Consider the following 56,346-nt stretch of genomic DNA (forward strand, 5'->3'; position numbering starts at 1 on the left):
TCCTCAGCTACGCCGGCGAACTGTTCATCGGGGTCCTGGCCGACTTCGAGTTCGCGGCGGTCGACGAACTGGCCCACGGGCTGGAGGCCGCGGTGGCCCGGCTGGTGGCACGCAGTAAGCGACGCAAGCCGCTGCGCGACTGGCACGGGCTGGCCCTGGTGCACAGCGCGTAGCCGACGGCTCATGGCCGCCGGTTCCCGGCCGGCTCCCGTCGAGTGTGAATCTCCCGACGGCCTATCGGTGTGTCGCGTCGGGAGATTCACACTCGGCACAGGGCGCCCAGAGTTCGGCGCCGGTGGCTAGAACTCGTCGTCGCCGCCGTCGTCGTCGGGGGCACTGCCGCCGCGGATCAGCATCAGCGTCCCCGCCAACTCATCCGGCTTGACCAGCACCTGGCGGGCCTTGGAGCCCTCGGACGGGCCGACGATGTCGCGGGTCTCCATCAGGTCCATCAGGCGGCCGGCCTTGGCGAAGCCCACCCGCAGCTTGCGCTGCAGCATCGAAGTCGAGCCGAACTGGCTGGACACCACCAGTTCGACGGCCTGCAGGAAGACGTCCATGTCGTCGCCGATGTCGGGGTCGACGTCGGTGCGATCCCCACTGGGCTTCACGGCGGTGACGCCCTCGGTGTACTCCGGTTCGGCCTGGTCCTTGCAGGCGCTGACGACGGCCTGGATCTCCTCGTCGGAGATGAACGCCCCCTGCAGCCGGATCGGCTTGTTGGCGCCCATCGGCAGGAACAGCCCGTCGCCCATGCCGATCAGCTTTTCGGCGCCCGGCTGATCGAGGATGACCCGCGAATCGGTGAGCGACGAGGTGGCGAACGCCAGTCGGGACGGCACGTTGGTCTTGATCAGGCCGGTGACCACGTCCACCGACGGCCGCTGGGTAGCCAGCACCAGGTGGATGCCGGCGGCGCGGGCCTTCTGGGTGATCCGCACGATCGCGTCTTCGACATCGCGGGGAGCGGTCATCATCAGGTCGGCGAGCTCGTCGACGACCGCGAGGATGTAGGGGTAGGGCCGGTAGACCCGTTCGCTGCCCAGCGGCGTGGTGATCTCGCCGGAGCGGACCTTGTCGTTGAAGTCGTTGATGTGACGCACCCGGGACGACTTCATGTCCTGGTAGCGCTGCTCCATCTCCTCTACCAGCCAGGCCAGCGCTGCGGCGGCCTTCTTCGGCTCGGTGATGATCGGGGTGATCAGGTGTGGAATACCTTCGTACGGCGTGAGTTCCACCATCTTGGGGTCGATCAGGATCATCCTGACCTCTTCGGGGGTAGCCCGCGCCAGCAGGGAGACCAGCATCGAGTTGACGAAGCTGGACTTGCCCGAACCGGTGGAGCCGGCAACCAACAGGTGCGGCATCTTGGCCAGGTTGGCGCAGATGAAGTCGCCCTCGATGTCCTTGCCCAGCCCGATCACCAGCGGGTGGTGGTCACCGCGGGTGGACGGCGCGGTCAGCACGTCGGCCAGCCGCACCAGTTCGCGGTCGGTGTTGGGCACCTCGATGCCCACGGCGGACTTGCCCGGGATCGGCGCAAGCATCCGGACGCTCTCGGTGGCCACCGCGTAGGCGATGTTGCGCTGCAGGGCGGTGATCTTCTCCACCTTCACCCCGGGGCCCAACTCCACCTCGTAGCGGGTGACGGTGGGACCGCGGGTGCAACCGGTGACCGCGGCGTCAACCTTGAACTGCTCCAGCACCGAGGTGATCGAGTCGGCCATCTGGTCGTTGGCGGCGGTGCGTGTCTTCGGGGGGTCCCCAGCGACCAGCAGGCTCAGCGCCGGCAGCGTGTAGGGGCCCTCCACCACCCGGTCGAGGACGACCGTGGTGGCAGCGGATTTGGCCGCCTTGGTCTCCTTGGGCGCCTTGCGGCGCACGGGCTTGACCGGCGGCGGCGCAGCGGCGGGCTCTTCGTCGAGTGGGTAGTTGTCCAGCGGGGTGCGCGACTGCCAGTCCGGAGCGTCGTCGACTTTGGTGTCGGGCTCGAGGCCGCCGAACCGGCTGGCACCGCCGGCCGGGGCGCCGCCGCCGGTGTCGTCGTCATCGGCATCGTCGTAGGCCTGGTCGTAGTCCTGATCGTCGTAGTCGTCGTAATCGTCGTAGTAGTCGTCTTCGTCGTAGTCGCCGCGGAACATCGTGCGCAAGGTCTCGGGTGCTTCGCGCAGGGTGGTACCGGTCAGCAACAACACACCGAACAGCACGCCGATGCACAGCAGCGGCGCGGCGATCCACGCCGTGAGTCCGTCGGCGAGCGGGCCACCGATCGCGAACCCCACGAAACCGGCGCCGTGCAGACGGCCATCGGGACTCTGCGGAGAGCCCGACCACAGGTGCCACAGGCCCAGGATCGGCAGCCCGATCATGGTTGACCCGAGGATCAGCCGGGGCCGGTTCTCCGGGTCGGGTTCGGTGCGCATCAGCAGCACGGCGCCGGCCGCAGCCAGTACCGGAAGCAGCACCACTGCTCCGCCGATCACGGTGCGCAGACCGGTGTCGATCCACGCCCCGACCGGCCGGGCGGCATCGAGCCAGCAGCTGGCGGCTGTCACCACGGCAAATCCCAGCAAAGCCAGTGCGATGCCGTCGCGGCGATGGCCGGGGTCGATGTCGTGGGCGCGGCCCACCGAGCGTGCGGCGCTACCAGCGCCCTTGGCGACCATCAGCCAGGTGGCGCGGGCCAGGCGTCCACACGCCATCCCGAGCGCCACGGGACCCGAATGCTGCCGGGCGGCGCGGCGCGGCTTGGCTGCCGGGCGTGACCGGGCGGGCCGTGAACCACCCTTGGCGGCGGCCTTGGAACCGGCTTTTGCCCTGGTCGTTCGGGTACCGGAACGCGCGGGAGCCCTACTAGCAGCGGTCTTACTAGCCATATCGGCAAGCCTAGTCGCAATTACCCCATCTGCACCATAAGCCACACTGGCCCCGGCCGGTCGGTTCACCGCGCATCCGGCCCAGGGCTGGGTAGGGTGGCCCGTGAATCCCCCATCAGCCAAGGAGCCGCATATGCCCGTGGTCGTCGTCGCCACCTTCACCGTCAAGCCGGAATCGGTCGAGGCCGTCCGCGAAATCTGCACCAAGGCGGTGGGACAGGTGCACGAAGAACCGGGCTGCCAGCTCTACTCCCTGCACGAAGCCGACGGAGCCTTCGTGTTCATCGAGCAATGGGCCGATGCCGATGCGTTGAAGGCGCACTCGACGGCGCCCGCCGTCGGTGAGCTGTTCGGCAGCCTCACCGAGCACCTGGCCGGCGCACCCGACATCAAAATGCTGCAGGCGGTCCCGGCCGGCGACCCGGGCAAAGGGCAGTTGCGTCCGTGACAGCGCGGCCGTCGAGCGGAAACCTGCAAGGGAAGGTCGCGCTGATCACCGGCGCCGCCCGCGGCCAGGGCCGCGCCCATGCCCTGCGACTGGCCGCCGATGGAGCCGACATCATCGCCGTCGACCTGTGCCAGCAGATCGACAGCGTGCCCTATCCGCTGGCGGACGCCGAGGACTTGGCGGCCACGGTCAAGCTGGTCGAAGACACCGGTGCGCGCATCGTGGCCCGGCAGGCCGATGTGCGTGACCAGGTGGCGTTGGGCGCCGCCCTGCGGGCCGGCGTCGACGAGCTGGGCCGGGTGGACATCGTGGTGGCCAACGCCGGCATCGCCCCCATGGCCGCGGCCGATGGCTGGAACGACGTGATCGACGTCAACCTGACCGGGGTGTACCACACCATCGAGGCGGCGATTCCGACGATGGTCGACCAAGGCGACGGGGGGTCGATCGTGCTGATCAGTTCGGCCGCGGGCCTGGCCGGTATCGGCAGCCACGATGCCGGGGCCATCGGTTACGCCGCAGCCAAGCACGGGCTGGTCGGACTGATGCGGGTCTACGCGAACCTGCTGGCGCAGCACAGCATTCGGGTGAACTCGGTGCACCCGGCCGGTGTCGACACCCCGATGATCAACAACGACTACGTCCGCGGCTGGCTGGCCGAGCTCACCGCCGCGACGGGGAAGCCACCGGACATGGGCAATGCGCTGCCGGTGGCGGTGCTGGAACCGGAGGACATCGCCAACGCGGTGGCGTGGCTGGTATCCGATGCGGCCCGCTACATCACCGGCATCACGTTGCCCGTCGACGCCGGGTTCATCAACAAGAGGTAGCCGTGGCACGCAACCCGGCAGCGCAGACGGCCTACGGCCCGATGGTGCTCGCGGCTATCGAGCACCACGAGCCGCCGGGGCGACGCCTGGTCGACGACGACTTGGCGGCGCCGTTCCTGCCGGCCGCCCTGCGCTGGTTGGTGGCGGCGTTGCGGCCCGCGCCGCTGCGGAGGTGGTTCATCGCCGCGATGGACCGATCCGGGCCGGGCCTGTGGGTCAACCTGACCTGCCGTAAGCGTTTCATCTCCGACCGGGTCGATGAGGCCGGTGAGGGTGTCCAAGCCGTCGTGGTCCTCGGCGCGGGCCTGGACACGCTCGCCTACCGACTCGCCCGGCATAACCCCATCCCGGTCTTCGAGGTCGATCAGGCCGTCAACATCGCCCGCAAGTCCGCCACCGTGCGCCGGGTGCTCGGTGGCCTGCCACTGTCGGTTCGGCTGGTGGCACTGGACTTCGCACACGACGACGTGCTGACCGCCCTCGTCGAGCACGGTTACCGAACGGCGTTCCGCACGTTCTTCGTATGGGAAGGCGTGACCCAATACCTGAGCGAGAGCGCCGTCCGGAGCACCCTCGAGGGGCTGCGCCCGGCGGCATCGGGCAGCCGACTGGTGTTCACCTACGTCCGCCGTGACTTCATCGACGGTACGAACCTGTATGGCTCGCCGGCGTTGTATCGCAGGATGGTCAACAAGTTGTGGCATTTCGGGCTGCAGCCTGCCGAGGTGGCGGATTTTCTTGCCGGATACGGCTGGCGACTTATCGAGCAGGCCGGACCAGAACAATTCCTTCAGCGCTACGTCGAGCCCACCGGCCGCAACCTGGGCGCGAGTGACCTGGAATGGTCGGTGTACGCCGAAAAGCTCTGAGGTGCGAGCCGGTTCAGACCTCGATCACCGTCGGCACGATCATCGGCTGACGCCGGTAGACCTCGCCCACCCATTTGCCCACCGTGCGGCGCACCGCCTGAGCGATCCGTACCGGATCGGTGACCTGCTCTGCAGCAAGGGATTCCAGCTCCGCCTCGACCTTGCGGGCCGCCGGCTCCAGGGCCTTGGGGTCTTCGGAGAAACCCCGCGAATGCAGGTGCGGCGGAGCCACCGGCTTGCCGGTCCCGCGGCGCACCACCACCGTGATCGCGACGAATCCGCTGGACAGGATCAACCGCTCCCCCAGCGTCGCATCGCCGACATCGCCGTCGACGAGCCCGTCGACGAACATCTTGCCGACCGGCACCCCACCGGCGATGCGGGCTTGCCCGGCGACCAGATCGACGCTGACCCCGTTCTCGGCCAGCACGATGTTCTCCTCGGGCACCCCGGTGCGGGCGGCCAGCGCGGCGTTGGCGCGCATCATCCGCCAGGTGCCGTGCACCGGCATGACATTGCGCGGCCGGATCCCGTTGTAGAGGAACAGCAGCTCGCCGGAGTAGGCGTGCCCGGAGACATGCACCCGCGCCGCAGCGTTGGTGACCACCCGGGCGCCGATCTTGGCCAGCGCGTCCATCACGCCGTAGACGGCCTCTTCGTTGCCGGGGATCAGCGACGACGACAGCACCACCAGGTCACCGGCGGTCAGCGTGATCGACCGGTGCTCGCCGCGCGACATCCGTGACAGCGCCGAGAGCGGTTCGCCCTGGGTTCCGGTGGTGACCAGCACCACCTTCTCCGGCGGCATCTCCTCGGCGGCCCCGATGTCGATCACATCGCGGTCTGTGACCCGCAGAAAGCCCAGATCCTTGGCGATCCCCATATTGCGGACCATCGACCTGCCGACGAAGGCCACCCGCCGGCCCTGCGACACCGCGGCGTCGACGATCTGCTGCACCCGGTCCACGTTCGAGGCGAAGCACGCCACGATCACCCGGCCCTCGGCGCCGCGGATCAGCCGGTGCAGGGTGGGGCCGACTTCGCTCTCGCTCGGACCGACACCGGGAATCTCGGCGTTGGTCGAGTCGCACAGGAACAGGTCCACGCCCTTGTCGCCCAGGCGCGACATCCCGGGCAGATCCGTCGGACGCCCGTCCGGAGGCAGCTGGTCGAGCTTGATGTCCCCGGTGTGCAGCACGGTGCCCGCGCCGGTGTGCACCGCGATCGCCAGTGCATCCGGGATGGAGTGGTTCACCGCGAAGTACTCGCATTCGAACACCCCGTGAGTACTGCGCTGACCCTCGGCCACCTGCACGAACACCGGCTTGATGCGGTGCTCCCGGCACTTGGCGGCAACCAGGGCCAGGGTGAACTTCGAACCCACCACCGGGATGTCGGCCCGCAATTTGAGCAGGAACGGAATGGCGCCGATGTGGTCCTCATGGGCGTGGGTCAGCACCAGCGCCTCGACGTCGTCGAGTCGGTCCTGGATGTGCCGGATGTCCGGCAGGATCAGGTCGACACCGGGCTCGTCGTGGCCCGGAAACAGCACGCCGCAGTCGATGATCAGCAGTCGGCCGAGGTGCTCGAAAACGGTCATGTTGCGGCCGATTTCGCTGACACCGCCGAGCGCGGTGACGCGCAGTCCGCCTTCAGTCAGTGGCCCCGGCGGGGCAAGTTCGTCAGTCACCCGCACCTCACCCGAGCACGGACGCGGCGCGCATGTCGATGGCCAGTTCGTCGACCTCGGCGGCGGACGCCGGCACCATCGGCAACCGTGGGTCACCCGCCTCGAAACCCTGCAACCGCAGACCGGCCTTGACGAAAGTCACCCCGCCCACGCGCCCCATCGCGTTGGACAGCGAGGCGATCGAGACGTTGATCTTGCGGGCGGTCTCCACGTCGCCGGCCTCGAATGCGGCCAGCATGTCACGCAGCTGACCGGCTGCGAAGTGCGAGATCACGCTGACGAATCCGGTGGCTCCCATGGCCAGCCACGGCAGATTGAGGGCGTCATCGCCGGAGTAGTAGGCCAATCCGGTCTCGGCCATGATCTGTGCTCCGGCGTGCAGATCCCCCTTGGCGTCCTTGATCGCGACGATGTTGGGGTGTTCAGCCAATTCGAAGATGGTGTCCGGCGCGATCGGCACCACCGAGCGGGCCGGGATGTCGTAGAGCATGACCGGCAGCGCGCTGGCGTCGGCGACGGCGGTGAAGTGCGCCAACAGACCGGCCTGCGACGGACGCGAGTAGTACGGCGTCACCACCAGCAGGCCGTGTGCGCCGACCCCGGCGCACGCCTCGGCCAGGCGCACGCTGTGCTCGGTGTCGTTGCTGCCGGCGCCCGCGATGATGCGGGCCCGGTCACCGACCGCCTCGACTACCGCACGCAGCAGAGTGAGCTTCTCGTAGTCCGCGGTAGTCGGCGACTCACCAGTGGTGCCCGAGATCACCAAACCGTCGCAACCGGCGTCGACGAGGCGATTGGCCAAGCGCACGGCGGCGTCGGTGTCCACCGAGCCGTCCGCGCCGAAGGGGGTGACCATGGCGGTCAGCACGGTGCCGAACTGCGCCTTGGCGTCGAATCCGCTGCTGCTCACGGCCCCAAGATTACCTGGCCCCTGGAGTTGCTCAGACCTCGGTGGCGAGCGGACTGGTCGCGACTTCGGTGCCGTCGGCCAGCGCGCTGATCTGGAAGTCCCCGAATGCCGCCGGAGCCACCTCGGTGAGCTGCCGCAAGCACTCGACTGCCAGCCGGCGGATCTCGACATCGGCGTGCTCGCTGGCGCGCATCGCGATGAAATGCCGCCACGCCCGGTAATTGCCCGTCACCACGATGCGGGTCTCGGTGGCGTTGGGCAGCACGGCACGAGCGGCCTGCCGGGCCTGCTTGCGCCGTAAGACCGCATTGGGCTGATCAGCGAATTTGGCTTCCAGCCGGGCCAGCAGCTCGACGTAGGCGGCGCGACTGGCGTCCGCGGCGTCGGTCAGGATCTGTTGCAGCTCCGGATCGTCCTCCATGCCGGGCGGCACCACGACCCGCGAGTCCGGTTCCGGGACGTAACGCTGCGAGAGCTGGGAGAACGAGAAATGCCGGTGCCGGATCAGCTCGTGGGTGGCCGACCGCGAAATGCCGCTGATGTAGAAGGTCACGCAGGCATGCTCGAGCACCGAGAAATGCCCGACGTCGATGATGTGGCTGAGGTAGGCCCCGTTGGTGGCGGTTCGCGGGTTGGGTTTTGACCAGCTCTGGTAACAGGCTCGGCCGGCGAATTCCACCAGGGCCTGACCGCCGTCGGCGTCAGTGCTCCACGGCACGTCCGGCGGCGGAGTGAACTCGGTCTTGGCAATCAGTTGCACGCGCAGCGGCGCCGTCTCGGCCACGGCACTCACCTTAAGGCGTGCCCGGCAGGTGTCAGCGCCACCGCGCCCACACATACGGCACCAGCGCGCGCAGGAACTCCAGATCCGGGCCGGGGCGGGCATTGGCGAACGCGCCCTCGAAGTACTCCTGGGCCGCCAGCAGAATGCCCTCGGCGTACTGGCGTGTGAACGCGATGCTGCCGTAGTCGTCCATCAGAGTGCGCACCTGCCGCACCAGCGCCGCTGAGCGCTGCGATCGACTGCGGCGCAGGTAGTCCGCGAGCAGGTCCCGGTCTGCTGGTCGCGCCACGGACAGCAGATGGACCAGTGGCAGGGTCCGCTTCCCTTCGTAGATGTCGCCCAGGATCTCCTTGCCGTAGATCCGTTCGTCGCCGACCAGGTTCAGCAGATCGTCGCGGATCTGAAACGCGGCGCCGAAATGAAATCCGAACCGCACCAGCGTCCCCAGCTCCGCGGTGCCACCCGATCCCACCATCGCCCCCACCCGCAGCGGATGGATGGTGGTGTACCAGCACGTCTTGTGCAGGATCAGATTCAGGTAGTCCTCGGGGCGCAGGTCGTCCACCTGGTCGGCCTGCCAGCCCACTTCGATCGCCTGCCCCTCCAAGGTCCGCAGCGCCATCGTGTCGAACTCGGCCCACACCAGTTCCGCCAGGTCGCGGTCGAGCTGGCGGGTCGCTCGCCGCAGCACCTGCCCGGCGACCAGGGCCAACGCGTCGCCGGTGTTGATCGCCGTCGCCATGCCGTACTGGGCGCCCAACGTCGGCCTACCGCGGCGCATCTCGCTGCCATCGGCGATGTCGTCGTGGACCAGGAAAGCGTTGTGCAGCAACTCGATCGCCACGGCGATACCGAGTAGTGCGTCGGTGTCCGCACCGAAGGCCCGGCCCGCCGACAGGCACAGTGCCGGCCGCAGTGCCTTTCCCGGCCGCTGTGGATACGCCCGCAGCGGTGCGTACAGCCACTTGGCGGGTTCGCCGTCGGGTAGCGCGTCGAGCATCGAACGGCGGACCATCCGGGCGACCTCGCCGAGGCGCTCATCGACCGCGGCCACCGCTTCGCGGTCGGCGATGTCGGTCACGGTTCCAGCGCTGCGACGGTGAGCACCACCGGCAGCCACAGATCGGGATAGCCGACGGCCAGCAGGGTGCCGCGATAGGTACCCGGGCAGACCTCGGGCCCGACATCGGCGGTGATCTGCACGCCACGGCTGGACCTGCGCGGCATCGGCACCGTGGCCGGTTCCACCCGCACCGCGTCGGCCCCGATCACCTGGCCGCCGTGGCCGAGCAGCTCACTGCACCGCAGCCGGACCTCCGCGCGGTCGTCGGTCTCCCGGTTGTGTAACCAGACCTCACCGGTGGCCGAACCCGGACCGGTGACCCGAAGTGTCAAGGCGCCCTTGGACGACGGATCATTGATGTCCAGCGTCACCGTCGCGCCGTCGCCGTGTTGGCGCGCAGGCAGCGACCGAAGCAGGAACTGCCCGGCGGTCGACCACCAGGCCCGTGTCAGCTGTTCCCATTCCGACAGGCCGGCGGGGCCTGCGCCGCTGCTGCGGTTGGCGGAGGCGCAATCGGGCGCGATCTCGGCTGCTTTAGCGAATTGATCGACGATTCTGCGGGCCGCACGGAATCCTTCGGCCTGGATCGCACTGAGCGCACGTGCATTGGCGGCGGGGTCGAAAATTGACGCCCACGGTAAATCGTCGATAGACCCGTCATCGAAAGATTTGTTCACCAATTTCCCCTTGTGGAAATTATCCGTGTTACCGAGAATTTAATGCTGCGGGGCTTGCCGATAAACGACCTGAACGCCGTATACTACCTGCTTAATCGGGAGATCGGAGGCCCAATGGTGGCGACCGATATGGCAACTGCGATTCAATCTCTGTTGGCGCTTTACGGCGCTCTCGATCAAGCGGTCACCGACACCGGCGACCCGGAAATCGAAGCCACCGTCGAGCGTTATCTTCCAGACACTGCAGGGGCGAATGCGGGGTGGTACGAAGAATTGCTCGGCTTCCTGGCCGGTCTGGACCACCGTGAGGTGGGTGCGCCCGCGGCCCCGGACCTGGGCCAGGCGTTGGCGACGCTGCAAACGGGAAACGGATCTGTCACCGACACGCAGTCACAGCCCCTGACCGCGGTGCAGTTGTCCCGCTTGGTTTTCGCGATCGGGGCCCTGAGCCACCTGCCGCAGTATTACCCACCCGACCGGTGGGATGACCAGTTCGCCGCGACCTTGACCATCGTTGGCGCCGCGCACGGTACTGATCTGCTCAGCCTGCTACGACGCGCCTTCCACGATCGCTCCGACTGGCCGGACGTCATGCACATCGCTGTCAGTGCGGGATTGATCCGCGCCGATATCGCTGCGGTGCCGCTGTGCCAAGCCAAACCCAAGTTCGTGCGCGGACGACTGTGCGTGGTGTACAACACCGAGTTCACCAGCCCCGCAGTGTCACTCGACGAGTTGAAGAATGTCGTCGACCCGCTCAACTGGCATCACTGCCTGCCGTTCTTCTGCTACATGCAGGGCTGGCCCACCCGCCCGGACGGTTGGAGCCGGGTACTTGAACATTGCAGCACCACCTGTCCGATCGCCGGAACACCGCAGCTGGTGACACCGCTGAAGTACTGGAAGAGCGCCGGCGTCGAGGGCCAACCATCGGCGCCGACCGCATGCGTCGATTTCGCACTGGACGACGATCCGGCAACGGGTGAGCACGGCGACGGCCGGATGGTGATCGACGAGGGCTTCATCAGGATGACCGCCACCGACGGCGATGCCGCCAGCCCCGGCGTGCGGGTGCGCACCAGAAAGGTCGCCGGTTTCCGGGACCTGGGTTGGGTTCCCGCGGCCGTCTTCGGCTGTGTGCTGGGATACGGCGATCAGGGTGTGGAATTGCTGCTGGGTGGCGTGGCCAAACGCGCTGAGGCCGGGGGTAAGGGCTGGACGGATTGGGAGCCGTCGGCGCCCGCGCAGATCGCCGGTATCGCGGCGGCCCACACGTCGCCGGGAGCCGGTGACAGCGCCCCGAGCGCCGTGACGCTGGCCGTCGAGATGGTCAACCAGTGCATCGACGACATGTCCGGCAGGAGCGCGGCGCTGGCCGCCAAATGGGCGGCCGGGGCAATGCCCATCGAGGAGTCGATAACGCTCGCCGCCGATCTGGCCGCCCGGCTTGCCTCCGATCCCTGGCGTTATCTGGATCGACTGCGGGCCAGCCAAGGGGGCGCAAGATGACCGATACCGCCGGCTGGATCACCCAGTACGCCACTACATCACAGCGCCTAGTCAACGAAGCCGGTGCGCTCATGCAGCGGGTCGACCACCAGATCCGCAACGGCACGTATGGTTCCGAACACGTCGCCAAGACGGCGAGCGAGCTGCTCAATCTGGGGATGGCCGCCAGCCTCCAGTGGACTCAGGCCATGTTCTCGTTCTGGAGCCCGACGTCAACCGACGACGTGGAGCTGTCCGAGTTCATCGAAGCCGAACCCGACAGCGGCTGCGAGCGGGTGCTGTCGGTCGCCCAGCCCTTCCGTCGGCTCGGCGCCGAATCCGATGCGATCGGCGCGCATGCACTGGTGTTCGTGCCGGGCATCCTGCGTGTCCACGCGAGCCGTTTCCGGGTGGGCGTCAGAGGGCAGGACTATTCCAGCGGCACGTATCGCGGCAGCGTCCGGCTCACCAGTGTGCAGGCCAGCATTTCGCGGCAGCACGAGATGGCCGTCACCGTAGACCTGTGACCATGTCCGATCCTCCGAGCACGATCGACGAATTGCTTGATCACGCGGTGCAAGCAATCAACACCGGCGACCGTATGACCGCCAGCGCCCTGGCCGAGCAGGTACTCACCATCGACGGGGACAATCAAGACGCCGAAGATCTGCTCGCTGCACCGGCCGTCGGCGGCGACGTACTTCGGCGGATGACAATACTTTTCGCAGATGTCGTGGACTCGACCGCATTGTCGACCCGTATCGACCCGGAGATCTACCGCACGGTGATCGGGCGCTACCGACAGCAGGTCACCAACGTCGTCGAGCGCTACGAGGGCCACATCTTCTCCACCAAGGGCGACGGACTGCTCGCGGTGTTCGGCCATCCCATAGCCCACGAGAACGACGTGCGACGAGCCGTCCAGGCCGGACTGGACATCACCCGGGAGATCGCGCAACTCAGCGATCGGGTGCGAACGCGATTCGGCTTCGACATCTCGGTGCGGGTGGGCGTCCACCGGGGGCTGGTGTATCTGGACGTCGCGCAAGACGACGTATACGGGCTGGGCGCCAACCTGACCGCCCGGGTCTCCGGCCTGGCGCCGCCGGGCTGCGTGGTCGTCTCCGGGGCGATCGCGCCACTGGTGTGCCACCACTTCGAACTCGAAGCCCGAGCAGCCCAACGCGTCAAAGGCATCGAGGAGCCGGTCGAACATTACCGAGTCGTCGAAGAACACCTCGGCCGGACGCGGGTTCCGACGCGGCCACTGATCGGCCGAGGACGCGAGCTGGCCCACCTGCAGGAGGCCTGGATTCAGGCTCAAAGCGGTGCACTGGCCGTTGCGGGGGTCTGCTTCAGCGGCGAGGCGGGTATGGGCAAGAGTCGATTGGCCGCGACGGCGGTCGACCTGGCCGAACAGTCCGGCAGGCCGGCCCTGGCGCTGATCGGATCACCGTTTCAGGCCGACGCGGGCCTCTACCCGATCCGCGCCCTGCTCGAGCAACGGTGCGGGATCGAGCGGACGACCGCCCAAGGCGCCCGGATGCGGTTACTGGAAGAAGAGTTGCAAGCACAGGGTTTTGAGCCTTCCGCCGCCGTCCCGCTATTGGCGCCGGTGTTGGGCATCGCGGCCGAGCATGGTTACCAACCAGTGCAGGCCGAGGGCACCAAGCTCTACCAGCAGATCATCGAGGCCATCGTCGGATATCTGCGTGCCTGTGTCGGATCCGGTCCGGCCGTGATCCTGGCCGAGGACCTGCAGTGGTTCGATGCCTCGACACTCGACGTCATCGCGGCGCTCCTCGGGGGCAACACCGGCACGCTGCTCGCGGTGCTCACCGCGCGCGACACGCGCCCCCTTCGCGCCATAGCGGCGCAGATCGAGGTGTTCGACCTCGCACCGTTGACCGCGCAGGAGACCGACCAGCTGGTCGCCGCGTTGGACCCGGCATTGTCCGGGGCCGAGCGGGCCGAAGTGCAGCGCCGCTGCGACGGTGTGCCGCTCTACATCGAGGAGGTCGTCGCCAAGTTCCACGAGCAACCCACCGACGCAGCAGGCTGGGCGCGCGCCCCCGACGCGCTCTACGAACCGCTCTTCTCACGGCTTCGGGCCAGCGACACCACCATTGAAGTGGTCGAGGCCGCCGCCACCATCGGCCGGGAGTTCGACCGCGCCATCTTGTCCAGTGTCGTCGAGATGAGCGAGTCCGGCCTGGACGAGGCCCTCCAGGCCCTGGCGGCCGCGCGCGTCTTCCTCCCCACGGCCAAGGAACGCTGGCGGTTTCGTCACGAATTGCTCCGTGAGGTCGCCTACGAGCTGCCACCGCCCAGCGTGCGCCGCACCCTGCACGGCCGTGCCGCCGACGCGATCGTCGCCGCCTCGGACAATCCGGACTGGCATCTGGTGGCGCTGCACTACGAACACGCGCAACGCTTCGACGCAGCCGCCGACGCCCACCGACGGGCAGCATCCGATGCCCGGCTTCGAGGCGCCATCAACGAAGCCCGCGCCAACCTGACCCGCGCCATCATCCAGATCGAACGGGCGACACCAGCCCCGGCCCGTGACGGATGCGAGACCAACCTTCGCCTTGAGCGAGCATTCCTCACCACCGCAGTGAACGGGCCCCTGTACCCGGAGGTCTCCGCCGACCTCGAACGTTGCCTGCAGCTGGCCAACACCAGTCTGCGCGAAGAGGACCGCTCGGCGACCCTGGCCACCCTCTGGGCCTACTACCTGACGAGGGGGGACCTGCACCGATGCCTGCAACTCGCCAAGTCGAGTCGGTTGGCCGGCCAGAGCTGGTTTCGCTCCGCGTTCGGCACGGCCGCGTTGTTCGGCGGAGAATTCAACGACGCACGCACGGCGCTCGAACTGGTCGCAGCGGTGCTCGCCACTACCAACATCGACTACGAATCGGTGTATTACATTCCCTGCGACCCGATCACGTCGGTGCACACCCATTTGGCGCTGACCCGCTTCGTCCAAGGTGATCTCGCCGGTGCCGAAGACCAGCTGGCCGCGACCGTCCGTCGGGTGGCCGGCCTCGGCTTCCCCCAGGGGCCCTTCAGCCTTGGCTACCAACGGTTCTACCAAATCTGGATGTCCATCGAGACCGGCAAACTGGACCTCGCCACCGATGTCGCCGACGAATCCGCGGTACAGGTGGAACGGCACGGCTTCGAGTACGCGGCAATGCTGGTTTCCATTCAACGGGCCACCATCCGAGCCGTGTCGGCACTATCGGCCGGCGACGAACATCCGGCCGCGTTGCAGCCGCATATCGACGAGATGGCAAGGATCGTCGACCAATTCGGCGAGACCAAGTGGAACATCTTCGCGAGCTTTTACCACGCGGTGCTCGTCCGGCTGCTGCTCGCCGCCGGCCGGACCGACGCGGCCCGCGAACGCCTGGCCGCGGCACTGCAGGCGGCCGACGACACCGGCGTGAACTTCTACCGCGCGGAACTGTTTCGGTTGCGCGCGCGGACCCTCGACGACGCCGATGCGCGCGAAGCGGACCTGCGCACGGCAATCGCGACCGCGCACGAACAGGGCGCCTTGATTTTCGAGTTGCGTGCCGCGGTGGACAACGTCGAACTGCGCGGCGAAACCGCAACGAGCACACTGCGAGACGCGATCAACCGGTTTCCGGCCGACAGCGACTGGCCGGAACTGCGCCGGGCGCGGGCGCTGCTCAGGTGAGTAGAGCCGGAGGCCGCGTCGCCATCCTGGGCGGCGGCATGGCCGGACTGAGCGCCGCGTGGCGGCTGAGCGAACCGGGTTGGCGTGATCGCTTCGACTCCATCACGGTCTACCAGCGCGGCTGGCGACTCGGCGGAAAGGCCGCATCCAGCCGAGGCCCGCACGGACGTGTGGAGGAACATGGGCTACACGTCTGGCTGGGTTGCTACCAGAACGCCTTCCGGTTGCTTCGCGAGTGCTACGCCGAACTCGACCGGGCCACAACCGATCCGACGGCACCACTGGCCACCTGGGACCAGGCGTTGATTCCGGCGGACAATGTCGCGGTCGCCGATGAGTTCGGCGGCCACTGGCTGACCTGGCTGGCCACCTTCACCGGCAACGACGGCCTGCCCGGCGAGGCGGACAGTACCGGGCGCGAGATGACGGTGGTGGAATTCACCCGCCGTGCAGTGCAACTGGTCTGTGATTTCGCCGAATCGCAGCGCGGTACCGCGTGGCTCGGATTTGCCCTGACCACCTCCCCCGATCCACCGCGAACCGCGCGATTGAGCGAGACGGTCGTCGACGCAGCACTCGCCGTACTGGCCGTACTGGCCGAACCTCGGTCGGCGCAGGCCACCGTCCCGCGGCTGGTCGACGACGCCCTGGCGGCGGTGCGCACGGCACTCGACTACGACCACCGGCCCGACCACAAGCGGTACTGGCTGCTGCTGTCGATGATGACCGCGGTGATCCGCGGCATCCTGGCCGACAATCTGGTCACCGATCCACGGGGCTTCCGGTCGATCAACGACGAAGACTTCATCGCCTGGCTGTTACGCCATGGGGCACATCCCGACGTCGGCGATTTCGCGCTGGTCCGAGGGCTGTACGACCTTGTCTTCGGCTATGCCGACGCTGACCCTGACCGGCCGTCGTTCGGGGCCGGACTGGCCATCTTGATGACCGGTTCGGCGCTCTTCAGCCACCAAGGCGCGATCTTCTGGAAAATGACCGCCGGAATGGGCGATGTCGTCATCGCACCGCTGTACCAGGCGTTGCGGCAACGCGGCGTCGAGTTCGAGTTCTTCCACCGCCTCGAGGCGCTGCACCTCGATGACCGGCGGCAGTCGGTCGATGCGATCACACTTGCCCGGCAGGTGCGCCTCTCCGACGGCCGCACCCACTATGAGCCGCTGACGACGGTGCGCGGCCTGCCGGTATTTCCCAGCAGCCCGTTGACCGCCCAACTCGCCGCACCCGATCGGATCCCCCACGGTGGTTGGCATGCGCTGGAAACGCATTGGTCAGAGCACACCGACGCCGAGACCCGGGTGCTACGCCGGGGAGTCGACTTCGACCACGTCGTATTGGCCGTGTCCCTGGGCATGTTGCCGGTGGTCGCCGCCGAACTGGTCGAAGACCGGCCGGAGTGGCGTCGGATGACCGCGGAGGTGCGCACCGTCGCGACCCAGGCCTTTCAGATCTGGTTGCGCCCCAACGAACCCGAGCTGGGCTGGAACGATCCGGGGGTGACGCTCAGCGCTTATCTGCCCCCGTTCGAGACCTGGGCATCCATGCCGCAGACGCTGTGGGCCGAGGACTGGCCCGAGCACGATCGGCCCGGTACGGTGGCCTACTTCTGTGGCACCTTGGACGCGGCGTGGCCCACCGACGAAGTCGGCTCCGGCTATCTGCAGCGACACCAGCGGCGGGTCCACGAGCAGGTCGTCGACCACCTCGATCATCACCTGTACCGGTTCCTTCCCGCCGCCGTCAGCGAGGCGGGGTTCAACTGGCACCTGCTCAGTGGTGTCCACGGCGAACGCGGCAGCGCGGCGCTGAACACCCAGCACGTCAGCGTCAACGTCGATCCCTCCGACCGGTACGTGCAGTCCATCCCCGGCACCGACCGCTACCGACTGCGCGCCGACGAAAGCGGTTACGACAACGTGGTTCTGGCCGGCGATTGGACCGATTCCGGAATCAACGCCGGGTGTATCGAGGCAGCGGTCATGTCGGGCCTGCAAGCCGCGAATGCCGTGGCGGGGCGGCACCGATTCCACCGCATTCGCGGCTGGTATCTGCCCTGAACTCAGCTGTTCGGCACTTTCGCAGCGATCTGCCCGGCGATGACCACCGCGGTGTCCCTGGGGTCCGCGCTGCAGGTGTTGACGTCGATCACCACGTTGTTGGCCACGGTCAACGCCCGCCCGCAGGCCCAACTCACGTCGTTGCCCGCATTGTCTTGGGTCGCGACGGTGCTCAGCATGCCGTCGGCGTTGACGATCGGTCCCGCGGTCCACGTCGTGCCGCTCTGCAGATGGCTGTACTCGTGGCAGGCCGGCCATTGTCGGGCCGCATTGGCGACAAAGGCGGCGGCCCGCTTGGCCGACGGGAACGCGATGACGGCCTGTTCGGCGAAGTGCTCGAAATCGTTACCCTCACTGAGCGCCTGCTCCCGCACCCCGGTGTAGCCACTGTCGGCGTATACCGGCGCCTGGGCCGCACCGTCGATGGCCAGGCACTCCTGAGGTTGCATGGTGGCGCTGTCGTCCGACAGGGCGGTATGGGTACGGGTGACGGCCATATCGGTCGCCTCCATGATCGGGTTGACCTGCTCGGGGGTGAGCAACAGGGCGCGCAGGGCCTCCTCGGCGACCGGCGCAGCCATGATGGTGGTGGTGGGCACCGCCGATGGGGTGCTCGGCAGGACCTTGAGGCCGTGAGTTCCGCATCCGGAGGCCAGCGCGGCCCCCGCGACGACAAGCACCCATGCAGAAGAAACCCGCATACCATCACCCCGACATCCCCGACCCGGATCGGCGCGCCAGTCATCAGCGTCGCCGATCAGCTCCCGTTCGCCACCCTAGCGCCGTCCGGGCAGCTTCGCCGGTGCCGATCGATACCCCGGCAATCGACGTTTACGTTGTAAGCCTCGATGGGTAGTCCCGCACCAAGGGAGCTGCGGATCAGGCATGCGATCGTGCCGGCCGGCAATCCCACCGGCGATAGGGGACCCAGTGTTGCTACGGAAGATCGCCCGTCCACTGCTGGCGGCAACGTTTATCGGTCAAGGCGTGGATGCATTGCGCCGACCGCAGCAGGCCGGGCAAGCGGCCCGTCCGGCGTTCGACGGCCTCAAGCAGCTACCCGACGAGATAGCGGCGAAGGTGCCGTCCGACGTCGAGTCGTTCGCCAAAGTCAACGCGCTGGCGCAGATCGGCGGTGGCGTCTTGCTGGCAAGTGGCAAACTGCCCCGGGTTGCGGCTGCGGTGCTGGCGTGCACGGTCATTCCCGGTAGCGCCGGGGCGCACATGTTCTGGACCGAGCCCGACCCGCAACGCAGGACCGAACAACGCAAAGCGTTCTTGACCGACGTGAGTCTGATCGGCGGATTGTTGATCGCCGCCGCCGACACCGAGGGAAAGCCTTCGCTGGGCTGGCAGGCCCGTCGCGCCTATCGCCGTGCAGCCGCGGCCCTGCCCACGACATCCGGTGATGCCGCGCTGGAGACAGTCGGCGACAAGGTGAGCGCGGGCCTGCAGGCCGGCGTGGAACACGGCCGCGAACTGGTCGAGATGGTGGGAGAAAGGGCCGGACCGCTACTGGAGTCGGCCGGCGAACGGGGAGCACAACTCGCGGACATCGCCGCCGACCGCGGAACCGAGCTGGCGCAGGCGGCCCGCGAAGGCGCGACCACACTTGCGGACAACGCCCGCCGCCGCATTCGTCAACACCACTGGTAGACCGTTACGCGGATCCGGCGAGCACCCGTCGGCGCAGTTCGGCCGCCAGATCCCCGCGCTCCCCCACACTGACCCGACTGAGCCCGAGCCAGGACGCCATCGAGGTGAGTTCACCGACGAGCGCCTTGGCCACCCGTGCGCGTGACTGCCCCGCTTCGGCGAACGCCCCGACTACGTGCAGCGCACCCTGTTGCCGATCGGCCTTGAGATCCACCCGGCCGACCAGCTCCCCGTCCAGCAGGAACGGCCACACGTAGTAGCCGTACTGGCGTTTGGGCGCCGGGGTATAGATCTCGATGCGGTAAAAGAAGTCGAACAGACGCTGCACCCGCGGCCGAAAGAAGATCAGTGGATCGAACGGGCAGAGCAGCGCGGTGCCCCGATCGGTTCGCGGAATCGACTGCCCGGCACGCAGATAGGCCGCCGCGTCCCAGCCTTCGACGGCCACCGGTTCCAACTCGCCGGCTGCCACCAACGTCGCGATCGCCGGTTTGACCTGGGCCGCTGAGAGCCGGAAGTAGTCACGCAGGTCGGCCTCGGTGGCCACCCCCAGGGCGCCGGCGGCGCGGCGGACCAGCTCGCGGATCGCCTCCTCGTCATCGACCTCGACAGCCAGCACCTGCGGTGGCAGCACGTTCTCCACCAGGTCGTAGTGCCGGGCGAACCCGGCCCGGGTGGCGGTGGTCAGCACGCCCGAGGCGAACAGCGCCTCAGCCACCCATTTGGTGTCACTGCGATTCCACCACGGCCCCTTACCTGCCCGCCCGGATGCGGCTGCCAGGTGCTCTTCGATCTGGCCGGCGGTCGCCGGACCCAGTTCGCCGACCGCGGCGGTGACGCCGGTGACCAGCTGCGGATTGGCCCGCACGATGGCCGAACCCCACCGGCCGTGGGGCCACTGCCGCATCCGCCAGCGCAGCAGCGGCCAGTCCTCGACGGCCATCAGCGCCGCCTCGTGCGCCCAGTACTCGACCAACAGCCGTGGCGACCGGGCGCTGTGGCTCCACGCGGCTCGATCCAGCACGGTGCGGTCGTAGGGCCCGAGCCGGCTGAACACCGGCGCGTAGTGGGCGCGTACCGCCACCGAGACGGAGTCGAGCTGCAGTACTTGAATGCGGGAGATCAGCCGCTTCAGGTGGGCCCTGGTGACTGCGGCAGAGGGTTTGGGTTCCGTGAAACCCTGTGCGGCAACGGCGATCCGGCGCGCCTGCGCGGCAGCTAAGACTGGCACGAAGTCCGGTGGTAGGTCAGATAGCGGTAGCGCAGTCCGGTTCGGCTGGTCAGCCACTCCCCCGTGCTGGCCTGCCAGGACTGGTCAAGCACCGGCGCCACGGCGTCACCGTCCTGCACCGGCAGGTCGATATCGATCTCGGTGACTTCACAGTGGCCGGCCAGCGGCAGCGCCAGTGCGTAGATCTCCGCGCCGCCGACCACCCAGATGTCGTCGCCCGCCAAGGCCTGCTCCAAGGTCGGCACGACGGTGGCGCCGTCGGCGACATAATCCGAGTCTCGGGTGAGCACGACATTGTGCCGATCCGGCAAGGGCCGGACTTTGTCGGGCAGCGACTCCCAGGTCAGCCGCCCCATCACCACGGTGTGGCCCACGGTGAGCTGCTTGTAGCGGGCCTGGTCCTCGGGCACCCGCCAGGGAATGCCGCCGGCACGGCCGATCACCCCGGACTTCGATTGAGCCCAGATCAGACTGATCGTCATACCGCCACGGGCGCCTTGATCGCCGGGTGCGGGTCGTAGTCCCGGATCTCGATGTCGGCGTAGGTGTAGTCGAAGATCGAGTCACGCGGCGCCAGAACCAATTGCGGATACGGACGCGGATCGCGGCTCAGTTGTTCGCTGACCTGCTCGACATGATTGTCGTAGATGTGGCAGTCGCCGCCGGTCCAGATGAAGTCGCCGACGCCGAGCCCGGCCTGCGCGGCCATCATGTGGGTCAGCAGCGCATAGCTGGCGATGTTGAACGGCACACCGAGGAACAGGTCCGCGCTGCGCTGATAGAGCTGGCAGGACAGCTTGCCGTCGGCAACGTAGAACTGGAACAGCGCGTGACAGGGGGCCAGCGCCATCTGGCCGATCTCGCCGACGTTCCATGCCGAAACGATGATGCGGCGCGAATCCGGGTCGGTGCGCAGCAGGTGCAGCGCAGCCGAGATCTGGTCTACCTGCTCACCCGACGGAGTCGGCCAAGAGCGCCACTGCACACCGTAGACCGGACCGAGATCTCCTGTCTCGGAAGCCCATTCATCCCAAATGGTGACGCCGTGGTCGTTCAGCCAAGCGATGTTGGAGTCACCGCGCAGAAACCACAGCAGCTCGTAGATCACCGACTTGAGGTGCACCTTCTTGGTGGTGATCAGCGGGAATCCAGCGGCCAGGTCATAGCGCAACTGGTGACCGAACAGGCTGCGGGTTCCGGTACCGGTGCGGTCTGCCTTCGGGGTTCCCTCGGCCAAAACCAGCCGCAACAGGTCCTCGTACGGAGTCGCGATCGGCACGCCGCCAGCTTACGACGTTGACAGCGGAGTACAACGGAGGCCATGCCCACCATCACCGACACCATCACCACGCCCGACGGCGACTGCGCCGTTCGCCTGTTCACTCCGGAGGGCGCCGGGCCCTGGCCGGGCGTGGTCATGTACCCCGACGCCGGCGGGGTCCGGGCGACCTTCGACCAGATGGCCGCCGAGTTGGCGAGCTATGGCTACGCCGTGCTGCTTCCCGATGTGTACTACCGGCACCGCGGTTGGGCGCCGTTCGACATGGCGACGGTGTTCGCCGACGCCAAGGAGCGCGGTCGGCTGTTTTCGATGATCGGCGAGGTGACCCCGGACCGGATGACCACCGACGCCCAGGCGTTCTTCGACTATCTGGCCGGCCGGCCCGACGTACGCGGGGCGAAGTTCGGGGTGTGCGGCTACTGCATGGGCGGACGCACATCGGTGATCGTCGCCGGACGCGTGCCCGACCGGGTGGCAGCGGCGGCGTCGTTCCACGGCGGCGGTCTGGTCACCGACGCTCCCGACAGCCCCCACCTGTTGGCCGATCAGATGACGGCCACCGTCTATGTGGCAGGTGCCGAGAACGACGCCTCGTTCACCAAGGCGCATGCCGCAGCCCTGGACGAGGCGCTGAGCGCCGCGGGCGTCACGCACACCGTCGAGTTCTATCCGGCCGCGCACGGCTTCGCGGTGCCCGACAACGCGCCCTATGACGCCGACGCCGCGGCCCGGCACTGGGCGGCGATGCGGGACGTGTTCGGCGGCGCACTCGGCGGTTAGCGAGGCTCGACGAAGGAGAGGCGAAGCTGGACCGCCGAACCAGGCCCGCGGTTAGCGAGGCTCGACGGTTAGACGTCGACGAGCTCGGCGTCCTTGGTCTCGTGCATCGCCAGCAGGGCCACGAACGAGCACGCGGCCGCGATCGACAGGTAGCCGCCCACCCAGGCCACACCGTGGCTGGTGGCCAGCCAGGTGGTGATGAACGGCGCCACCGCCGCCCCCAGAATGCTCGCCGCGTTGTAGGCGACACCTGAACCGGTGTAGCGGACATTGGTCGGGAACAGTTCGGGCAAGACCGCACTCATCGGACCGAATGCCAAGCCCATCAAGGTCATCCCGATGATCAGGAACGCCAGCATCACGCCGGTGGAGGCGGTCGGGGCGAGGAACGCGCCGAAGGTGGTTCCGTACACCATGATTCCGGCGGTGAAGAACAGCAGCAGCGGGCGCCGGCCGAAGTGGTCGGCCAGCCTGCCGACGATCGGGAGCACCGCCACGAAGAACAGCACGGCGATCAGTTGCAGCCCGAGGAACTCGGCGTAGCCGTAGCCCAGCCCGATGCCCTCGGGTGGACGCTTGGCGGTGCCGTAGCTCAGGATCCACGTCGTCACGGTGTAGAAGAGCGTGTAGGGCACCACCATCACCAGCGCGCCGATGACCAGCCGGCGCCAGCTGCCCCGCAGGAGCGCGGCGATCGGCGCGTTCACCGGCGCACCGGTGGCCTTGGCCTGCGCGAAGACCGGGGTTTCGGTGAGCCGCAGCCGGACATACAGCCCGACGGCCACCATGACGGCGCTCAGCAGGAACGGAATCCGCCAGCCCCAGGTGAGAAATGGCCCGGTTTCGTCCGCGCCGGCGGTGGCCGATCCCAACCAGGTGAACAGCACCAGGAAGATCGTGGTGGCCAGCAGATAGCCCATCGGCGCACCCAGTTGCGGCCAGATTCCCGCGGTCGCCCGGCGGCCCGGTTTGGCGGTTTCGGTGGCCAGCAGCGCAGCACCGCTCCATTCGCCGCCGAGCGCCAAGCCCTGGCAGAACCGCAGGGCGGCCAGTAGCACCGGGGCGAGCAGACCGATGTGGTGGTAGGTGGGCAGCACACCGATCAGGAACGTGGCGACACCCATGAGCAGCAAGGAGGCGACCAGGGTGGATTTGCGGCCCAGCCGATCACCGAAGTGACCGAACAGGATCGACCCCACCGGTCGGGCCACGAACGCCAAGCCGAACGTCGCCAGCGAGGCCAACAGCGCCGCAGTGGGATTGCCCTTCGGGAAGAACAGGTGCGGGAAGACGGTGACCGCGGCGGCCGCATAGACGTAGAAGTCGTAGAACTCGATCGTGGTGCCGACCATCGCCGCCATCGCTATCCGCCGGCGCGGAACACCGCCGACGAGGTCGGCCCCGCCGGCGGCGGCGCCGGCGCGATACGACGTGCTCACCTGGCGATACCCGCCTCGTCGGCGACCTCACGCGCCTTGTCCACCAAGGCGTCGATCCACGCGGTGATCGGAGTGCCGGCGGCGGCCTTGTTCGCCGGGTTGTCGAGCACCCGCCGCACGATGCCCTCGGCGATGATCGCGACCTTCCACAGGCCCAGCGCATGCCAGTACTGCAGCGACGCCGCGTCGCGCCCGGTCTCTTCCAGGTAGACCCGGGCCAGCTCCGCCCGGTCCGGAAAGCCCTCCAGGGTGCTGATGACGAACTCTCCGGCGATGTGCTCTTCGCCGACCTGCGGCCAATACGCCAGCAGGCTGCCCATGTCGGCCAGCGGGTCGCCGAGGGTGGACAGTTCCCAGTCCAGCACTGCGATCACCTCACCGCTCTCGGGTGAGGTGATCACGTTGCGCAGGTGGAAGTCGCCGTGCACCAGCGTGAGCTCCTGCTGCGGCGGCACGGCATCGGTCAGACGCCGGGTCAGGTCATCGAGTGCGGGCAGCTCGCGTGTCTTGGACTTCTCCCACTGCCCGGTCCACCGCTTGAGCTGACGCTGGGCGTATGGCTTGTGGCTGGCCAGATCATCCAGGCCCACCGCGGTGATGTCGACGGCATGAATCTTGGCCAGCGTCTTGGGCATCGACAGCCCGATCTGTCGGCGCCGCTGGGGAGAAAGCGCCTGTGCCACCGACATCCGGTCTGCCACCACGCCGTCGACGAACTCCATCAGTAGCAGCGGCGTGCCTTCGGGATCGCGGGCCAGCCCGTACACCTTCGGTGTGGGGACGTCGGTGTCGCCGAGCGCTGCGAGGATCCGCGCTTCCCGGGCCACATCGTGGGCCGAGGCCAGCAACGTTCCCAGCGGCGGCCGCCGCAGCACCCAGCTGTGACCGGCGTCGTCGGACACCCGGTAGGTCAGGTTCGACTGGCCGATTCCGATCCGCTCGAAGCTCAGCGGTCCGGCAACGGGCAGGCCCAGTTCGGTGATCCACGCGGTCGCGGCCGCCGGGTCGATGCCCAGCGGCTCGTCAGCCACCGAAACCGCCCCGGAATCCGGTTGCGTCACCGAGGATCTGGCCGCCATCCATCACCAGGGTCTGCCCGGTGATCCAGCTCGCCGCATCGGATGCCAGGAACAGCACCGCGTCGGCCACGTCGACCGGCTCGCCGATCCGGCCCAGCGGTATGCCGGTCGACAACCCCTGCTCGTGTTCCTTCCACAGCACCTCGGCCAGCTTGGTGCGCACCACGCCCGGGCAGATCGCGTTGACCCGGATCCCCGGGGACAGTTCCAGCGCAAGCTGTTTGGTGACATGGATCAGCGCCGCCTTGGTGGCGTTGTACATGCCCATCAGCGGCGCGTAACTCATCCCGCCGATGGAAGCCGTGTTCACCACCACGCCGCCGTGATCGCCCATCCATGCTTTGACCACGCAGGACGTCCACAGCAGCGGCCCCCACAGGTTGACATCGAAGATCTTGGCGAACCGGGCGTGGTCCTGGTCGATCAGCGGTCCGAACGCCGGATTGGTGCCGGCGTTGTTGACCAGGATGTCGATGCTGCCGAACCGTTCCAGGGTGGCGTCCACGCAGCGCTGGGCGGCCGCGTCGTCGGCGACGTGGGCGGCCACGCCCAGCGCGTTGCCGTTGACCTGGGCCGCCGCCGCGTCGGCACTTTCCTGGTCGCGTGAGGTCAGGACCACGTTGGCGCCCGCTTCGGCCAGCCGCTGCCCGATCGCCAGCCCGATCCCCCGCGACCCGCCGGTGATGATCGCGGTGCGCCCCGCGAAATCGTGTGTCGTCATCGGGCGTCCTCGCGGTACTTGCGCAGTTCCTGGCGCGCGATGGCGCGCATGTGTACCTCGTCGGGGCCGTCGGCGAGCCGCAGGGTGCGCAGGTGGGCCCAGAAGCCCGCCAGTGGGAAATCCTCGGTGACCCCACCGGCGCCGTGCACCTGGATGGCCCGGTCAACAATCTTGAGCGCGATGTTGGGCGCTGCCACCTTGATCGCCGCGATCTCGACCTGCGCCGCCTTGTTGCCGACGGTGTCCATCAGGTAGGCGGTCTTGAGTGTCAGCAGCCGGATCATCTCGATGTCGATGCGTGCCTCGGCGATCCAGTCGCGGATGTTGGCGTTGTCCGAGACCGGCCGACCGAAGGCGACCCGGGACTGTGCGCGCTTGCACAGCAGCTCCAGGGCCCGCTCGGCCATGCCGATGGCCCGCATGCAGTGATGGATGCGACCGGGACCGAGCCGGGCCTGGGCGATCGCGAACCCCTCACCCTCGCCCTTGAGCACGTCCTTGGCGGGCACTCGTACGTCTTTGAAGTCGATCTCGGCGTGGCCCTCGCGGTCCTGGTAGCCGAAGACCGGCAGCCCGCGCATGATGGTGACGCCCGGGGCGTCGATGGGGACCACCATCATCGACTGCTGACGGTGGGTGGCGGTGTTCGGGTCGGTCTTGCCCATCACGATCATCACCTTGCAGTTCTGGTGCAAAGCGTTGGAGGCGAACCATTTCCGGCCGTTCAGCACATAGCCGTCACCGTCGCGCACCATCGACAGCTGCACGTTGGTGGCGTCCGAGCTGGCCACCTGCGGCTCAGTCATCGCGAAGGCCGACCGGATGGTGCCCTCCAGCAACGGTCTGAGGTATTTCTCCTTGTGTTCGTCGCTGCCGAACAGCGTGAACACTTCCATGTTGCCGGTGTCGGGGGCGTTGCAGTTGGTCGCTTCCGGAGCCAGGTGCGGAACGCGGCCCATGATCTCGGCCAGCGGCGCGTATTCGAGGTTGGTCAGGCCGGGCCCCCATTCCGGATGGGGATGAAACAGGTTCCACAGGCCGCGTTTACGCGCCTCTGCCTTGAGCTCCTCCAGGATCGGGGGCTGAAAGTGCGGGTTGCCGGATTCGACCATCTGCGTCTCGTAGACCGCCTCGGCCGGGTAGACGCAGTCGTCCATGAACGCCAGCAGATCGGTCTGGTATTTGGTTGCGCGCTCGGACATTTCAAACAGGGACATACAGGCTCCTCACCTAGGACACTTCTGAGTCGAGCAGGCCGCGCTGGTAGCGGCGCATGCCGCGCAGCCAGCGGTCGTAGTCGCCCGCCTTGTGCCGGAACATCTCCAGCACCGCCGGGTGCGGCAGGATCAGGAAGCGCTCGTCGTCGATGGCGGCGAGCACCTGGGCGGCGACGTCGGCGGGCTCCAGCACTTCGCCGGCGGTGGTGACCGCGCGGGTGGCCAGATCGCCCAGCGGATCGCCGGATTCTTCACCGGCATAGAGCAACTTGGTGTTGACGCCCATCGGGCACAGGCAGCTGACCCGCACGCCCTGATCGCCGTAGGTGATGTTGAGCCATTCGGCGAACCCGACGGCCGCGTGCTTGGTGACCGAGTAGGTGGCGGCGCCGAGTTGGGTGAGCAGTCCGGCAGCAGACGCGGTCGAGACGAAATATCCCTCCCCGCGGCTCACCCAGTCGGGAATCAGCAGCTGGGCAGCGCGGATGTGCGAGCGCAGATTGACGTCGATGGCCAGGTCCCAGTCGGCCTCGCCGGGCAGGCCGGGGGCACCGGTGATCCCCGCGTTGGCGAAGTAGAAATCGACCGGGCCGTAGCGCTCCTGCGCCAACGCGATCAATTCCCGGACGGTCTCGGTGTCAGAAACGTCGCCGCCGCGACCGACCGCGGCGCCGGGATGCGCGGCGTTGATCGCCTCGGCCACCGCCGCCGCGGCCTCCGCGTCGAGGTCGGCCACCACCACTTTGGCGCCGGCGCCGGCCAGCGCCGCGGCCAGTGCTCCACCGATGCCGCCACCGCCGCCGGTGACGATCGCGACCCGCTCGGCAACCTTCATGTGCAACGTCCCCGTTCTTCAGTGCGCAACAGCTGTGACATTAGTTGAACCCGATTTCATGTTCGATTGTTGGCGGTGCGGAACTGCAGGGCGTTGGCCCACAGCCGGGTCACCGTGGCGACCAGGGTCTCGAAGTCGGCGCCCGAGCCGTGCGCGGCCTCCTCACCCACGAAGGTGCCGTACGCGAGCCTGCTGACCATTCCCGACAGCGCCCGCGATGCCAGGAGCGGATCGACGTCAGCGCCGGCAATGCCCCGCGCCTGCAGATCGGCGATGCCGGCGGCGTTGCGTTGGACGAATGCGTCGGCTCGTCGGGCACGGAAAGCACGAAACTTCGGATCGATCTGGGCCACCTGTTCGAGCAGGCCCATCAGCTGGGCGTTGCGCCGATACGCCTCCAAGTAGGCGCGATTGCTCGCTTCCAGCACGGCATACGGGTCGTCGGAATCGCTGACCCGGCCCATGCCGGGATGCATCATGTCCTGCTGGGCCTGCTCGAGGACCGCGGCGAAGATCTCCTCTTTGTTCGCGAAGTAGGTGTAGAACGACCCGGTGGCACACCCGGCGGCCTTGGTGATGTCGGTCAGCTTGGCGTCGAGGTAACCGTCACGCTCGAAGACCTTGCGGGCCGCGGCGACCAGTCCCGCCCGAGTGCGCGCCCCGCGTACCGTCGCCGGCAACTGGCGGACCTGGGCGGCCGGGACGGCATCCATCCGGGCAGACTAACTGAATTCGATGTCAACTTCACTGACTTCTTCGGCACCGATGCCGAGTTCACCCAACATGGCTTCGGCCTCCGATTCGGGCAGCGACTCCACCCCGCGCAGCCTGCGTTCGATCGCGCGGGTACGGACCCCCGCGGTGTCGATGGTGTTGCGGGCGGTGTCGAGTTGCTTGCGGGTCTTCTCCAGCACCGCCGCGAACTTTCCGAACTCGGTCTTGACCGCGCCCAGCACCTGCCAGACCTCACTGCTGCGCTGCTCGATCGCCAGGGTGCGAAAACCCATGCGCAGGCTGTTCAACAGCGCGGCCAGCGTGGTCGGGCCGGCCAGGGTGACGTTGTACTTGGCCTGAATCTGCTCGAACAGACCCGGCTGGCGCAGCACCTCGGCATACAGGCTCTCGGTGGCCAGGAACAGGATCCCGAAGTCCGTCGTGTGCGGTGGATCGAGGTACTTGTCACAGATGTCGCCGGCCTCGGCTTCAATCCGCCGAATCAGCGCCTGGCGCGCGGCGGCCTCCCCTGCGGCGTCGGCGTGTTCCTGCGCATCGAGCAGGCGCTCGAAGTCCTCACGCGGAAATTTGGCGTCGATCGGCAACAACACCTCGCGGGCGCCGGTGGGGCCCGGCAGGCGGATCGCGAATTCCACCCGAGCGTTCGAGCCCGGCACGGTGATGACGTTGCTGGCGTATTGCTCGGGTGTCAGCGTCTCGGCAAGCAGCGCCGCCAACTGCGTCTCGCCGAAGATGCCGCGAGTCTTGACGTTGGTCAGCACCCGCTTCAGATCACCCACCCCGGTGGCCAGCGTCTGCATCTCCCCCAGCCCCCGCTGCACCGCTTCCAATCGCTCGGAGATCTGCGTGAACGATTGCGCCAGCCGGGTTTCCAGCGTGGCCTGCAGCTTCTCGTCCACCGTGGCGCGCATCTTCTCCAGTTGCGAGGTGTTCTCGGTCTGCAGGCTCCGCAGCTGCCGATCCAGCGTGGCGCCCAGCTTGTCCTGCGTTCCCTGCAGGGTCGATCCGAAGCGGTGCAGGGTCAGCTGCCACTGGTGAAAGGCCTGGGCGAGTTCGGCCCGCCCGGCATGCTGCTCTTCGCGCAGGGTCCGCTCCACGCGCTCACTGTCGCCGCGCAACGCGGCAAGCTGCTCAGGCGAGAGCGGCCCACCGGCGGGGCGCATGAGCACCACCACCTGGAGGATCACCGCCAGCAACGCCAGTGAGGTGAGGAGGATCAGCAGTGCTGTGTCCATGTCGGCAAGGTAGCGCGCACCACCGACAACTCCGGAGTTACCGCAGCGGCGAGCCCCAACGCACCTGATCCCGCAGCTGCGCCTTGAGCAGCTTGCCGCTGGCCGTGCGGGGCAGCGCCCCGCTCACCACGGTGATGTACTGCGGCACCTTGAAGTCCGCCAACTGGCCGCGGCAATACTCCAGTACTGCCGCCACATCGATCTCGCCCTGGTCGCCGATCAGCACCGCGCCGACCTTCTCCCCCATCACCTCGTCGGGCACCGCGAGCACACACGCATCGGCGACGCCGGGAGCCGACAGCAGGGCGGCTTCCACCTCGACGCTGGAGACGTTCTCGCCGCCACGGTTGATGATGTCTTTGAGCCGGTCGATGATGTGCACCCGTCCGGCATCATCGACGCGCACCACATCGCCGGTGTGCAGCCAGCCGTCGATGATCGTCGCGGCGGTCGCCTCGGGCCGGTTCCAGTAGCCCCGCATCACATTCGCCCCGCGCACCACCAGTTCACCGGTGCCCGGATCGTCGCCGAGCGGGACGACGCCGATGTCTCCTGACGGCACGGCGTAGCCGACCGAGTCCGCGTGCGCAACCGCGTCGGAGTCCGGCAGCACGGTCATGAGCGAGGCGGTCTCGGTCATGCCATAGCCGTTGAACACCGTTGCCCCGCCGAATGCTTCGCGCAGCGAGCGCACCAGCGCGGGCGCCGTCGGCGCCCCGCCGTAGCCGACCCACCGCACCCCGCTCACGTCGACCTTGGCGAAGTCGGGATGCCGCAGCAGCAGCGCGTAGATCGCCGGCACCGTCACCATCGATGAGATCCGTTGCGCTGGAAGTGTTGCGATCAACTCGGGAAGAATCAGGGATCCCATGATGACCGCCGTGCCGCCGGTGTAGGCGGCGACCAGCAGTTGGGAGTTACAGCCCGTCACATGGAACAGCGGGACCGAGATCAGCGTGCGGTACTCCTCGCCCAAGGCCCGGGTCCGGCCCAAGGTTCGCATCATGTTCTCGGCGTTGGTCACAAACGCCTCGTGGGTGGTGGGCACTCCCTTGGGGCTGCCGGTGGTGCCGGAGGTGTAGAACAGTGCCGCGGTGTCGCCGGCTTCGAGGCCGTCCACCACATACGGTTGGCCGTCGGGCAGTGCGACCCCGGGCGCCAGGTCCACCCGAACCCCGGCATCGGTGAGCACGAAGTCGACTTCCGGTGCGGCCGAACGGGTATTGACGGCCACCGGTATTCCACCGGCCATCAACGTTCCCCAGAACGCCAGCACCCAGTCCAGTCCCGCCGGGTAGCGCAACGCGACCCGATCACCGCGCGCCAGACCGTCGGCCCGCAGCCCGCCGGCCACCCGCGAAGCCCGCTGCCACAACTGCCGGTAGGTCAGCCGGTCGCCCCCGAGTTCGACCACGGCCTCACCGTCGGGGCGCTGCTCGGCCTGCTCGGCCAGCACATCGAGCAGCGTCGCCGGCAGCCGTTCGTAATGGGCGACGCCGCCACGGTCGCGGATCACCCCGGTCGCCGGAAAAGGGTTGTGGTGCCGGGCGATTGCGACGACGTGTGTCATGAGCAGCCTGTCATCGCCGGCGTCGCCAGTTGTGCGTCACCACCCGCAACGTCCCGCGCAGTGCATAGGCCGCGGACACCATGCACGCCAGGATCAGCACGATGAACATCGGCAGCCAATTGCCGCGGTCGTGGTTGATATGCCACCAGACGTAGGTGAACAGCACCGAGGACACGAAGAAGACCACGTCGCGCCAGTTGCCCTGATAGGAGAGCGCCGCGGCCCGCAGCGCCCTGGTTCGGTCGGAGGCGGCGACCAAGTCGTCGATGCGCTCGTCGATGGTGCGCTGCAAATCCGCGCGCCGTTGCGACTGCTCCGCGGGAAGCCGGTCGAGCAGATCGAGGTCCTGTTTGATCAGGGCGCGGACGTCCGGGCCTTTGAGCTGCCCGGCGGCCGCGGCGAACAGGGCTCCACCGAAGACCGGTGCCGCACCCAAAGCCATGCTCAACATAGAGGGCATCGTGGTGGGTGTTCCTTTCCCGTTACGTCCCGGCCACCCTACGACGTCAGCCCAGAATTACCGTGCCATCGGGCGCGATCCGCCAGCCCGGGTTGTGGGCGATCTCCCAGATCAGCCCGTTGGGGTCTTGGATGTGGGCGTGGAATACGCCGCCGAATTGGCCCGGTTGCGGCGGTTTGAGCACCGTGCCGCCCGCGACGGCCATGGCGTCGGCCAGCGCGATGACGGCGGCGGGACTGCCGACGTTGTGCGCCACGGTGACTCCGGAGACCCGGGAATGATCGCCGGGCAGCGCCAGGTCCTGGTTGAACTTGTCGGCGTCGAAAAAACCCAGCACCTGACCCGGCGCCGCCCGGTAGAAGACGATCTCGCCCTCGACGTCCAGTAGGGGCTGCCAGCCCAGCGCACCGTAAAAGTTCCTGGTCGCGTCCAGATCGGTTGCCGCGACGGTGACGAAGTGCACCTGTTGCTCCATGCGGCCGAGCCTAGAACGGCGGAGCATCGTGTCAGACCCCCTCGATAAAATCGCACGTATGTTCGAGACGGACGGGCTGGAGCCGGAGTCGTTGGCCGACGTCGACGACAAGGCCCTGGTAGCGGCGATCTCGGGGTGGGCCCGATTGGAGGCCGCCTCCGCTGCGCGCCGCCTGGCCGCCATCGGCGAACTGGTGGCACGGCGCACCCGCGGAACGGACGCGGTGAACCGGTCACGCTGGTCCTGTGACTACTGGGATGCCGCGGCCTCCGAGGTCGGCGCTGCCGAGCAGATCAGCCACGGGATGGCGTCCTCGCAGATGTATCTGGCCACGGCGCTGCGTGAACGGCTACCGAAGGTGGCCGCACTGTTTCTCGACGGGGCGATCAACAGCCGGCTGGTCGCCACGATCGTCTGGCGCACCACGCTGATCACCAACCCCTACCTACTGAACGCCGTCGACACCGAACTCGCCGCGATCGCCACCGGCCTGGGGCCCCTCTCGGCGGCCAAGACCGCTGCGGCCATCGACGCCCTGATCGACCGGCATGACCCCGACGCCGTCCGGCGCCAGGAGCGCGACGCCCGCGGCCGCGAAATTGTCGTCGACACCCGCAACAGCGAAAACGGCACCACCGGCCTGTGGGGCCGGCTGTTTGCCACCGATGCCACCGCACTCGAACGGCGCCTAACCCAACTTGCCCACACCGTCTGCGACGACGATCCCCGCACCCTGGCCCAACGTCGCGCCGATGCCCTCGGCGCCCTGGCCGCCGGAGCGGACGGCCTGGCCTGCGCCTGCGGCAACAGCGACTGCCCGGCCGCCGGCACCGGCGGCCGGGCCGCCAACGTCACCGTCTACGTCCTCGCCGACCAAACCGCACTGAACAACCCGGCCGACCCCAGGTTCGGCGCCGGCGCCCCCGACCAAAACTCCGAGCCAGCCGGTGCGGCAACCACGCCGGCGTCCCAGACGCGTCCGGCACCGTCCGGGCACATCATCGGCGGCGGCACCATACCCGCACCGCTGCTGGCCCAGCTCGTCAACAACGGCGCCACCGTCAAACCCCTGCGGCACCCGGCCGACCTGCCGGCCGAACCGCACTACCGGCCCTCGACAGCGTTGGCCGCCTTCGTCCGGGCCCGCGACCTCACCTGCCGATTCCCCGGCTGCGACCAGCCCGCCACCTACTGCGACATCGACCACGCCGTGGCCCACCCGCATGGAACCACCCACCCAGCCAACCTGCGCTGCCTATGCCGAAAACACCACTTACTCAAGACCTTCTGGACCGGCCCCGGGGGCTGGAGCGACCGTCAGCACCCCAACGGCACCATCGAATGGACCAGCCCCACCGGCCACACCTACACCACGCAGCCCGGCAGCATGCTGCTATTCCCCGCCCTGTGCGTAGCCACCGCCGCACCAGCGGCACCACCGTCACCACCGACATCGACCGCCAACCGCGGCCTGATGATGCCTACCCGCAAGCGCACCCGCAGCCAAGACCGCGCCCACCGCATCAACAGCGAACGTGCTCTCAACAAGGCGCCACCCTGACCAGGGCGGGCAACTAGCTCTTGAAGGGCAGGATCTTGTTGAGCTGGTCGAGTTGCTTACGCAAGTCGTGGATCAGCGCGGTGCCCTTGGCGGTCTGGGCCACGGCATACATGCCGTTCTGATGCTGGGCCAGCTCCGCGATGTTCTCGTGGGCGACGCGCACGGACTCCAGCGTGCGCGCAAGCAGGTCCGTGGTGGACTCCGTCGTGGTCGCAGTGTTGTTTGCATGGGTCACGGCATCGCAGCCTATCGTCTCACGATAGGAACTGCGCGCAAACCGCGGGCATAATCTGCGACAAACATCGGCCGCGTCCGGCATAGTCACTCGACAACACGACGCGAGGAGAAGGGGTCGACCGTGAAGCGCTACCTCACCGGGGGCCTGACCACCGCGCTGGCGGCTACCGGACTGGCAGCCGGATGGCTGATCGCCTCGGCACCGACGGCCCAGGCGGGCTGCCAGGACAACCCGCTGCTGTTCTTCTCCACCGCCCAGAAGTGCGACGGTCCGGTTCAGCCCGACGGCAGCTGGCAGCGCTGCGTCATCTACTACTACGAGCCGCCGAAATCACCGCCGTCACAGCAAGACTGCCACTCGATGGGACCCGGCCGGGATTACCCACTGCACTCGTTCTACATGCCGGAGAACCACATCGACCCGTAGCGGGGCTCAGTCCATCAGCTGCGCGGCCACCGTCGCGCCAAGCTCCCAGCACGCTTCCAGCTCGGGCTTACCGGGCTTACCCGACACCACCACGTAGTCGGCCGCTTTGACCCATCCCAGGCCCGTCGTGATGGAGTCGACGGCCCGTTCGGCGCCCTCGGTTCCTTCGTTGCCGTGCAGGTAGAGGCCGAACGGCCTGCCGCGGGTCGAGTCCAGGATCGGGTAGTAACAGACGTCGAAGGCGTGCTTGAGCGCGCCGCTGATGTAGCCGAGGTTGGCCGGGCTGCCCAGCAGATAGCCGTCGGCGGCCAGCATGTCGGCCGGCGACACCTCGAGCGCGGCGCGGCGCACCACCTCGACGCCCTCGATCTGCGGGTCCGTCGCCCCGGAAAGCACCGCCTCGAACATGGCCTGGCAGAACGGCGATGGCGTGTGGTGCACCACCAACAGCGTCTTGCTCACTGCTGCGCCTGCAGCGCGACCGCGGTCTTCATCGCCTCCCGCGCGCGACGACGGTCCCCGGCGAACTCGTAGGCCCGGGCCAGCCGGTACCAGCGCCGCCAGTTGTCCGGGTCGGCATCGAGTTCGGCGCGAACCGTGTGGAACAGGGCATCGGCGGCGTCGCGTTCGATGCGTCCAGAAGGCCGCCGCGGCAAGGCGCCGGCGTCGAGTTCCATGTCGTCTTCGGCGATCAGCCGCGACAGCTTCTGGTGAGCGAATCCGTCCCGCAGGGTAGCGATCATCGCCCACAGCCCGAGGAACGGCATGATCAGCAGCGCCAGCCCCATCCCGATCGCCGCCACCGAACCGGAGGCGATCAGCAGCACCGCGATCCGGCCCAGAAACGCCAGATACATCAGCAGTGCCACACACATGAAGGCGATGAGCACCTTCACCCGGTTGGCCGGCGACACCTTGATCACGACTACTTCAGGTCGAGGAGGGGTTCGATGCCGATTGTGAGCCCGGGGTATTCGGCCACCCGGCGCACCGCCAGCAGCACCCCGGGAACAAACGAGGTCCGATCGATGCTGTCGTGCCGGATGGTCAGCGTCTCCCCCATGGTCCCGAACAGCACCTCTTGGTGGGCGACCAGCCCGGCCAACCGGATCGAATGCACCGGCACACCATCGACGTCCGCGCCGCGCGCTCCGGGCAGACCGGTGCTGGTGGCGTCGGGATTGGGCGGCAGTCCCTTTCGGGCTTCCGCGATCAGCGCGGCGGTGCGAGCGGCGGTACCCGACGGCGCATCGGCCTTCTGCGGGTGGTGCAGCTCGATGACCTCCACCGATTCGAAGTATTTTGCGGCCTGGGCCGCGAAGTGCATGGACAGCACCGCGCCGATGGCGAAGTTGGGCGCGATCAGCACCGCCGAACCGGGCTTGGCCTCGATCCAGGAACGGACCTGGGCCAGCCGCTCCTGCGTGAACCCGGTGGTGCCCACCACCGCATGGATCCCGTTGTCGATCAAGAACTTCAGGTTGTCCATCACGACTGCGGGGTGGGTGAAGTCGATCACGACCTCGGTGCCGCTGTCGGTCAACAAGCTCAGTTCGTCACCGGCGTCGACCGCCGCAGACAGGGTGAGATCTTCCGCGGCTTGCACCGCCGCCACCATCGTCGCGCCGACTTTGCCCTTGGCGCCCAGCACTGCTACCTGCATGGCTGCCACCCTAGCGGCAAGGGGCTTCAGGACACCTCTCGGCGGGTCTCGCCCGACTCACCGGGGTCGGCCAGGCGCTCGGCGACGAAGCGGACCATCAGGTCGAACGCCGCCCGACTCTCGGGCAGGAATCCGAACAGCGCCGGGAAAGCGTGCACCTGGTGTGCCCACAGCTCGAGCCGGCTGGACCGGCCCGCCGCCAGCAGCGCGTCGTGCAGCCGTTCGTTGTCGCAGCGCAGAATCTCCGACTCGGCGGCGATCAGCAGTGCCGGCGGCATGGTCTCAAGCCGGCCGTTGATCGGAGACAGCTCGCGCCGCATCGGCGTCGAGGGGCACACGTGCTCGACGAGGTCGGGCAGCGCGTCCGCGATGCCGAATGCGTCGGTGCCCATGTTCGGGTGCGTACTGCGGGCCGTTCCGTCCAGCTCCAGCAGTGCCGAGATCCCGATGACTCCGGCCGGTGCCGGCAGCCCCTCCTGCTGGGATCGGAGTGCGGTGGCGAACGTGAGAAAGCCCCCCGCGGAGTCGCCGGCGATCACCGTCTTGGCCGGGTCGGCCCCCTGTTCCAGCAGCCAGCGGTAGGCGCCGACGCAGTCTTCCACCGAGCCGTCCACGCTCACGTCGGGGAATTGCCGGTAGTCGACGTGCACGACCGGCAGCCGGGTGCGTCGGGCCAGGGTCGCCACGACATGCAGGTGGGTGTCCAGACCGCCGGTGAAGAACCCGCCGCCGTGAAAGTACAAGATGGCGCCGTCGCTCAGCGGGGCGACGCAGTCTGCCCTGCGGACGATCTCGACCGGAACACCCGTCGCGAGATCGCGGGTGAAGCGGATCCGAAAGTACGGGCGCAGCCGTTGCAGGCGGGCGACGGTGTTGGTGCGCCGGCCCAACTGCGCCAACATTCCGGGCATGGCCTCGGGGCCCCCACGGCGACTGACCCACCGCACCAACCGCGGCATTACCGCCGAGAAGACGGCGTAGATGATTCTGGCCCGCAAACTCCCGCGATGAATCTCAGCCTCACCAGACATCCGAGCATCCTATCTGCAGCGATACGCCTCGATTCAGGCGTCGATGACGATGCGTCCGCCGTTGGCCCGCGACACGCAGACCAGCATCTCGTCGCCGCCCTCGGCGGTGCGTCCGCGCCGGTCGACGTCGCCGGAGACCACCTTGACCTTGCAGGTGCCACAGAACCCCTGCCGGCACGAGTGTGCGGCCGTCGGATCGGCGTCGAGCATCACGTCCAGCGCCGAGCGGTCCGCGGGAATCGCCAGGACGCGCCGGGATCGAGCCAGCTCCAACTCGAAGGGCACCCCGTCGACCACCGGCGGCGGACTGAACCGCTCATAGTGCAGCGGGGCTTTGATATTCGAGGCGTGTTCGTTGCGGGTGACGCGCACCGCTTCGAGCATCGCGCTCGGGCCGCACACGTACACCGCGGTCTGCGGGCCGGCGCCGGCCAGCAGCTCCTCGGTGCCGGCGAAGCGCCCGTGCTCGTCGTCGGCCCACACCGTGACCCGCGCGGGATCCACGGCCAGCACCTCGTCGAGCAATGGCATGTCCGCCCGACTGCGCCCGGCATAGACCGCGCGCCAATCGATTCCGCGCTGGGCGGCCTCGCGCAGCATCGGCAGCATTGGGGTGACGCCGATTCCGCCGATGACGAACAGCACCTCGCTTTCCCCGGTGCCCAGGTAGAACGCATTGCGCGGACCTTCGAACAGCAACGTGTCGCCCTCGGCGTAACTCTCGTGCATCTCGACCGAGCCGCCGCCCCCATCGTCGAGCCGGCGTACCGCGATGCGGTACTCGGTGCGACGCCCCGGCACGCCGCACAGCGAGTACTGCCGGCGCCGGCCCGAGGGCAGCTGCACGTCGATGTGACCGCCCGGCGTCCACGACGGCAACAGTCCGCCGTCGGGGTCCGCCAGGGTGAGGGCCACCACGTCGCTGGTCAACATCTCCCGCTTGGTGACGACGGCCGCGATCGTCCGTGACACCGGGGCCACCCGGGACGGCTTCCATCGCGAAAGCGCGGCCATTCCGCCGAATACGGTGATCGCTCCCCAGAGCGCGTTGAACAGCCGGTCATGCTTTCGCCGGCCGTAGAGGTCGGCGGGGCGAGACCTCCAGATCTCCTGCGTCATATCAGGCCGGCCGCACGTCATCGCCGGGTTCACCGGCCACGCTGTGTTGCACCCACTCGTCGGTGAGCCGAGCGATCACGTCGGGGCGATCGGTCACCACCCAGTGGCCGCCGTCGATGTCGAGCACCCGGTGGTTGGCCGGGATGGATCCGGTGTAGCGCTGCAGGGCCGGACTGACGAACAGGTCCAGGCGAGGCGCGAGCACCTGCACCGCGACATCGGTGGCGGGCAGCGGTCGCGCCGGCTTCAGAAACGGTCCCGGCATGTTCGCGCGGTACAGGTTGAGCCCGTTGACGTAGTCGTTCTCCCCCCGGGGCATATCCGGCTGGGCGGTGCCCGAACGACCGATACGGTCAAGCCAGCCCAGGACTCGAACGCCCAGACCGGACCGGAAAGCCGCCTCGGGAACCCGCGGGGTCAAGAACAGCCAGATGTAGCTCGACTCCAGCAGCTGCCTGACCACATCGCCGAGCGTCCGCAGGTTGCGCGCCGAGCGCAGGAATCTGCCGGCGTAGTCCAAGTGAGGACCCGAAATCGACGTGTAGGAGCCGACTTTGGCCGCCACGGCCGGGTCGGTGATGGCTGCCCAGCCCTGGATCGAACCCCAGTCGTGCCCCAGTAGGTGAACCCTGTCCACGCCCAATTTGCCCAGGTGCTCGATCACCGCGGCGACGTCGGCGATCAGGTGCGGGAATCGGTAGCCGGACTTCTCAGCCGGCGCCGAGGACGTCCCCGCACCACGTACGTCGTAGGCGACGACGTTGTAGCGGCCCGGGTTCTGCTCGGTGAGCTCACGAGCCACCCCGTCCCAGACATGGTGATTGTCGGGGTAGCCGTGGATCGCCAGGATGGTCGTCCGCTGTGGGTCCAGATCGGTGTACGCGTGCACCGCAAGGGTCACACCGTCGGCCGACGTCACGGTGGTGGTGGTCGGGGTAGTCATGGACTGCACTCCTCGTTGTTCGCCCGCGGGTTGGGGTCAGTGCGTGGCGCGGGCGGCGGGCGACACGGCCAAGTAGTTGACCGCCTTTTCCACGCCGCCGAGTTGCGCCGGGTGGAAGCCGGGACGGTAGTACGAGGCGATCGCGGGCAGGAATTCGAACGGCGAGGGCACCAGCCCGCGGCGCGCCGCGATGAACCAGTCCCGCCAGCGCGGCTTGGCTCCGGCCGGCAGTTGCGGGTCCACCTTGTACATGAACCGCAGGCCGCGCACCCACAACAGCAGCATCAGGGGTGTGACGGCCAACTGGGTACGGACCTGCCGGAAGAACCCGGCTCGCAGGTGCTTCATGACGTCGAAGGCGACAGCCTTGTGCTCAACCTCTTCGGCGCCGTGCCAGCGCAGCATGTCCAGCATCGCCGGATGGGTGCCGACCTCGTCCAACGCGGGGCTTTCCAGGACCCACTCTCCGAGAATCGCCGTGTAGTGCTCGACGGCGGACACCAGAGCCACCCGTTCCAGCAGCCAGCGCTGCTGACGGCGCTCACTCCAGGTCGGCCGGTCGCCGAGCAGTTTGTCGAACAGCCACTTGATCTGGCCGGTGAACGGCGACATGTCGACGCCGCGGGCGGCCAAGTGGTCGACAACGGCGGTGTGCGCCTGGGAGTGGGTGGCCTCCTGGCCGATGAAGCCCTGGACGTCGAGCCGCAGCTGGTCGTCCTTGATCAGCGGTAACGCCTGCTTGAACACCTCGACGAAGAACTCCTCGCCGGCCGGCAGCAGCAGGTGCAGCACATTGCAGAAGTGGGTGACGAAGGGCTCGCCCGGCACGTAGTGCACCGGCAGGTCCGACATGTCGAACCCGACGTCGCGGGCTTGCAGGACGATGCGCTCGTGATCCAGTGACCCGTCATGCGGGCCGGCGGCGCTGTCATCGACCTTGAGCATGGCGAACCTCCCACGGGTTTTACAAAACCCTATCAATTGTCTTCGCAATGGACAGATAGCCCGGTGGGGTATAACGATACCATCGGTACTGCCTAAACCGGATTGTGACCGTCGCCACTGTCCTGCCGCGCCGGCCGGTCGCGACGCGCAGCGCGCAGCGCCGTCAAATCAGCCAATTTCGCGCCGTTGTGTAAACGTTTCGCTGCGAACGTTAAGAGGCTGTTAACCAGCTTGGATACCGGCAGGGCTGTCAGGAAATCTGGAGGATGTTCCCAGCAAAACGTTGCGCAACAGGGTCCGACTCCGAAAGAAGCCGGCCCTTTTTGTTGCCGCCGTCATTTTCAAGGAGAGGCCTTTGTCGTTCGTCAATGCACATCCTGAGACCCTGACCACCGCTGCCGACACCCTGTCGAGCACCGGCTTGGCGCTCGCGGCCCAAAACGAGGCCGCGCACATCGTGACCACCGCAGTGGTTCCCCCGTCCGCCGACGAGGTGTCGGCCATGCTGGCTGCCCGGTTCGCCGTTCAGGCGCAGCTGTACCACCAGGTCAGCACCCAAGCCAGCGCCATTCACGAGATGTTCGTCGCCACCCTCAACACCAGTGCGAACACCTACGCGGCCGCCGAGGCCGCCAACGTGATCGCGGCCGGATAAGAGAGTAGGCACAGCAATGGATTTCGCAGCACTACCACCGGAAATCAACTCCGGACGCATGTACGCCGGCCCTGGTTCAGGGTCGCTGCTGGCCGCCTCGGCGGCCTGGGACGAGCTGGCCGTCGACCTGCATTCCGCGGCGTCGAGCTACCGCGCGGTCGTCACCGAGCTGACCAGTGGCCCGTGGTTGGGCGTGTCATCAACGAAGATGGCGGCGGCAGCCGCACCGTATGCCACCTGGCTCACCGCCACAGCCGAGCAGGCGGAGCTCACCAGCACCCAGGCCAAGGCCGCCGCTACGGCCCACTCGAGCGCGTTCGCCATGACAATTCCCCCGCCCTTGATCGCTGCCAACCGCGCACAGTTGGCCACGCTGGTCGCAACGAACTTCTTCGGGCAGAACGCCCCGGCCATTGCGGCCACCGAAGCCCAATACGCCGAGATGTGGGCCCAGGACGCAGCCGCGATGTACTCCTACAGCGCTGCCGCGCAGGCCGCAGCACAGATGGTGCCGTTCACCACGCCGCCGCAGACGGCCAACCCCGGCGGCATTGCGGCGCAGGAGGCGGCGACCGCCGAGGTGACTGCGGCCGCGGCCGGCCAAGCCGCCACCAACCTGGCGATGGAGGCGTTGCCGGGTGCACTGGCGGGCTCAGCCGAAGCGGGGGCGCTCAACCTTCCGCCGATCTTTGGCGATCTGGCGACGTTGGGTGCGGCTCCGGTCTCAACCATGATGAGCGCCGCCATCATTGCCGCGTTCATACCCGAGTACCTCATTGCCGGCGCGGCACTCCCGTCGCCGTTCGGCCTGGAGGCGGCAGCTCCCGCTGCCATCGCGGCGGGTCTGCCCTTGGGCCTGACACCAACGCTGGGCAGTGCCGGCCTGGCGTCGGCAACGTCGGCAGCATCGGCCGGAGTTGGCAACGCGGCCTCCGTCAGCGGCTTGTCGGTACCCAAGGCGTGGGCCACCGCAGCGCCGGAAATGCGCTTGGCCGCAGCCGAATTCGCGGCGCCCGCGCTGGCCACCGCAGGCGCGCCGATGATGGGTGGCTCGCCGCTGCTGTGCGCTCCGCCGCTGATGGGGTTGGGTCCGCGTGGCAGTGCTGCAGCGCGAGCCAAGGACGACCAGAACGAAGAGGCCAAGCGCAAAGCAGCCAAGGGGCGACGGTCGTCCATGTGGTGAGGCGCTTCCGGCCGTCGACGATCCCCGCAGGGATCAACCCGACGCCAAGTCGGCGATGATGTCGGCGGCCGGAGCCGATCGGGCGGTCCGATAGGCGGTCCCAGCCCACAAGCTCGTCCCATGCGGGTCGTCCACGGCCACCGCCGCCGCCCGGATCGGGGCGGTCATGTGGTTGATCTCCGGGTATCCCACCGGCGCCACATCTTCGAAGGCGCGGGTGAAGTCGTTCTCCAGGCCGCGTGCGTAACGGCCGGAGAAGGCGCACGTCACCGTGGTGTTGGTGAATTCCGGGTTGGTCAGCGCCGCCCGGTGCGTCGGGTTGGTCCCGGCTTCGTGCGCCAGCAGCAGCGCGGTACCGACCTGGGCCGCGACCACACCACCGCCCAGCACCCCGGCTACGTCGGCCGCGGTGCCGAGCCCACCCGCCGCCACCAACGGGACATGGCCGTGGGCGTGGGCGATCTCCGCCAGCACATGCTCCAGGGAGTCGGTGCCCGGGTGCACGTCCGGCGCAAAGGTGCCCCGATGTCCACCGGCCTTGGGGCCCTGCACCACCAGCGCCTCGGCCCCATGTCCCAGCGCGACCCCGGCCTCGTAGGCAGACGTCACCGTGACCATCGTCAGGATCCGCAACGCCCGCAACGCCGCTATGTCGTCGGGCGACGGCGTCCCGAACGTGAACGACACCACCGTGGGCCGCAGGTCGGCAATCACCTCGAGCTTCTCCGGCCAGCAGTCGTCGTCGCCGAAGCGGGGCCGGCCCAGCTCTACGCCGTAATGTTCGGCCAGCGTATCCAGCAGGTCGGCGTATTCGTCGAGCAACACCACATCCGCGCCGCTGGGTTGGGGCACAAACAGATTGACACCGATCGGGCCGCTGGTGGCCGCGCGCGCGGCGGTGATCTCGTCGGCCAGCTGTTCGGCAGTGCGATAGCCTCCCGCGACGAACCCGAGTCCGCCGGCCTCCGACACCGCGGCCGCCAGCGCCGGTGTGCTGGGACCGCCTGCCATCGGCGCGCCGACCAGTGGGACAGTGAGTTCGGAGAAGCTGAACGCCATTGCTCTAGCCTGCCATCAACCGGCAAGCGCCCGCAGACGGGTTGGCAGCGCCCCTTTCGAGCGGTAGGGACCCAGTACGGCGACGCCGTAGGGCTGGCACAACAGCTGACGGGCCACCGCGTTGACCTCATCGACGGTCACCGCGGACAATTCCCGCAGGGTGCGCGCGATGGGCCGATGCCGGCCGTAGTTCAACTCGGTACGGCCCAGCCGGTTCATCCGGGACCCGGAATCCTCCAGGCCCAGCACCAATCCCCCGCGCAATGACCCCTTGGCGATCCGGCACTCGTCGGCGGTGATTCCCTCGCGCGCCACCGAGTCGAGCACCTCGGCGGTCACTTCCGCCACCTCGGCGAACCGGTCCGGCTGGCATGCGGTGTACACCGACAGTGCGCCGGCGTCGGCGAAGGTGTCCACCGACGAGTAGATCGAGTACGCCAGGCCGCGGGTCTCCCGAACCTGTTGGAACAGCCGGGAACTCAGGCCGCCGCCCAGAGCGGTGTTGAGCACCGCCAGCGCCTGACGGTGCTGCCAATATCGTCCCGGCGCACGTACCCCTAAAGACATGTGCGTCTGGTCCGCGTCGCGGTTGACCACGGTCAGCCCGGGCTTGCCCGGGACCCGGGTGGTGCCGCGCCGCGGCTCGGCGGGCTTCTCACCACGAATCAGGCGGTGCCCGAAGTGTTCTCGCACCAGCGCCACCACCGTGTCATGGTCGATGTTGCCGGCAACGGCGACCACCATGCGCTCCGGTGTGTAGCGGCGCTGGTGGAACGACCGCAGCTGTGCGCGAGTCATCGACGACACCGAGTCGACATTGCCGATCACCGGCCGCCCGATTGGATGGTCGCCGAACAGCGTCGACAAGAACACATCGCCCAGCGCGTCCTCGGGATCGTCGTCGCGCATCGCGAGTTCCTCGAGAACCACATCGCGTTCGAGGTCGACATCGGCAGCCGCGCAGGACCCGTTGAGCACCACGTCGCTCACCAGCGCGACGGCCAGCTCCAGGTCGGTGTCGAGCACATGGGCGTAATAGCAGGTGTGCTCTTTGCCGGTGAAGGCGTTCAGCTCGCCCCCGACGGCGTCCATCGCCTGGGCGATGCCGGCCGCCGTGCGGGTCGGGGTCGCCTTGAACAGCAGGTGTTCCAGGAAGTGCGCCGCCCCGGCCACCGTGGCGCCCTCGTCGCGAGATCCGACGCCGACCCAGACGCCCACCGACGCCGAACGAACTGCGGGAAGGTATTCAGTGACTACCCGCAGCCCGCCCGGCAGGGTGGTGCGTCGCAGTGTGGCGCGTGGCGCCGCTATGTCAGCTTTCGGTAGCCGCGGCATCGGCAGACTCAGCGGGCCCCGCCTCTGGGGTCGACTCGTCCACGGGCACCAGCGAGATCTTGCCGCGGTTGTCGATGTCGGCGATCTCCACGCGCAGCTTGTCGCCGACCTTCACCACGTCCTCGACCTTGGCCACCCGCTTGCCCTTGCCGAGCTTGGAGATGTGCACCAGGCCGTCGCGGCCCGGCAGCAGCGACACGAATGCGCCGAAGTCGGTGGTCTTGACCACGGTGCCCAGGAACCGCTCGCCGATCTTCGGCAGCTGCGGGTTGGCGATCGCGTTGATCTTGTCGATCGCCGCCTGCGCCGACGGGCCGTCGGTGGCCCCGACGAACACGGTGCCGTCGTCCTCGATCGAGATCTGAGCGCCGGTCTCCTCGGTGATCGAGTTGATCATCTTGCCCTTGGGCCCGATGACCTCGCCGATCTTGTCCACCGGAACCTTGATGGTGGTGACTCGCGGCGCGTAGGGGCTCATCTCGTCGGGCTCGTCGATGGCCTCGGCCATCACATCCAGGATGGTCATCCGGGCGTCCTTGGCCTGCGCGAGAGCACCCGCCAGGACGGACGAAGGGATGCCGTCCAGCTTGGTGTCCAGCTGCAGCGCGGTGACGAAGTCCTTGGTGCCGGCGACCTTGAAGTCCATGTCGCCGAACGCGTCCTCGGCGCCCAGGATGTCGGTGAGCGCGACGAAGCGACGCTCGGTCTTACCGTCCACCTCGACATCATCGGAGACCAGGCCCATCGCGATACCGGCGACCGGAGCCTTCAGCGGCACACCGGCGTTGAGCAACGCCAGCGTGGACGCACAGACCGAACCCATCGAGGTGGATCCGTTGGAGCTCAGGGCTTCCGACACCTGCCGGATGGCGTACGGGAATTCCTCGACGCTGGGCAGCACCGGGACCAGGGCCCGCTCGGCCAGCGCGCCGTGGCCGATCTCGCGGCGCTTGGGCGAACCGACCCGGCCGGTCTCACCGGTCGAGTACGGCGGGAAGTTGTAGTGGTGCATGTAGCGCTTGGACTTCTCCGGACCGAGCGAGTCGATCTGCTGCGCCATCTTCATCATGTCCAGCGTGGTCACGCCCATGATCTGGGTCTCGCCACGCTCGAACAGCGCGCTGCCGTGCGCCCGCGGGATCACCGCGACCTCGGCCGACAGCGCCCGAATGTCGGTGATGCCACGGCCGTCGATGCGGAAGTGGTCGGTCAGGATGCGCTGACGCACCAGCTTCTTCGTCAGGCTCCGGTAGGCCGCGCTGATCTCCTTCTCGCGACCCTCGTAGGTCTCGGCGAGGCGCTCGATGACCTCGGCCTTGATCTCTTCGGTGCGCTCGTCACGCTCGGCCTTGCCCGCGATGGTCAGCGCCTTCGCCAGCTCGTCGGTCGCGACCGACGCCACCGAGTAGTAGACGTCGTCACCGTAAGGCGGGAACAGCGGGTAGTCGGCGGTCGGGCGGGCGGCCGCGGCGCCGAGCTCCTGCTGGGCCTTGCACAGCGCCGCGATGAACGGCTTGGCCGCCTCCAGGCCCTCGGCCACCACGGTCTCGGTCGGCGCCTGTGCGCCGGATTCGATCAGCTCGATGACGTTCTCGGTGGCCTCGGCCTCGACCATCATGATCGCGACGTCACCGTCGTCGAGGAGGCGGCCCGCCAGCACCATGTCGAAGGCCGCGCCCTCGAGCTGTTCGACGGTGGGGAACGCCACCCAGGTGCCGTTGATCAGCGCCACCCGCGCCGCACCGACCGGGCCGGAGAACGGCAGGCCGGCGAGCTGGGTGGAGGCCGAGGCGGCATTGATCGCCACCACGTCGTACAGGTCGTTCGGGTTCAGGCTCAGCACGGTCACCACGACCTGAACCTCGTTGCGCAGGCCGTCGACGAACGACGGGCGCAGCGGGCGGTCGGTGAGGCGGCAGGTCAGGATCGCGTCGGTCGACGGCCGGCCTTCGCGGCGGAAGAACGAGCCGGGGATACGGCCGGCCGCATACATCCGCTCCTCGACGTCGACGGTGAGCGGGAAGAAGTCGAAGTGGTCCTTGGGAGCCTTGCTGGCGGTGGTCGCCGACAGCAGCATGGTTTCGTCGTCGAGGTAGGCGACGACACTGCCGGCGGCCTGCTGGGCCAGCCGGCCGGTCTCGAAGCGGATGGTGCGCTTGCCGAAGCTGCCGTTGTCGATGACAGCGGTGGTCTCGAATACGCCTTCTTCAATTTCAATTGCAGACATAAAAGCCCGTACGGCCTTTCCTGGTTTGTTCAACTGTTTCGCAACGTCGGACGTGCGTCAGTGATGGACCTGGATGCGGCTACGGTCGTCGATCGAAGCGGCCGGATCCTGGCTTACGTACTGTCAAAGCACTCCTCAGGCCCGGCTGCCACTACCGAAGACCGCCCGACTCAGGTCTGGCTGATCGCAGGAACGTGTCCCGTCGTGACGTGCCGGAGTGGCGCACGCGGATGCGGGGGCCACACCGATGCCCGGGCCTGGGCGGCCCGGGACGGCCTCACTCTACACGGAGGCGACTGACGCCGGCCCGATTCGTCGTCAGCGACGCAGGCCGAGACGCTCGATGAGCGAGCGGTAGCGCGCCACATCGGTCGCGGTCAGGTACTTGAGCAGACGGCGACGACGACCGACCAGCAGCAGCAGGCCGCGGCGGGAGTGGTGGTCGTGCTTGTGCTGCTTGAGGTGTTCGGTGAGGTCGACGATCCGCTTGGTCAGCAGGGCGACCTGAGCTTCGGGCGAGCCGGTGTCGGTCTCGTGCAGGCCGTAGCTGGCCAGGATCTCTTTTTTCTGCTCGACGGTCAGCGCCACGAAGAATCTCCATCAATCGGTCCCGCGAATATCAAGTCGGCGGCCACCGCGGACTGCAGCACGCCGAGGGGCGAGTCTAGCAGCGCCCTGGGCGCCCTTCCCAATCGCGCGGGTGGTCAGTCACCCGAGAGCAGGCCGCGGGTCTTCTCGACGTCGGTGTTCATCACCGCCACCAGGTCCGCCACGGAGTCGAACTTCTCCTGGCCCCGGATCCGACTGACGAAGTCCACGGCCACGCGCTGCCCGTACAAGTCTGCGGTTTCGTCGATCACGAACGCCTCCACGGTGCGGGCCCGTCCGGAAAACGTCGGGTTGGTGCCCACCGACACCGCGGCCCGACAACGCTGACCGGCGACGACGGTGCCGGGCACCTGGCCGTGTCCCAACACGGTGAACCACGCGGCGTACACCCCGTCGGCCGGAATCGCCGCAAAGGCCGACGGCGCCACGTTGGCGGTCGGGAAGCCGAGGCCGCGCCCACGGCCGTCACCGCGCACCACCAGTCCCTCGACCCGGTGCGGCCGGCCCAGCGCCTCGGCCGCCGCGGACACATCGCCGGCGTCCACACAGGACCGGATGTAGGTCGAGGAGAAGGTGACCGACTGGACGGCGTCGGCGCGCTCAGCCACCAGCGACACCGATTCGACCCCGAACCCGAACTGCTCACCGGCCCGGCGCAGGGTCTCGACGTTGCCGGCCGCCTTGCGGCCGAAGGTGAAGTTCTCCCCCACCACCACTTCCACCACGTGCAGGTGCTCGACCAGCAGTTGGTGGATGTAACGGTCCGGGGTGAGCTTCATGAATTCGGGCGTGAACGGAATCACCAGGAACACGTCGATGCCGAACTGCTCGACCAGCTCGGCGCGCCGCGCCAGCGTGGTGAGCTGCGCGGGATGGTTGCCGGGGTAGACGACCTCCATCGGATGCGGATCGAAGGTCATCAGCACCGTCGGCACGCCGCGCGCCTGGCCGGCCTTCACCGCATGGGTGATCAGTTCCGCATGTCCACGATGCACACCGTCGAACACGCCGATGGTGAGCACGCACCTGCCCCAGTCTGTGGGGATCTCATCCTGCCCCCGCCACCGCTGCACCAGGACAGCCTAAACTGTCGTGTTGTGAGCCCTTGGGAGCAGTCGGACGGGCTGAGTAGCGTCGCCCAGGACTATCTGAAAGTCATCTGGACCGCCCAGGAATGGTCACCCGACAAGGTCAGCACCAAGATGCTGGCGGAGAAGATCGGCGTGTCCGCCAGCACCGCCTCGGAGTCGATCCGCAAACTCGCCGACGCCGGCTTGGTGGACCATGAGAAGTACGGTGCGGTGACGCTGACCGATGAAGGGCGCCGGGCAGCGTTGGCGATGGTGCGCCGGCACCGGCTGATCGAGACCTTCCTGGTGTGTGAACTCGGCTATGGCTGGGACGAGGTGCACGACGAGGCCGAAGTCCTCGAGCACGCGGTGTCCGACCGGCTGATCGCGCGCATCGACGCCAAGCTGGGCTTCCCGCAGCGCGACCCGCACGGCGACCCGATCCCGGCACCGGACGGGCAGGTGCCCACTCCCCCCGCCCGGCAACTGTGGGCATGCGCCGACGGCGAGACCGGCACGGTGGCACGCATCTCCGACAACGATCCGGAGATGCTGCGCTACTTCGCCCAAGTGGGCATCAGCCTGGACGCCCGTTTACGGGTGCTGACTCGCCGCGACTTCGCCGGAATCATCTCGGTGGGCGTCGAAGGATCCGACGGCGAGCAGGTCACTATCGACCTGGGAAGTCCTGCCGCCCAGGCGATCTGGGTGGTCTAGCCACTACTTCACGTGGCCGGCCAGCTGACCTTCAGCCCCGAAGAGTTCCTGCTGCCAGTAGGTGATGAGTTCGGCGGTGTCGATCTGGTCGGGATGAAAATCCCGCCGCTTGAACGGCCGCATGTCGGAGTAGAAGCCCTGCCACATCGGGTTGCGCAGCATCTGCACCGTCTCCTTGAGGATCCGGAACGGTTGGCGGCGGCCCTCGACATCGGTGGTGGCAATCGAGAGCCAGGAGAACAGCACCAGAATCGGGATTCCACAGTTCTGCGCGAAGCGCATCCATCGGATGCGCGTCGACTCCGGAACGCCCACCGCCCGGTACACGTCGAACGCGACCGACTTGTGCTCCAGCTCTTCGAGCGCATGCCAGTTCAGCAGATTGCGGATCTCAGGGTCATACATCATCGCCTGGACCGCCGGGCGTTTGAGGATGTTCTCCGCCCACACCGCGGTGAAATGTTCTGCAGCCACTGTGAATCCGAGGAAGAAGTGGCGAAGGCGGGGCAGCCGGTCCGGGCTGGGGTACTGCTTGTCGAGGAACTTCTCCATGCGCTCGGTGCCGCTCAGCAGATACTCGAACCATGCGGTGGGATATCCCATGGCCGAGAGCTGCTCATTGAGCTCACGATGCTGCAGTCCGTGCGTCTTCTCCTGCCCGATGAAGCCGGCGACGCGCTTGGCCAACTCGGGGTCGGCAAGCTGGCCGGAGTAGCGGCGCACCGAGCGCACGAAGATGTCCTCGCCGGGTGGGAAGATCGCCGACAAGATGGCTACCAGATGGCTGAACACGATGCTGCCGTCGGCGAAATACCGGTTGCCGTCGGGCTGTTCACCGAACCCGAAGTTCAGGCGTCGGACGGCCGGGTATGTCATCACGTTCGTCATGGCAACGACGCTAGGTCCGCCTGCCGGCCGGCGGAATGGGCGAGCCGGACAAGAATTTGATGTTTTCGGACAGCTGGCCGTCAGGGCCGGCGGCCCCGGTGCTTGCTGGGCGGCGTACCGACCCAACGGATGAAGGCACGACTGAAGGCGGCCGTCTCCGAATACCCCAGTTGACGGGCCGTTTCTTCGACGGTGAGGCCCGATTCGAGCATGGCTAGCGCAAGGGTCACCCGCACCTCATCGACCAGCGCGCGGTAGCTGGTGTGCTCGCCGACCAAGCGGCGATGCAGTGTGCGCTCGGTGATGCACAGTTCGTCGGCGATCACCGCCATCGACGGCAGCACGCCGGGGTCCCGGACCAGCCGGGAGCGCACTTGCGCGGCGATTCCGCGACGGCTCCGACGCGTCTGCAAGAGCTCTTCGCACTGCTTCGCACATACCTGCGCCGCGGCGGTGTCGGCCGCGGGCATCGGAAGCGCCAGCAGTTCGAACGGCAAGGTGATCGCGCTGCGTGTCGCGGCCAGATCGACTTCAATTGTCACCCAGGGGAACTCAAGACGTTCGATGGGAAAGTCAATTCCGGGCAGCTCGACCTTGATCGGCGCATCCGAGCTCAGCTGGCCGATCAGTAGCGGCACCATGCTGGTCAGCGCGAACAGATCACGTTCGAGCATGAAGCTGCGGACGTCGGCGGGAACGGCGCTGTTGTCGAACTCGAGCACTGCGCCGTCGGGGGTGTCGTGGCGACTCAGCCGCAGAAAGGTTGACGACAACGTCGCGTAACGACAGGCCGTGTTGACCGCATCGCCCAAGGTCGGGCTTGCCAGCAGCGCATAGCCGAGCACGCCGGTGTTGGCGAAGTTGTACTGCAGACCGACGTCACGCGCGAACTCGTGTGGATCTTTCACGCGGCCAAGAATGTTCCGCAGGATCGCGAGTTCCTGCCCTGCTTGGACCTCGTTCGCGCTGTCGTCGATGTCGGTCAGCGTGACGCCGGTGCCGGCAAGGCAGTCTGCCGCATCGATGCCATGTAGGCGGGCGGCCTCCAGAAGATGCCGACAAGTGGCCACCGGCCGCGGAATGTCCCAATCCGCCTGCGCGGCATCGCCGATCGACACATGTCCGAATCTATCAAATTTGTGTCGGCATGCACTGTCCGCTCTAGGCTTTGCGGATGGCAAAGCTTGAGTTGTCCCGTGAACTGTCGCTGCCTCCCGACGAAGCCTGGGCCCACGCGTCGAATCTGGCCGAGTTGGGCGACTGGCTGTCCCTGCACCAGGGCTGGCGTTGCGAAATCCCGGCCGAGCTCACCGCCGGAACCACGTTGGTCGGGGTGGCGGGAGCCAAGGGCATGCGCAACCGAGTCACCTGGACGGTCCGCAAATTCGACCCGCCAGCACTGCTGGAACTGACCGGCGACGGCGTGGGCGGCACCAAGTACGCACTGACATTGGCGATCAGCCCGGCCGCAACGGGTTCGAAGTTCCTGCTGCGGATGGACCTGGGCGGACGGCCGCTGTTCGGACCGATCGGGGCGGCCGCCGCCCGCGCGGTCAAGGGCGACATCGAGGGATCGATCAAGCGATTCGAGCAGCTCTACAGCTGACGCGTCAACCGGCGGCACCCAGGGCAGTCGAAGCACCCCTCAGCCGCTCAGCAGGCCCTTGGCGATGTGGGTGACCTGAACCTCGTTGCTGCCGGCGTAGATCATCAGCGACTTCGCGTCGCGAGCCAACTGCTCCACCCGGTACTCGGTCATGTAGCCGTTGCCGCCGAACAGCTGCACCGCCTCCATCGCGACCTCGGTCGCCGCCTCCGAGGAGTACAGCTTGATCGCCGACGCCTCGGCCAGCGTCGGGATCTTGCCGTGCTTGGCCTTCTCCAGCGTCTGGAACACCATGTTCTGCACGTTGATCCGGGCCACCTCCATCTTGGCCAGCTTGAGTTGGATCAGCTGGAATTGGCCGATGTTCTGGCCCCACAAGGTGCGGCTCTTGGCGTAGTCGACGCAGAGCCGATGGCACTCGTTGATGATTCCCAGCGCCAGTGCGGCGACCCCGACCCGTTCGGCGACGAAGTTGGCCCGGGCACTGTCACGCCCGTCGCCGCCGGTGTGCTCCTCGGTCTCGCCCAGCAGCCGGTCGCGCCCCAACCGCACGTCGTCGAAGAACAACTCACCGGTCGGCGAGGAGTGCATGCCCATCTTCTTGAACGGCTTGCCCTGGGTCAGGCCCGGCATACCGGCGTCGAGGACGAAGGTGAGCACCTTGCGGTTGCGTGGATCGGTGCCGTCCTGTTCGTCCAGCTTGGCGTAGACGATGAGGGTGTCGGCGTAGGGGCCGTTGGTGATGAACGTCTTCTGCCCGTTGAGGATGTAGTTGTCACCGTCACGCCGGACATAGGTCTTCATCCCGCCGAACGCGTCGGATCCCGCGTCCGGCTCGGTGATCGCCCAGGCGGCGATCTTTTCCAGGGTGACCAGTTCCGGCACCCAGCGTTCCTGCTGAGCCAGCGTGCCGCGCGACAGTATCGTGGCAGCCCCCAGCCCGAGACTGACACCCACGGCGGCGACCAATCCCAAGCTCACGCCGGCGAGTTCGCTGACCAGGATCAATCCCATCGAGGCCTGAGCACCCAGATCGCCGAAGCCGCCTTCCGACGACGCGGCCGGCTTTCCCCCGCCTTCGGCGGTCTGCCGCGCCTGCGCCTTTTCCAGTCGGCTTTTGATGGCTTCGGCCGCAAGCACGTCGATCCCGAAGTCGGCGAACAGCTTCCGCAGGATCGGATACGGCGGCAGTTCACCGCTCTCCAGTGCGTCGAGGTTCGGCCGAACCTCCCGGTCGATGAATTCTCGGACGCTGTCCCGGATCAGCTCGTCGGTGTCGGACCACTCGATCATTGTCTACTCCGTCTCCTCAGCATCACTTCGTTCTGCATCGTCGCCGGTGGCTATGGCAACCTCGCCGCGATGTCGTCGATCTGCCAGATGCCGTCGGTTTCAATGGTGTCGGTGTCGTGCCAGCCGGCCAGCCGCGAGATGGCCCCACCCTGCACCGCATAGACCGTGCCGGTGACCGGGCATTTCTCCGTTGCCAGATAGGCCACCAGCGGCGAGATGTTGGCCGGGCTGAACAGGTCCAACTCCCCGTCCTCCGGCTCGGCCATCAGCGCGCCCATCCCGGGAGTCGCCAGCGTGAGTCGGGTACGGGCGATGGGGGCGATGGCGTTGACCCGCACCCCATAGCGGTCCAGCTCCTCGGCGGCGATCAGGGTCAGTGCGGCGATCCCGGCCTTGGCCGCGCCGTAGTTCGCCTGCCCGGCGTTGGGCAAGGTGACCCCGGACCCCGAGGCGGTGTTGATGACCGCGGCGTTGGGCTGATCGCCTGCCTTGGACTGCGCCTTCCAGTAGGCCGCGGCGTGGTGCAGCATCGCGAAGTGCCCTTTGAGGTGGACCGCGACCACGGCATCCCACTGCGCCTCTTCCATGCCGGGAATGAATGCGTCGCGCAGGATTCCGGCGTTGTTGACCAACACATCCAACCGGCCGAACTCGTCGACGGCCTGCTGGACAAGGCCTTTCGCGGCATTCCAATCGGAGACGCTGTCGGTGTTGGCCACCGCTCGCCCGCCGGCCGCCACGATCTCATCGACGACCTGCTGCGCGGTGGTGGAGTCGGAACCCTCGCCGGCATTGCTTCCACCCAGGTCGTTCACGACGACGCAGGCGCCCTCACTGGCGAACAGCAACGCGTGCTCCCGCCCGATCCCTCGCCCGGCGCCGGTGATGACGGCGACACGGCCTTCTAACACACCCATTGATTTTCCCCTTCAGTCGGCGATGACGGCCAGGCCGTCGGTGATCGCCATTTCGCCGGCGCCTACGCGCGCGGTCTCGAATGCGTACGTCGTGGCGCCGTCGCCGCGACCGCTGGTCCAGATCCGGGTCTCCAGGTCGTCGCCGGGCAGCACCATCTTGGAGAACCGGACCGCCAACCGCCTAAGCCGGCTGACATCCGAGCCGGCCACCTCGGTAAGCACCGCCCAGGACGTGAACGCCATGGTGCACAGGCCGTGCGCGATGATCCCCGGCAGTCCGGCGTCGCGGGCGACTTCCTCGTCCAGGTGGATCGGCATCGGATCACCCGCGGCCGGCCCGTAGCGGAACGTCTGGTCGGCATCGACGTGCTGGACGACCTTGGCCATCGGCGCCTGCTCGCGCAGGGCGTCGTCGAACTTGTGTCCGGGGCTCAGTTCGCCGATCCGCTTGCCCGCATTGTGTCCACGGAAAAAGCAGGTCACGTATTGCTCGTTGACAAGCTCGCCGTCCTCGGTGCGGCATTCGAGCAGAATCGCCGCGCGGGTGCCCTTCTCCAGTCCTTCGTAACCGATCATCTTGCCGCGGGAGACCAGCTTGTCCCCCGGTCGGATAGGCCGGTGGAACCAGAAGTCCTGCTCGCCGTGCACCACCCGCGGGATCAGCTCGACCGGTGCCACCTCGACGGCCGGCACCAGCAGTGACTCGAACACCGGCACGATCGCGAACACCGGCGGTGCGAGGTCGCCGCTGCGGTGCGCGGAGATCGGATCGTTGGTCGCCTCGGCGTACTCGACGATCCTCTCGCGGGTGACTTCGAAGCGGTCCTCGTCGCTCCACTTGTCCAGCCCGGCATCGTCGAATGCCAGATCGTCGTCCACCTCAGGCTGCCGCCGACGCCAGCGCCTCGAGCTGCGCGAGGGTCTTGTCGAGTTGCTTGGCGCCGTCCTTCTCGACCGCCTTACCCAGCGCACCCTTGATCAGCGCGCCTTCGAAGTCGCCGGCCACGCTGAACTGGGAGCCGTCCCCATCCGGAGTGACCGTGAAGTCAAAGCGGCACTTCACCCCCGCCATACCGGTCCCCGACAACGTCAGGCTGGTCGGGGCGTCGACCTTCTCGACGGTCCATTCGATCTTGTTCGCCATCCCCAGCATGACGATCTTGGCGGTCAGCGCCGATCCTTCGGTGAGTGCGGCCGGTGGCTCGGTGAGCCACTTCTCGTGGATGGTGAACCATTTGTCCCAGCCGGACAGGTCGCTGATGGTGTCCCACAGCGCGTTCGGGCTGACGGCCAGGCTTTTGGTGGCTTCGATGTGTCCCATGGTGTGTTCTCCTGCGCTGTCGATGGTTAGCGCTCGGCGCGCTGGTAGGCGGTGACCACGGCGGCGCCGCCGAGGCCGATGTTGTGTTGCAGCGCAGCGGTGACGCCCGGCACCTGGCGCTTGTCGGCGTCACCGCGGAGCTGCCAGGTCAGTTCGGAGCACTGCGCCAACCCGGTGGCGCCCAGCGGATGCCCCTTGGAGATCAGGCCGCCGGACGGGTTGACCACCCAGCGCCCGCCGTAGGTGGTGTCGCCGTCGTCGATCAGTCTGGGCGCATCACCCTCGGCGCAGAGCCCCAGCGCTTCGTACAGCAGCAGCTCGTTCGCCGAGAAGCAGTCGTGCAGCTCGATCACCTGGAAGTCTTCCGGCCCCAGGCCGGACTGCTGGTAAACACGTTGCGCGGCTTGGACGTTCATGTCATAGCCGATCAGGTTCTTGGCGCTGCCGTCGAAGGTGGAGCCGAAGTCGGTGGTCATCGCCTGCCCGACGATTTCGACCGCGCGACCGGCCAGGCCATGTTTGTCGACGAACGCCTCGCTGGCCAGGATCGCCGCACCAGAGCCGTCCGAGGTCGGCGAGCATTGGAGCTTGGTCAGCGGGTCGTAGATCATCCGCGACCCCAGGATGTCCTCGAGGGTGTATTCGTCCTGGAACTGGGCGTAGGGGTTGTTGACCGAATGCTTGTGGTTCTTGTAGCCGATCTTGGCGAAATGCTCGGCGGTGGAACCGTGTTGCTTGATGTGTTCACGGCCGGCGGCACCGAACATCCACGGCGCCACCGGGAACAGCACCTCGGAGATCTCGGCGAGCGCGAGCACGTGTTTTTCCATCGGCTGGGCGCGGTCGTCGTAGGTGGACGCCAGCGAGCCCGGCTTCATCTTCTCGAAGCCCAGCGCGATGGTGCAATCGGCCAGCCCGCCCCGGATCGCCTGGGCGGCCAGGTAGAGCGCGGTCGACCCGGTCGAACAGTTGTTGTTGACGTTGACGACCGGGATCCCGGTCAGCCCCAACTCATACAGCGCCCGCTGGCCGGAGGTCGACTCGCCGTAGACGTAACCGACGTAGCCCTGTTCCACCTCGCGGTAGTCGATCCCGGCATCGGCCAGCGCCTTGGTGCCGGATTCTCGGGCCATGTCCGGGTAGTCCCATGCCGATCCGTCGTCGTTGGTCCGCCGGCCCGGCTTCTCGAACTTCGTCATCCCGACGCCGATCACATACACCTTGTTCGCCATGGTTCCCTTTCGCATCCGACCAGTGGCTAGAAACATACAGACCTGATTGCATCTTTACAAGGGTGCGCAGAGGGCCCCTGCGAGCGAAGGTGCGGTGAGTTGCCGGCCGGCGAATTCAGTCGGATTGCGGCAGCACGCCGGCCGCGACCTGACGCAGGTGCACGCAGGCGCGATCCC

At 67.6% G+C, this 56,346-nt stretch carries 57 protein-coding genes (2 of these 57 cut by a window edge); 16 read left to right on the forward strand and 41 right to left on the reverse strand.

Annotation, left to right across the window (positions count from 1 at the left end):
• Positions 1-173, forward strand: the end of a protein-coding gene (locus ACJH71_RS16895) for a wax ester/triacylglycerol synthase family O-acyltransferase (protein WP_406759141.1). Its footprint begins 1,192 nt before the window's first position; 173 of the gene's 1,365 nt are visible here — the last part of the coding sequence; the start codon falls outside the window, past its left edge; the stop codon is at positions 171-173.
• A gap of 126 nt (positions 174-299) precedes the next feature.
• On the opposite strand, the gene ACJH71_RS16900 is transcribed toward ACJH71_RS16895, so the two are convergent.
• Complete coding sequence (locus ACJH71_RS16900) at positions 300-2,876, reverse strand: DNA translocase FtsK (RefSeq protein WP_406759142.1); 2,577 nt, start codon at positions 2,874-2,876, stop codon at positions 300-302.
• Between the two features lie 133 nt (positions 2,877-3,009).
• Between ACJH71_RS16900 and ACJH71_RS16905 the strand changes: the two genes are divergently transcribed.
• Genes ACJH71_RS16905 through ACJH71_RS16915 form a run of 3 tightly spaced genes read left to right on the forward strand, consistent with a single transcriptional unit; the run spans position 3,010 to position 5,023 of the window.
• Positions 3,010-3,324, forward strand: a complete 315-nt coding sequence (locus ACJH71_RS16905; RefSeq protein WP_406759143.1) for a putative quinol monooxygenase — start codon at positions 3,010-3,012, stop codon at positions 3,322-3,324.
• Entirely contained in the window at positions 3,321-4,154 is an 834-nt protein-coding gene (locus ACJH71_RS16910) for a mycofactocin-coupled SDR family oxidoreductase (RefSeq protein ID WP_406759144.1), read from the forward strand. The genes ACJH71_RS16905 and ACJH71_RS16910 overlap by 4 nt, the downstream gene beginning before the upstream one ends.
• 2 nt (positions 4,155-4,156) lie before the next feature.
• Complete coding sequence (locus tag ACJH71_RS16915; RefSeq protein ID WP_406759145.1) at positions 4,157-5,023, forward strand: SAM-dependent methyltransferase; 867 nt, start codon at positions 4,157-4,159, stop codon at positions 5,021-5,023.
• Between the two features lie 13 nt (positions 5,024-5,036).
• Here ACJH71_RS16915 and ACJH71_RS16920 read toward each other — a convergent pair whose 3' ends face one another.
• From ACJH71_RS16920 to ACJH71_RS16940, 5 genes are read right to left on the reverse strand one after another with little or no spacing between them, the layout of a single operon-like run.
• The gene (locus tag ACJH71_RS16920; protein WP_406759146.1) at positions 5,037-6,713 is read right to left on the reverse strand and encodes a ribonuclease J; all 1,677 of its coding nucleotides are present in this window, start codon (positions 6,711-6,713) and stop codon (positions 5,037-5,039) included.
• A gap of 7 nt (positions 6,714-6,720) precedes the next feature.
• Positions 6,721-7,623, reverse strand: a complete 903-nt coding sequence (gene dapA / locus ACJH71_RS16925) for a 4-hydroxy-tetrahydrodipicolinate synthase (protein WP_406759147.1) — start codon at positions 7,621-7,623, stop codon at positions 6,721-6,723.
• A 31-nt stretch (positions 7,624-7,654) separates the two neighbouring features.
• Entirely contained in the window at positions 7,655-8,407 is a 753-nt protein-coding gene (thyX, locus tag ACJH71_RS16930) for an FAD-dependent thymidylate synthase (RefSeq protein WP_406759148.1), read from the reverse strand.
• A gap of 31 nt (positions 8,408-8,438) precedes the next feature.
• Positions 8,439-9,488, reverse strand: a complete 1,050-nt coding sequence (locus ACJH71_RS16935; RefSeq protein ID WP_406759149.1) for a polyprenyl synthetase family protein — start codon at positions 9,486-9,488, stop codon at positions 8,439-8,441.
• Positions 9,485-10,147 carry a hypothetical protein gene (locus ACJH71_RS16940; protein ID WP_406759150.1) on the reverse strand — a complete coding sequence of 221 codons (663 nt, stop codon included), beginning with the start codon at positions 10,145-10,147 and terminating at the stop codon, positions 9,485-9,487. The genes ACJH71_RS16935 and ACJH71_RS16940 overlap by 4 nt, the downstream gene beginning before the upstream one ends.
• A 129-nt stretch (positions 10,148-10,276) precedes the next feature.
• Here ACJH71_RS16940 and ACJH71_RS16945 point away from each other — a divergent pair, with 129 nt between their 5' ends.
• The 4 genes from ACJH71_RS16945 to ACJH71_RS16960 are packed head-to-tail and all read left to right on the forward strand — an operon-like array spanning position 10,277 to position 17,416.
• Positions 10,277-11,656, forward strand: a complete 1,380-nt coding sequence (locus ACJH71_RS16945) for a hypothetical protein (RefSeq protein ID WP_406759151.1) — start codon at positions 10,277-10,279, stop codon at positions 11,654-11,656.
• Entirely contained in the window at positions 11,653-12,162 is a 510-nt protein-coding gene (locus tag ACJH71_RS16950; RefSeq protein WP_406759152.1) for a hypothetical protein, read from the forward strand. Before ACJH71_RS16945 ends, ACJH71_RS16950 begins: the two co-directional genes overlap by 4 nt.
• A gap of 2 nt (positions 12,163-12,164) precedes the next feature.
• Entirely contained in the window at positions 12,165-15,341 is a 3,177-nt protein-coding gene (locus tag ACJH71_RS16955; RefSeq protein ID WP_406759153.1) for an ATP-binding protein, read from the forward strand.
• Positions 15,338-17,416 carry an FAD-dependent oxidoreductase gene (locus ACJH71_RS16960; RefSeq protein ID WP_406759154.1) on the forward strand — a complete coding sequence of 693 codons (2,079 nt, stop codon included), beginning with the start codon at positions 15,338-15,340 and terminating at the stop codon, positions 17,414-17,416. The genes ACJH71_RS16955 and ACJH71_RS16960 overlap by 4 nt, the downstream gene beginning before the upstream one ends.
• Before the next feature lie 2 nt (positions 17,417-17,418).
• On the opposite strand, the gene ACJH71_RS16965 is transcribed toward ACJH71_RS16960, so the two are convergent.
• Positions 17,419-18,117, reverse strand: a complete 699-nt coding sequence (locus tag ACJH71_RS16965) for a sensor domain-containing protein (RefSeq protein ID WP_406759155.1) — start codon at positions 18,115-18,117, stop codon at positions 17,419-17,421.
• Positions 18,118-18,346: 229 nt separating this feature from the next.
• Here ACJH71_RS16965 and ACJH71_RS16970 point away from each other — a divergent pair, with 229 nt between their 5' ends.
• Entirely contained in the window at positions 18,347-19,072 is a 726-nt protein-coding gene (locus ACJH71_RS16970; protein ID WP_406759156.1) for a DoxX family protein, read from the forward strand.
• 4 nt (positions 19,073-19,076) lie between these two features.
• Here the strand turns inward: ACJH71_RS16970 and ACJH71_RS16975 are convergent, their stop codons facing one another.
• The 3 genes from ACJH71_RS16975 to ACJH71_RS16985 are packed head-to-tail and all read right to left on the reverse strand — an operon-like array spanning position 19,077 to position 21,582.
• The gene (locus tag ACJH71_RS16975) at positions 19,077-20,303 is read right to left on the reverse strand and encodes a winged helix-turn-helix domain-containing protein (protein ID WP_406759157.1); all 1,227 of its coding nucleotides are present in this window, start codon (positions 20,301-20,303) and stop codon (positions 19,077-19,079) included.
• Positions 20,291-20,785 carry a dihydrofolate reductase gene (locus ACJH71_RS16980; RefSeq protein ID WP_406759158.1) on the reverse strand — a complete coding sequence of 165 codons (495 nt, stop codon included), beginning with the start codon at positions 20,783-20,785 and terminating at the stop codon, positions 20,291-20,293. The genes ACJH71_RS16975 and ACJH71_RS16980 overlap by 13 nt, the downstream gene beginning before the upstream one ends.
• Entirely contained in the window at positions 20,782-21,582 is an 801-nt protein-coding gene (locus tag ACJH71_RS16985; protein ID WP_406759159.1) for a thymidylate synthase, read from the reverse strand. Before ACJH71_RS16985 ends, ACJH71_RS16980 begins: the two co-directional genes overlap by 4 nt.
• Before the next feature lie 42 nt (positions 21,583-21,624).
• On the opposite strand from ACJH71_RS16985, the gene ACJH71_RS16990 reads away from it, so the two are divergent.
• Entirely contained in the window at positions 21,625-22,365 is a 741-nt protein-coding gene (locus tag ACJH71_RS16990) for a dienelactone hydrolase family protein (RefSeq protein WP_406759160.1), read from the forward strand.
• A gap of 68 nt (positions 22,366-22,433) precedes the next feature.
• Here the strand turns inward: ACJH71_RS16990 and ACJH71_RS16995 are convergent, their stop codons facing one another.
• Genes ACJH71_RS16995 through ACJH71_RS17040 form a run of 10 tightly spaced genes read right to left on the reverse strand, consistent with a single transcriptional unit; the run spans position 22,434 to position 32,131 of the window.
• Positions 22,434-23,804, reverse strand: coding sequence for an MFS transporter (locus ACJH71_RS16995; RefSeq protein ID WP_406759161.1), 1,371 nt, complete (start codon positions 23,802-23,804; stop codon positions 22,434-22,436).
• Entirely contained in the window at positions 23,801-24,883 is a 1,083-nt protein-coding gene (locus ACJH71_RS17000) for a phosphotransferase family protein (protein ID WP_406759162.1), read from the reverse strand. Before ACJH71_RS17000 ends, ACJH71_RS16995 begins: the two co-directional genes overlap by 4 nt.
• Complete coding sequence (locus tag ACJH71_RS17005; RefSeq protein ID WP_406759163.1) at positions 24,828-25,604, reverse strand: SDR family oxidoreductase; 777 nt, start codon at positions 25,602-25,604, stop codon at positions 24,828-24,830. The genes ACJH71_RS17000 and ACJH71_RS17005 overlap by 56 nt, the downstream gene beginning before the upstream one ends.
• Entirely contained in the window at positions 25,601-26,821 is a 1,221-nt protein-coding gene (locus ACJH71_RS17010) for an acyl-CoA dehydrogenase family protein (protein ID WP_406759164.1), read from the reverse strand. The genes ACJH71_RS17005 and ACJH71_RS17010 overlap by 4 nt, the downstream gene beginning before the upstream one ends.
• Positions 26,822-26,834: 13 nt before the next feature.
• Positions 26,835-27,656, reverse strand: coding sequence for an SDR family oxidoreductase (locus tag ACJH71_RS17015; RefSeq protein ID WP_406759165.1), 822 nt, complete (start codon positions 27,654-27,656; stop codon positions 26,835-26,837).
• Positions 27,657-27,712: 56 nt separating this feature from the next.
• Positions 27,713-28,369 carry a TetR/AcrR family transcriptional regulator gene (locus ACJH71_RS17020; protein WP_406759166.1) on the reverse strand — a complete coding sequence of 219 codons (657 nt, stop codon included), beginning with the start codon at positions 28,367-28,369 and terminating at the stop codon, positions 27,713-27,715.
• Positions 28,370-28,378: 9 nt separating this feature from the next.
• A complete protein-coding gene (locus ACJH71_RS17025) occupies positions 28,379-29,626 on the reverse strand; it encodes a DNA recombination protein RmuC (protein WP_406759167.1) in 1,248 nt (415 codons plus the stop codon).
• Between the two features lie 37 nt (positions 29,627-29,663).
• Positions 29,664-31,196, reverse strand: coding sequence for a class I adenylate-forming enzyme family protein (locus ACJH71_RS17030; protein WP_406759168.1), 1,533 nt, complete (start codon positions 31,194-31,196; stop codon positions 29,664-29,666).
• A gap of 10 nt (positions 31,197-31,206) precedes the next feature.
• On the reverse strand, positions 31,207-31,656 hold the full coding sequence (locus ACJH71_RS17035; protein WP_406759169.1) for a hypothetical protein: 450 nt from the start codon (positions 31,654-31,656) through the stop codon (positions 31,207-31,209).
• Between the two features lie 46 nt (positions 31,657-31,702).
• Positions 31,703-32,131, reverse strand: coding sequence for a VOC family protein (locus ACJH71_RS17040; RefSeq protein ID WP_406759170.1), 429 nt, complete (start codon positions 32,129-32,131; stop codon positions 31,703-31,705).
• Between the two features lie 58 nt (positions 32,132-32,189).
• Between ACJH71_RS17040 and ACJH71_RS17045 the strand changes: the two genes are divergently transcribed.
• Positions 32,190-33,692 carry a DUF222 domain-containing protein gene (locus ACJH71_RS17045; RefSeq protein ID WP_406759171.1) on the forward strand — a complete coding sequence of 501 codons (1,503 nt, stop codon included), beginning with the start codon at positions 32,190-32,192 and terminating at the stop codon, positions 33,690-33,692.
• A gap of 13 nt (positions 33,693-33,705) precedes the next feature.
• On the opposite strand, the gene ACJH71_RS17050 is transcribed toward ACJH71_RS17045, so the two are convergent.
• Positions 33,706-33,927, reverse strand: coding sequence for a hypothetical protein (locus tag ACJH71_RS17050; RefSeq protein ID WP_406759172.1), 222 nt, complete (start codon positions 33,925-33,927; stop codon positions 33,706-33,708).
• A gap of 123 nt (positions 33,928-34,050) precedes the next feature.
• Here ACJH71_RS17050 and ACJH71_RS17055 point away from each other — a divergent pair, with 123 nt between their 5' ends.
• Positions 34,051-34,356 carry a hypothetical protein gene (locus tag ACJH71_RS17055; protein ID WP_406759173.1) on the forward strand — a complete coding sequence of 102 codons (306 nt, stop codon included), beginning with the start codon at positions 34,051-34,053 and terminating at the stop codon, positions 34,354-34,356.
• Positions 34,357-34,362: 6 nt separating this feature from the next.
• On the opposite strand, the gene ACJH71_RS17060 is transcribed toward ACJH71_RS17055, so the two are convergent.
• Genes ACJH71_RS17060 through ACJH71_RS17090 form a run of 7 tightly spaced genes read right to left on the reverse strand, consistent with a single transcriptional unit; the run spans position 34,363 to position 40,057 of the window.
• Positions 34,363-34,764 carry a flavodoxin family protein gene (locus tag ACJH71_RS17060; RefSeq protein ID WP_406759226.1) on the reverse strand — a complete coding sequence of 134 codons (402 nt, stop codon included), beginning with the start codon at positions 34,762-34,764 and terminating at the stop codon, positions 34,363-34,365.
• A gap of 50 nt (positions 34,765-34,814) precedes the next feature.
• Positions 34,815-35,231, reverse strand: a complete 417-nt coding sequence (locus ACJH71_RS17065) for a hypothetical protein (RefSeq protein WP_406759227.1) — start codon at positions 35,229-35,231, stop codon at positions 34,815-34,817.
• 50 nt (positions 35,232-35,281) lie between these two features.
• A complete protein-coding gene (gene dapB / locus ACJH71_RS17070) occupies positions 35,282-36,019 on the reverse strand; it encodes a 4-hydroxy-tetrahydrodipicolinate reductase (protein ID WP_406759174.1) in 738 nt (245 codons plus the stop codon).
• A gap of 26 nt (positions 36,020-36,045) precedes the next feature.
• Positions 36,046-37,050, reverse strand: a complete 1,005-nt coding sequence (locus ACJH71_RS17075; RefSeq protein WP_406759175.1) for an alpha/beta hydrolase — start codon at positions 37,048-37,050, stop codon at positions 36,046-36,048.
• A gap of 33 nt (positions 37,051-37,083) precedes the next feature.
• On the reverse strand, positions 37,084-38,169 hold the full coding sequence (locus ACJH71_RS17080; RefSeq protein ID WP_406759176.1) for a PDR/VanB family oxidoreductase: 1,086 nt from the start codon (positions 38,167-38,169) through the stop codon (positions 37,084-37,086).
• Position 38,170: 1 nt separating this feature from the next.
• Entirely contained in the window at positions 38,171-39,112 is a 942-nt protein-coding gene (locus tag ACJH71_RS17085) for an alpha/beta fold hydrolase (protein ID WP_406759177.1), read from the reverse strand.
• A gap of 36 nt (positions 39,113-39,148) precedes the next feature.
• Positions 39,149-40,057: a metal-dependent hydrolase gene (locus tag ACJH71_RS17090; RefSeq protein ID WP_406759178.1), complete on the reverse strand. Its 909-nt coding sequence runs from the start codon at positions 40,055-40,057 to the stop codon at positions 39,149-39,151.
• A 355-nt stretch (positions 40,058-40,412) separates the two neighbouring features.
• Here ACJH71_RS17090 and ACJH71_RS17095 point away from each other — a divergent pair, with 355 nt between their 5' ends.
• Both ACJH71_RS17095 and ACJH71_RS17100 read left to right on the forward strand, forming a co-directional pair.
• Positions 40,413-40,712, forward strand: a complete 300-nt coding sequence (locus tag ACJH71_RS17095; RefSeq protein ID WP_406759179.1) for a PE family protein — start codon at positions 40,413-40,415, stop codon at positions 40,710-40,712.
• Positions 40,713-40,728: 16 nt separating this feature from the next.
• Positions 40,729-41,895, forward strand: a complete 1,167-nt coding sequence (locus ACJH71_RS17100; RefSeq protein WP_406759180.1) for a PPE family protein — start codon at positions 40,729-40,731, stop codon at positions 41,893-41,895.
• Positions 41,896-41,928: 33 nt separating this feature from the next.
• On the opposite strand, the gene ACJH71_RS17105 is transcribed toward ACJH71_RS17100, so the two are convergent.
• The 5 genes from ACJH71_RS17105 to ACJH71_RS17125 form a co-directional block, all read right to left on the reverse strand.
• Entirely contained in the window at positions 41,929-42,954 is a 1,026-nt protein-coding gene (locus ACJH71_RS17105) for a nitronate monooxygenase (protein WP_406759181.1), read from the reverse strand.
• Positions 42,955-42,969: 15 nt separating this feature from the next.
• Positions 42,970-44,289 carry a M16 family metallopeptidase gene (locus ACJH71_RS17110; protein ID WP_406759182.1) on the reverse strand — a complete coding sequence of 440 codons (1,320 nt, stop codon included), beginning with the start codon at positions 44,287-44,289 and terminating at the stop codon, positions 42,970-42,972.
• Positions 44,267-46,516, reverse strand: coding sequence for a polyribonucleotide nucleotidyltransferase (locus ACJH71_RS17115; RefSeq protein ID WP_406759183.1), 2,250 nt, complete (start codon positions 46,514-46,516; stop codon positions 44,267-44,269). The genes ACJH71_RS17110 and ACJH71_RS17115 overlap by 23 nt, the downstream gene beginning before the upstream one ends.
• A 318-nt stretch (positions 46,517-46,834) precedes the next feature.
• The gene (gene rpsO, locus ACJH71_RS17120; RefSeq protein ID WP_406759184.1) at positions 46,835-47,104 is read right to left on the reverse strand and encodes a 30S ribosomal protein S15; all 270 of its coding nucleotides are present in this window, start codon (positions 47,102-47,104) and stop codon (positions 46,835-46,837) included.
• Between the two features lie 116 nt (positions 47,105-47,220).
• Positions 47,221-48,198: a bifunctional riboflavin kinase/FAD synthetase gene (locus ACJH71_RS17125; protein ID WP_406759185.1), complete on the reverse strand. Its 978-nt coding sequence runs from the start codon at positions 48,196-48,198 to the stop codon at positions 47,221-47,223.
• Positions 48,199-48,222: 24 nt separating this feature from the next.
• On the opposite strand from ACJH71_RS17125, the gene mntR reads away from it, so the two are divergent.
• Positions 48,223-48,912: a manganese-binding transcriptional regulator MntR gene (mntR, locus tag ACJH71_RS17130; RefSeq protein ID WP_308483539.1), complete on the forward strand. Its 690-nt coding sequence runs from the start codon at positions 48,223-48,225 to the stop codon at positions 48,910-48,912.
• 3 nt (positions 48,913-48,915) lie between these two features.
• On the opposite strand, the gene ACJH71_RS17135 is transcribed toward mntR, so the two are convergent.
• Together ACJH71_RS17135 and ACJH71_RS17140 are read right to left on the reverse strand one after the other, a co-directional pair.
• Positions 48,916-49,800: a metal-dependent hydrolase gene (locus ACJH71_RS17135; protein ID WP_406759186.1), complete on the reverse strand. Its 885-nt coding sequence runs from the start codon at positions 49,798-49,800 to the stop codon at positions 48,916-48,918.
• Between the two features lie 80 nt (positions 49,801-49,880).
• Positions 49,881-50,918, reverse strand: coding sequence for a helix-turn-helix domain-containing protein (locus ACJH71_RS17140; RefSeq protein WP_406759187.1), 1,038 nt, complete (start codon positions 50,916-50,918; stop codon positions 49,881-49,883).
• 56 nt (positions 50,919-50,974) lie between these two features.
• Between ACJH71_RS17140 and ACJH71_RS17145 the strand changes: the two genes are divergently transcribed.
• The gene (locus ACJH71_RS17145; RefSeq protein ID WP_406759188.1) at positions 50,975-51,406 is read left to right on the forward strand and encodes an SRPBCC family protein; all 432 of its coding nucleotides are present in this window, start codon (positions 50,975-50,977) and stop codon (positions 51,404-51,406) included.
• 39 nt (positions 51,407-51,445) lie between these two features.
• Here ACJH71_RS17145 and ACJH71_RS17150 read toward each other — a convergent pair whose 3' ends face one another.
• From ACJH71_RS17150 to ACJH71_RS17175, 6 genes are all read right to left on the reverse strand, one after another.
• Complete coding sequence (locus tag ACJH71_RS17150) at positions 51,446-52,699, reverse strand: acyl-CoA dehydrogenase family protein (protein WP_406759189.1); 1,254 nt, start codon at positions 52,697-52,699, stop codon at positions 51,446-51,448.
• A 50-nt stretch (positions 52,700-52,749) separates the two neighbouring features.
• Positions 52,750-53,616, reverse strand: a complete 867-nt coding sequence (locus ACJH71_RS17155; protein WP_406759190.1) for an SDR family oxidoreductase — start codon at positions 53,614-53,616, stop codon at positions 52,750-52,752.
• A gap of 12 nt (positions 53,617-53,628) precedes the next feature.
• The gene (locus tag ACJH71_RS17160; RefSeq protein WP_406759191.1) at positions 53,629-54,495 is read right to left on the reverse strand and encodes a MaoC/PaaZ C-terminal domain-containing protein; all 867 of its coding nucleotides are present in this window, start codon (positions 54,493-54,495) and stop codon (positions 53,629-53,631) included.
• Between the two features lies 1 nt (position 54,496).
• Positions 54,497-54,937, reverse strand: coding sequence for an SRPBCC family protein (locus ACJH71_RS17165; protein ID WP_406759192.1), 441 nt, complete (start codon positions 54,935-54,937; stop codon positions 54,497-54,499).
• A 26-nt stretch (positions 54,938-54,963) separates the two neighbouring features.
• Positions 54,964-56,169, reverse strand: coding sequence for a lipid-transfer protein (locus ACJH71_RS17170; protein ID WP_406759228.1), 1,206 nt, complete (start codon positions 56,167-56,169; stop codon positions 54,964-54,966).
• 115 nt (positions 56,170-56,284) lie between these two features.
• On the reverse strand, positions 56,285-56,346 hold the 3' end of the coding sequence (locus ACJH71_RS17175; RefSeq protein WP_406759193.1) for a TetR/AcrR family transcriptional regulator. 574 nt of this gene lie beyond the right edge of the window; the window shows 62 of its 636 coding nt (coding positions 575-636); its start codon lies off the right edge, out of view; it ends in the stop codon at positions 56,285-56,287.

Source organism: Mycobacterium sp. SMC-15 (genome assembly GCF_045310925.1).
Lineage (GTDB): Bacteria > Actinomycetota > Actinomycetes > Mycobacteriales > Mycobacteriaceae > Mycobacterium.

What these genes read in the sequence shown, in the direction of transcription:
- ACJH71_RS16900 (WP_406759142.1), bottom strand. Translation starts at nt 2,876, where the DNA reads ATGGCTAGTAAGACCGCTGCTAGTAGGGCTCCCGCGCGTTCCGGTACC.
- ACJH71_RS16905 (WP_406759143.1), top strand. Translation starts at nt 3,010, where the DNA reads ATGCCCGTGGTCGTCGTCGCCACCTTCACCGTCAAGCCGGAATCGGTC.
- ACJH71_RS16945 (WP_406759151.1), top strand. Translation starts at nt 10,277, where the DNA reads ATGGCAACTGCGATTCAATCTCTGTTGGCGCTTTACGGCGCTCTCGAT.
- ACJH71_RS16950 (WP_406759152.1), top strand. Translation starts at nt 11,653, where the DNA reads ATGACCGATACCGCCGGCTGGATCACCCAGTACGCCACTACATCACAG.
- ACJH71_RS16955 (WP_406759153.1), top strand. Translation starts at nt 12,165, where the DNA reads ATGTCCGATCCTCCGAGCACGATCGACGAATTGCTTGATCACGCGGTG.
- ACJH71_RS16965 (WP_406759155.1), bottom strand. Translation starts at nt 18,117, where the DNA reads ATGCGGGTTTCTTCTGCATGGGTGCTTGTCGTCGCGGGGGCCGCGCTG.
- ACJH71_RS16980 (WP_406759158.1), bottom strand. Translation starts at nt 20,785, where the DNA reads ATGACGATCAGTCTGATCTGGGCTCAATCGAAGTCCGGGGTGATCGGC.
- ACJH71_RS16990 (WP_406759160.1), top strand. Translation starts at nt 21,625, where the DNA reads ATGCCCACCATCACCGACACCATCACCACGCCCGACGGCGACTGCGCC.
- ACJH71_RS17000 (WP_406759162.1), bottom strand. Translation starts at nt 24,883, where the DNA reads ATGGCGGCCAGATCCTCGGTGACGCAACCGGATTCCGGGGCGGTTTCG.
- ACJH71_RS17005 (WP_406759163.1), bottom strand. Translation starts at nt 25,604, where the DNA reads ATGACGACACACGATTTCGCGGGGCGCACCGCGATCATCACCGGCGGG.
- ACJH71_RS17010 (WP_406759164.1), bottom strand. Translation starts at nt 26,821, where the DNA reads ATGTCCCTGTTTGAAATGTCCGAGCGCGCAACCAAATACCAGACCGAT.
- ACJH71_RS17015 (WP_406759165.1), bottom strand. Translation starts at nt 27,656, where the DNA reads ATGAAGGTTGCCGAGCGGGTCGCGATCGTCACCGGCGGCGGTGGCGGC.
- ACJH71_RS17020 (WP_406759166.1), bottom strand. Translation starts at nt 28,369, where the DNA reads ATGGATGCCGTCCCGGCCGCCCAGGTCCGCCAGTTGCCGGCGACGGTA.
- ACJH71_RS17025 (WP_406759167.1), bottom strand. Translation starts at nt 29,626, where the DNA reads ATGGACACAGCACTGCTGATCCTCCTCACCTCACTGGCGTTGCTGGCG.
- ACJH71_RS17030 (WP_406759168.1), bottom strand. Translation starts at nt 31,196, where the DNA reads ATGACACACGTCGTCGCAATCGCCCGGCACCACAACCCTTTTCCGGCG.
- ACJH71_RS17035 (WP_406759169.1), bottom strand. Translation starts at nt 31,656, where the DNA reads ATGCCCTCTATGTTGAGCATGGCTTTGGGTGCGGCACCGGTCTTCGGT.
- ACJH71_RS17040 (WP_406759170.1), bottom strand. Translation starts at nt 32,131, where the DNA reads ATGGAGCAACAGGTGCACTTCGTCACCGTCGCGGCAACCGATCTGGAC.
- ACJH71_RS17045 (WP_406759171.1), top strand. Translation starts at nt 32,190, where the DNA reads ATGTTCGAGACGGACGGGCTGGAGCCGGAGTCGTTGGCCGACGTCGAC.
- ACJH71_RS17060 (WP_406759226.1), bottom strand. Translation starts at nt 34,764, where the DNA reads ATGTTCGAGGCGGTGCTTTCCGGGGCGACGGACCCGCAGATCGAGGGC.
- ACJH71_RS17065 (WP_406759227.1), bottom strand. Translation starts at nt 35,231, where the DNA reads ATGTGTGTGGCACTGCTGATGTATCTGGCGTTTCTGGGCCGGATCGCG.
- dapB (WP_406759174.1), bottom strand. Translation starts at nt 36,019, where the DNA reads ATGCAGGTAGCAGTGCTGGGCGCCAAGGGCAAAGTCGGCGCGACGATG.
- ACJH71_RS17075 (WP_406759175.1), bottom strand. Translation starts at nt 37,050, where the DNA reads ATGTCTGGTGAGGCTGAGATTCATCGCGGGAGTTTGCGGGCCAGAATC.
- ACJH71_RS17080 (WP_406759176.1), bottom strand. Translation starts at nt 38,169, where the DNA reads ATGACGCAGGAGATCTGGAGGTCTCGCCCCGCCGACCTCTACGGCCGG.
- ACJH71_RS17085 (WP_406759177.1), bottom strand. Translation starts at nt 39,112, where the DNA reads ATGACTACCCCGACCACCACCACCGTGACGTCGGCCGACGGTGTGACC.
- ACJH71_RS17090 (WP_406759178.1), bottom strand. Translation starts at nt 40,057, where the DNA reads ATGCTCAAGGTCGATGACAGCGCCGCCGGCCCGCATGACGGGTCACTG.
- ACJH71_RS17100 (WP_406759180.1), top strand. Translation starts at nt 40,729, where the DNA reads ATGGATTTCGCAGCACTACCACCGGAAATCAACTCCGGACGCATGTAC.
- ACJH71_RS17105 (WP_406759181.1), bottom strand. Translation starts at nt 42,954, where the DNA reads ATGGCGTTCAGCTTCTCCGAACTCACTGTCCCACTGGTCGGCGCGCCG.
- ACJH71_RS17110 (WP_406759182.1), bottom strand. Translation starts at nt 44,289, where the DNA reads ATGCCGCGGCTACCGAAAGCTGACATAGCGGCGCCACGCGCCACACTG.
- ACJH71_RS17115 (WP_406759183.1), bottom strand. Translation starts at nt 46,516, where the DNA reads ATGTCTGCAATTGAAATTGAAGAAGGCGTATTCGAGACCACCGCTGTC.
- ACJH71_RS17135 (WP_406759186.1), bottom strand. Translation starts at nt 49,800, where the DNA reads ATGACGAACGTGATGACATACCCGGCCGTCCGACGCCTGAACTTCGGG.
- ACJH71_RS17145 (WP_406759188.1), top strand. Translation starts at nt 50,975, where the DNA reads ATGGCAAAGCTTGAGTTGTCCCGTGAACTGTCGCTGCCTCCCGACGAA.
- ACJH71_RS17150 (WP_406759189.1), bottom strand. Translation starts at nt 52,699, where the DNA reads ATGATCGAGTGGTCCGACACCGACGAGCTGATCCGGGACAGCGTCCGA.
- ACJH71_RS17155 (WP_406759190.1), bottom strand. Translation starts at nt 53,616, where the DNA reads ATGGGTGTGTTAGAAGGCCGTGTCGCCGTCATCACCGGCGCCGGGCGA.
- ACJH71_RS17165 (WP_406759192.1), bottom strand. Translation starts at nt 54,937, where the DNA reads ATGGGACACATCGAAGCCACCAAAAGCCTGGCCGTCAGCCCGAACGCG.
- ACJH71_RS17170 (WP_406759228.1), bottom strand. Translation starts at nt 56,169, where the DNA reads ATGGCGAACAAGGTGTATGTGATCGGCGTCGGGATGACGAAGTTCGAG.